Source organism: Pedobacter segetis, from assembly GCF_016623585.1.
In the GTDB taxonomy this organism is placed as follows: Bacteria; Bacteroidota; Bacteroidia; order Sphingobacteriales; family Sphingobacteriaceae; genus Pseudopedobacter; species Pseudopedobacter segetis.
In genome coordinates, this window is the sequence record NZ_JAEHFY010000009.1 from 57672 (window position 1) to 115342 (window position 57671).

Consider the following 57671-nt stretch of genomic DNA (forward strand, 5'->3'; position numbering starts at 1 on the left):
ATCTATAAATGATACTTTATCAGCTGTTTCTGGCACATATCCTACTATTTTGCTATCAGCGGTAATGTCTTGTTGTATGTAAGCTAATTCTGCCTCGGTAACTCTTTTATGTTTTTCTGGTTTTTCGTACATAAATACCCAAAATCCCATCCATATAAAACCCAAAGCACCAATTACTATAAAAGCCATCTCCCAGCCATAAGCTTCGGCAATAAACGGTACGGTTATAGGTGCTACCAAAGCTCCAACGGTTGCGCCGGCATTAAATATACTGGTAGAAAAAGCCCGGTCTTTTTTGGGGAAATATTCTGCCGTTGTTTTAATAGCAGCTGGAAAGTTGCCCGCCTCGCCCAATGCCAATACAAAACGGGCGAAGATGAAGAAAGTTACGCTTGTAGAGGCAACCAAGGCTGTATTGTTTGCCGCATGGATGGCATCTTTAGCACCTGCAAAACCTACAAACCATGTCCCGGTTAAAATCCCAGAGGTTGCTATACCACAAAAGGCATGCAAACAAGCGCCTAAAGACCAAATACCAATAGCCCACATAAAGCCTTTTTTAGTATCCAACCAATCCACAAATCTTCCGGCAAACAACAAAGAAACTGCATAAAATATAGAGAACAATGCGGTAATATTACCGTAATCGTTATTTGTCCATCCAAATTCTGGTGCTATAAAATCTTTCCAGGTTAGGGAAAGCACTTGCCTATCTAAATAATTGATGGTGGTGGCAAAAAATAGCAGACTGCAAATTGTCCATCTATATTTACCGATCTTTTCGTTTAATGTCATTATTGGTTATTTAATTGATTGTATTACAGCCAATACCTCTTTGGTATTTTTAGCCAATTGCTCGTATTTTCCGCTCTCCATCACATCTTTGCTGATGAGTTTACTCCCCATGCCCACGGCACAAACGCCAGCCTTAAACCAGCTACTGATATTTTCTTTGCTTAAATCTACACCCCCGGTTGGCATAAACAATTGCCCCCTAAATAAATCTTTGATAGAAGAGATAAATTCTTGGCCTAAAATATTAGCGGGGAAAATCTTGATCAAACCTGCGCCGTGTTTTTGGGCGATAGAGATTTCGGTAGGTGTCATGCAGCCTGGGATCCATAGCAAATCAGCTCTGTTACAAACCTCGGCCACTTCTGGTGTAACTATCGGGCAAACAATAAAATCTGCTCCGGCATCAATAAAATCTTGTGCTTCTTGTGGTGTTTTAATGGTTCCGATACCTAATTTCAGTTCGGGCATTGATCTTTGCGCAACCTCTTTTAATTTCTTAAAGTTTGATAATGCTTCTTTCCCACGGTTGGTGTATTCTATAACCCTTACCCCTACATCGTAAACAGCCTGGGATATATCAATTGTTTTTTGTTCATCGGCATGAAAAAATAAAGGAAGCATACCTTGATCGGTAATTGCTTTTAAAAGCAGTGATTTTTTGTCCATTTTATAATTGGGTTTTATTAAGAGGTAACTAAAATAGGCATTATATAAAGGTAAAGCTACAATAATACCCCAACAATCTACGCAATCGTTACCGATGATTTTTTTGTGCAAACCTCTAAATTGTATTCTTTTAAGTTTAATTTTGAGTAATTTACGTAAACCATTATCTCAATATAAAGCCAATTTTTATAATCAAATAACCAAATAAGATGTCTAAAAAAGTAGTAACCCTAGGGGAAATCATGATGAGATTATCAACCCCAGATTTTAAAAGATTTGTACAAAGCGATAGTTTTGATGTAACCTACGGAGGTGGCGAGGCAAACGTTGCCGCTGCTCTTTGTAATTACGGTTTAAACGGAACTTTTGTTTCTAAAGTGCCAGATACAGCCATTGGCCAGGCGGCAATTAACCATTTACGCAGGTACGGCGTTGACACCAAATTTGTTGCCAGAGGTGGTAAAAGGTTAGGGATCTATTTCTTGGAAACCGGGGCTTCTATGAGGGCTTCTCAAGTAGTTTATGACAGGGCAGACGCTTCGATTTCTGAGACCGATGCTTCTGAATTTGATTGGGATGAGATTTTTGAAGGTGCAGATTGGTTTCACACAACCGGTATTACGCCAGCATTAAGCGATAGATCTGCCGCTTTAACCTTAGCCGCTTTAAAAGCCGCAAAAGATAGGGGAATTACTACAAGTATAGATTTGAATTACCGTAAAAAGCTTTGGAGTAAAGAAAAAGCTAGAAAAGTAATGACAGATCTTTGCCAATACGTAGATGTTTGTATCGGTAACGAAGAAGATGCTGACACCAGTTTAGGTTTTAAAGCAGGAGATACTGATGTAACTAAAGGCGAATTAAATTTAGACGGATTTAAAGATGTTTGCAAGCAAATGAAAGCGAAATTCAATTTCAAATACATTGCCTCTACACTAAGGGAAAGCCATAGCGCATCTGATAACGGATGGAGCGCCTTGGTTTACGATGGTAACGAGTTTCACCACACCAAAGAATATAACGTACGTATTATAGATCGCGTTGGTAGCGGAGATTCATTTGCGAGTGGTTTCATTTACGGCTTGGTAACCGGCAAATCTATGAAAGACGCAGCAGAATTTGGCGTTGCAGCATCGGCATTAAAGCATACCATACCTGGCGATTTAAACCATGCTACGCTTTCAGACGTTGAAGGTTTGGTTGGTGGTGATGGTTCTGGAAGAGTGCAGAGATAATTTAGTTCATGAGTTTTGAATTAGTTTTTATTGAGTGCTTAGCGGTAAACAGAAATAGTTGAAGGTGTAAAATAAACTGTGTCAAGAGTTGAAATTACTAACTTTAGATACAGTTTATTATGAACAGAGAATAACAGATAACAGCTTGATTATGAGCAAATGAAAAGAGAAGCCTTAGAACAACTTCGTTCTGGCAAGCAAATCCTTGTATGGCAAATACGGTGCATTAGCACCCCTTTTAAAAAGTTTTCTTAACTCCGCTCTTGAAGCGGAACTGACCAGTTACCTAGATTAGGGTGAGCGGCTTTCGGGAAACCGGAGGAACGGTAAAACAAACAAGGACATCAAAACATCTTCGGGCATTATTTCAGTACAGACCCCACGCGACCAGAGTGCTACTTTTGAGCCCGAGATCATCTGCAAGCGGTAAACCATATTGGCCGAAAGCCTGGAGAGCAAGATAATCGGGATGTACGGTCTCGGCATGAGCTTACGGGACATTTCAAAACATACAAAAGACATGTACGATACGGAGTCATACGACTCTTTCCGCTATTACTGACAAGATTCTTCCCGAGGTCAAAGAATGGCAGTTCAGGCCACTAGAGCCCCTTTACACCATTGTCTGGCTTGATGCGATGCATTACAATGTAAAATAAGACCACCGGATGTTCTCCCATGCTGTTTACAATATCCTGGGCATTAACTGCGATGGCCGTAAAGAGCTTCTGGAGATGTAGGTCTCACAGAGCGAGGGCGCAAACTTTTGGCTGGGCATACTGACAGACCTGCAGAACCGGGGCGTGAAGGACCCCTTGATTGCCTGTATCGATAACTAATAAAACAATTCCTGATTTTTGGTTGGATTGGTGTAAACACAATGGATGATGAGCAACCGCTGGATAAAACCTTAATGATTATAGATAGTTGAGGATGTAAATTCGATGTCATGAGATACCTATCCATAATCAAGATGAAAATAGCTACCTATAATCTTAGCCCAGAATAAGGATAGCCCATGCTAAAATATGAATAGGATTCATTGTTCAAATACCATTCTAGGCTGATAATGACTTCTTTATTTTCCTTTGAGACGATTTTACATCAATTTGAGATGAATACAAATCCTTTAATTCTGAAATTGGTAGTATCCAATTAAAAACTTAGAACTATATAATTATTGAATTTGATGGAACAGTTGTTAACCAAACAAAAAGGACTGAATTATGGTACACTTTCAGACCCATTCTTACTCATTAATGTACTAATATTATTATGTAGTTCTGTGTTGAATGCGAAAAATCGTTTAAACAATTCCAATGAAACAAATAATAAAACGACTATCGTAGATATTTTAATAAAAGATATTAGCATCACCATTAATCAATTATCTTGTTTGGATAATTCTAGTGTTACTCTGCTTCAAATCCTTCGAACGAATTATTAGAAAATCTAAAACATCCTAAGGCAATCTTTATGAATTAATTCTTTTTTGGATATAATACCTAATTGTCCTCAAAAGATTTTCTTAAATATTTTAATAAAAACTGTAAACCGAACCTAAAAGAAGTTTAATTCTTATGTACAGCTAAGGTCATATAAAAGTTGTCTATTTAAAAGAAAGGCATATATCACAGCCATTGGTAAAATCAAAGGAGCTAGAAGTTTTTAACTGCTAGCATTTAAAAAGTGTTAAAGTTAATATGGAATTAAATCAGCGATAAAAGAGTCCATTTAAATTATCAGATAAGATTACTTAATAAATACCACTTAAAATCATCAAATAATAATCATAAATGAAGTGCTACAATATTTTAGTATTAATAAATTAAAAATGAGAAAATCAACTACAATTTTTTATTTTATCTTCCTTTTACTCGGAGTTACCCAAAACCTAAAATCTATTGCCCAAGAAATTCAGAAACAAAGGCCCAATATCATTTTTATTTTAACAGATGATTTAGGAGTTGGAGATGTTGGAGTATTTTTTCAAGACCAACGTAGGTTAACAAATGATAGAAATAAACCATTTACAGTTACACCTTATTTAGATAAAATGGCTCAAGAAGGAGCCGTTTTGGATCAATATTGCGCAGCTCCAGTTTGTGCTCCTTCAAGAGCCTCCATTATTTTAGGGCAAAGCCAAGGTCATGCCAATGTAAGAGATAATCAATTTGATAAGGCGATTAATAACAACTATACCATTGGTAATGTCATGCAAATGATAGGCTATAGAACCATAGCTATTGGAAAATGGGGATTACAGGGCGATCCTAAATGGTCTAAAAATGGGACTTTATGGCCTGCAGTACCTATGAAAAGAGGTTTTGATGAATTCTTTGGCTACATGAGGCATGAAGATGGTCATGAACATTATCCTCATGAGGGTATTTACGCCAATAAAAAGCAAGTTTATGATGGATATAAGGAAGTAAGTAAAGATTTGGCTAAATGTTATACTGGAGATTTATGGACAGCAAAAGCCAAACAATACATTATTAATCACCAAAAAGGACCGGATAAGAATAAGCCTTTTATGATGTATTTAGCCTATGATACACCGCATGCAGTTTTAGAGTTACCAACCCAGGCTTATCCATCTGGTTTTGGTTTAGATGGCGGAGTTCAATGGATCGGAAAGCCAGGTCATATGATCAATACTGCTGATGGTAGTCCAGACTCATGGATCGATCCTGAATATATTAATGCGACCTATGATGATGACAATAATCCAGCAACTCCAGAGGTGGCTTGGCCTGACATCTATAAACGTTACGCTACTATAACAAAAAGAATTGATAATCAAGTACATGATGTTCTGAAGTTACTGAAGGATTTGAATATTGATCAAAATACTTTAGTTGTTTTTACTTCTGATAACGGCCCCTCTATTGAATCCTACATTAGAAATGAACCTTACAAGGCGAACTTTTTTGAAAGTTTTGGACCTTACGATGGGATTAAAAGAGATGTTTGGGAAGGAGGGGTGAGAGAACCAACTATCGCCTATTGGCCAGGACATATTCAATCTGGATTAAAAATATCAAACCCCAGTATGTCTTATGATTGGATGCCAACCTTTACAGATGTAGCTGGCTACAAAGGTCCGGTAAGATCTGATGGCGTGTCCCTATTGCCAGAACTAACAGGTAAAGGAGTTCAAGCTAAAAGCAATATTTATGTGGAATATTTTAACAAAGGAAAAACACCCGAATATGCTGAATTTACCCCTGCCCATAGAGATAGAGAAAGAGGACAAATGCAAATGATTAGATTGGGGGATACCGTAGCGATTAGATACAATATTAAATCGCCAAATGATGATTTTGAATTGTATAAAATCAACGAAGATCCTAAGCAAGCGCATGATTTGAATAAATCTGAAAATCTAAAGCAGTTGCAGACATATCTTAAAGGCAGAGTTTTGCAAATGCGACTACCTGATAGTTCTGCGCCTAGGCCTTATGATGATTCCTTAATTCCTGCAAATAAAATCATTGCAAATACAAATGGATGGTCTAGAACAGAGTATAACAATAAAACCCCTTGGATAAGTGCCCCAAAAGGAGGAGTTAAAAGCGCTGATGTTAAAGATATAAAGTTGGATAGATTAGCGTCCTCTTCGGTCTATTTCGATGGGTATGTAAATATCCCTTCCGATGGGCATTATACTTTTAAAATGAAAGCACAAGGAAAAGCTTTTCTAAAGATCCATGAGATTGCTGCTATTGATGAAGACTACAATTATAAAGGAGAAGAAAAGCGAGTGACTTTAAATTTAGCAAAAGGGTATCATCACATCAGATTATATTTTATGAAAGTAAAAGGAGAAACCCCTGATTTGAAATTGGCTTACTCTCACGATGGAACAAGGTTTAAAGATGTAAATTCTTATGTACCAATTAATCGTATTAAAATTAAGTGAGTTTTGATCCAAGCAAAAAGTGATTTTTAAAACCTTAATAAATGAATTCAATTAACCAATTATATCACACAAAAAAGAATAAAATGAAAACTTTTAAATTAACTAAAATTGCTGATTTTCTTTTTATTGCCTCAATCTTTATAGCTGTAGGGTGTAAAAAGGGATCAACACAAATGCCTAACCTCAAACTAAATGAAGCTCAAACTCAAAGTAGTGATTCAACAGGGAAATGGGAAACGGTTTTAAATGGCACATCCTTTACTTCCTATCAAACTTTGGAAGCCAATTGGAATTATCTTTATCCTTGGGGATCGGACCATAACGGGACCGCTAGAATGTATGCAAGCAGTACTGATAGGAGTCAGCTTTATATTGAAGAGCCAGGCATTTTAACGATAAAAGCAACTAGGATTTACGATAATTTAGGCATAAGTTCTGCCGCTCAACATTTACCCATTCATTATCGTTCAGGTGCTATCAATTTAAAACAACACGTAATCTTAGATGATAAATACCCTACCTGGCAAATAAGCGGAGATTTTAAAGCCCCAACCATGAGGGGCGCTTGGCCAGCCTTCTGGATTTCCTCTGCTGGTCCATGGACAGCCGAAAGTGATATTCTTGAAATCAAAGGCACACCCGTAAATCATGCAAATACCTATGATGGGGGTTGGGAGTCTAACACTACTAATTTGCCCGATGCGGATACCAAATGGCACAATTATGAGGTGGTAATCAGCAGAATTCTTGATGGGGCGGGAAACCCTACCTTAAATGCAAGATGTGATTACTATATAGATGGATCATTTATAGGTACCCACACTGGCTCAAATTTTTATAATAAAGAATATTGGGTAATCATTAATATGCAGATGGAAGGAAGTGGAGGTTCTCCAGGCCCTACCCAAGATATCTACTATTATGCAAAAAATGTACTAATAAAAAGATTTGCTAAATAACTGATCGGAGGACTTAATCTGAAATTTACATATCCCTTCCGATGGGCATTATACTTTTAAAATGAAAGCACAAGGAAAAGCTTTTCTAAAGATCCATGAGATTGCTGCTATTGATGAAGGCTACAATTATAAAGGAGAAGAAAAGCGAGTGACTTTAAATTTAGCAAAAGGGTATCATCACATCAGATTATATTTTATGAAAGTAAAAGGAGAAACCCCTGATTTGAAATTGGCTTACTCTCACGATGGAACAAGGTTTAAAGATGTAAATTCTTATGTACCAATTAATCGTATTAAAATTAAGTGAGTTTTGATCCAAGCAAAAAGTGATTTTTAAAACCTTAATAAATGAATTCAATTAACCAATTATATCACACAAAAAAGAATAAAATGAAAACTTTTAAATTAACTAAAATTGCTGATTTTGTTTTTATTGCCTCAATCTTTATAGCTTTAGGATGTAACAAGGAATCAACACAAATGCCTAACCTCAAACTAAATGAAGCTCAAACTCAAAGTAGTGATTCAACAGTGAGATGGGAAACGGTTTTAAATCGCAAATCCTTTACTTCCTATCAAACTTTGGAAGCCAATTGGAATTATCTTTATCCTTGGGGATCGGACCATAACGGGACCGCTAGAATGTATGCAAGCAGTACTGATAGGAGTCAGCTTTATATTGAAGAGCCAGGTATTTTAACGATAAAAGCAACTAGGATTTACGATAATTTAGGCATAAGTTCCTCCGCTCCACATTTACCCATTCATTATCGTTCAGGTGCTATCAATTTAAAACAACACGTAATCTTAGATGATAAATATCCTACCTGGCAAATAAGCGGAGATTTTAAAGCCCCAACCATGAGGGGCGCTTGGCCAGCCTTCTGGATTACCTCTGTTGGTCCATGGACAGCCGAAAGTGATATTCTTGAAATCAAAGGCACACCCGTAAATCATGCAAATACCTATGATGGGGGTTGGGAGTCTAACACTACTAATTTGCCCGATGCAGATACCAAATGGCACAACTATAAGGTGGTAATCAGCAGAATTCTTGATGGGGCGGGAAACCCTACCTTAAATGCAAGATGTGATTACTATATAGATGGATCATTGGTTGGTACCCAAACTGGCTCAAATTTTTATAATAAAGAATATTGGGTAATCATTAATATGCAGATGGAAGGAAGTGGAGGTTCTCCAGGCCCTACCCAAGATACCTACTATTATATAAAAAATATACTAATAAGAAAATCTGCTAAATATCTGCTAAATAACTGATTGGAGGACTTAATCTGAAATTTACATATCCCTTTCCGGTGGGCATTATACTTTTAAATGAAAGCACAAGGAAAAGCTTTTCTAAAGATCCATGAGATTGCTGCTATTGATGACGGCTACAATTATAAAGGAGAAGAAAAGCGAGTGACTTTAAATTTAGCAAAAGGGTATCATCACATCAGATTATATTTTATGAAAGTAAAAGGAGAAACCCCTGATTTGAAATTGGCTTACTCTCACGATGGAACAAGGTTTAAAGATGTAAATTCTTATTTACCAATTACTCGTATTAAAATTAAGTGAGTTTTGATCCAAGCAAAAAGTGATTTTTAAAACTTTAATAAATGAATTATAAAATAGGCTTTATTGCATCCTTTTTTCATCCACAGCCTTGAAAGCGCAAGAAAAATATCTTTATTTCGAATCTCGCCCTGTCCTTAGCTTGGCGGATCGGAATGAGGAAAAGGAAACTACGGACCAGATAATAAGAATTATTTTTTAATCCTGTAAAAAGCAAAAACCAAGCGCCCGGTTCAGTAAATGAGCCGGGCTTTGGTACATATTGGAATTACGGAAAATCATTTCCTGTTCTTTTCAGCCCGCAGGAGCCTTTCATAAAGTTTCACAATCTTATCGATGGGTTGAAGGTAAAAGCCCCTTAAGGGCTGCAAGCAACTTTCTTAATGTGGTAGCGGATGCTGTTAAAATAATTGAAGTAAGCTTCCCTCCACTAGTTTAAGTTTGTTGGTTGAGGCAAAAAACAAGGATAGAGCATAAGTACAAATTTATCCTCGATTCAAAAACTTGGAGTAATTATTCCTTGATAATTTTCTTCGTGGTTTTTACTCCATCAATATCCAATCTCAACCAATAAATTCCCGTTTTTAAGTTCGATAAGTTTTGATCTAAATGTGTACTCCCCGAAGGTAGTTTAAATGATAATTTAACTTGCCCGACGGTGTTATAAATTTCTGCTTGACCTTCTTTTTTTACTTCAGGATAATCTAAGCTGATTTGATTTTTTGTTGGTATTGGACATACTTCTACATCTAAAGTTTGTAACCCTTTAACAGCCACTACAGAGGAATATTTAAAAGTTCCATCTAAATCAACCATTTTTAATCTGTAATAAACGGTATAATGACTCAAATCTTTATCAACAAATTGGTAGTTATGTGTACCACTGGTGTTTACCGCATCTACACTACCTATTTCATTAAATTGCTTTCCATCTATACTTTTTTCCACCACAAAATGAGAGCTATTCACTTCTGAAGCAGTTTGCCAAGATAATTGATTAAAGTGATCACGAACTTTTGCTCCAAAAGACTCTAAAGTAAGTGGCAAAGTGGAAGGACTACCTGGAGTGAAACTTATACCCCTGAATTGTTGGGTGGAACTTGCAGTTACTAAAACGCTAGGTGTTGGAGCAGTGGTTAAATTAGTTAAAGCATTGGCATCTATCACCTTGATGATTTTGTTTCCATCAGCAACACCGTACAAAATAACATCACTTCCTGATCTTTCTCCAGTTAAACCTCTAAATTGAGAAGTACCATTAACTATAGTATATTTATAATTCCAACTTCCGGATTCTAAAACATATTTTTTGATTCCAGGTGTATTGGAACCATTGACATTAGAAACATAAACCACATCCGGACCAGGAGTTCCATCCATATCGGCCACAACATATTGATAAATATCTACTTGAACACCACCATTTGCAATAGTTTTAGATAAATCTGAATTATTCAAGTTAATTGGACTTGAGGCCGTTTCTGGCAAAGGTGTAGAAAAACTAGCCAGCCTAACTACATCAGTACTTCCGATAGTTCCTACGTTTCCAGAAATATATAATGTACCTCCAAAGATTTGTGGAGAACGCAAATTATTACCAGTGATATTAACAGGGGCTGCAGTAGTTCCTTTTTCCTTAAAAACTAATCCTGCCACACCACCAGAACTGGTACTCCCTCCAGCCCAGAACTTGGTCCCATTATCGTCACATACCGCTCCAAAAATATCTCCTTTGTTAAATGTATTTGTCAATTGCACCGTATCTAAAGTTTCATCTGCTGAAAGCCTTAGTATAACACGTGGATAAGCTGAAGATGTTGTTGAAGCAATATTTTGTGTGCCTGCTGGTGCATTGTAAACCCCCAATGAAAAATAGTTGCCATTTTGAGACAAATTACCTAAACCTTCGCCTTGATTTCCTGTTGCAAGCGAATATTGGGTATTATCAATACTATGAACTGCACCTACTGTACCGCTAGTAGAATATTCATTTAAGGTAATGGCAGAAGAACCACTTGATGTTGGATCTACAACCACTACCAATAAGTTACCCGCTGTAAAAGCCGTAGGAGCATTGCTTATACCCGTGTTAGACTTCCTATTTAGAAAGACCGATTGATTTTTAGAAACAAAACTGCTTTGTTGAATCTTTTTAGCACTTAGGTCTATTCCATTAAAAACCTCAAAATTGGGAAGAAGTGGATATTGATATCTTGCTTTAAAGTAATCAACTTTTTGTTTATCAGTTTGATGAAACTTTGGTTTTTCATCATTTATTTTCTCTGAGGCACTTGAAGCCAATGCAGAGAAAACCATAGTACATAGTAACAATCTTTTCTTGTTGTAAAAATTTAACATAGCTTTAATTATTGGTTCGGGGTAAATTTATTCTGGATAAGAGAAATAAAAATATCAAATGCGGGTAATTCTATCTCAAATTGAAAAACATCCTCATTAGCATTAAAAAAGCCATAAAATCTAAAAGGAACCCATCTTCAATGGATAGAATAAATAAAAAACCTCTGAGTTTAAATAAATAAACTTAGAGGTTTAGTGATCGGCAAACAAGAAACTTAAATTATAAACTTCATAGCGAGAAGTTTAAACGTTTAGTTTACCATTCTTCAAATCTTAATTCAGATTCTGGAGATTGCCTTAAGATTAGGGTATCTTTAACAGAAAACACACTAGTTCCTTGATCATAATTGTAATTAAGGAAAAGAGATTTTGAATTCAAATCATAAGTACCACTTCCGGTAACATTATTAGGTGCTGTCTTTGATAGATCTACTACTGAAACATTAGATCCATTTAAAACTAATTTTAGGTTAGGAGTTGATTTACTTCCAGATCCTGGAGTTTGCAACTCATTCACACTTAAAGTAGATAAAGCCCAGGTTGCATTTTGATTGAGGTCTTTATTTGTGTAACTATTAACTGTTGAACCTGAAGTTTCTACCCCTTTATGATAATAAGTACCACTATACGGGCTAATGTACTTTACTACCAAAATAGTATAATCTTTAGCTTCATGATTTGCATCACCTCGTAAAACCGAATCAGTTGTAGAACTTACAATTCTTAGAGGCAAAGCATAGATATTAGTTACGCTAGCCTGATCAGCAGTAAAAAATGATTTATTAAGTGTTACTTTTACCTCTCCTAATACCTGGCCTTTAGGAATAATCATGGTTGAATTATCACTGAGCGTATAATAACTAGTAGGTAATAAAGTAAATGAACTCGCTCCTGGAACTGTAGTTAATAATGAGGGATCAATTTCATACTTCACAGTTTGATCTTTGGTATTTGATCTTACTCCACCCATCATTACTCCAACCCTAAAACTCATATCATCATTAGCCACTATCGTTCTCAACGGCTTTTGGGATGCAAAATAAACCGTACTGTAGGTGTAATCTACAACATAGGACTCGTATTTTTTACAAGCGGTAAAGCATAAAGCTACACCTGCTATAAAAGCTATATTCTTGAATAATTTCATTGTTTTGTTTTTTAAATTACCAACCTAAATTGTTTTCCAAGCTTGGGCTTTTAGAAAGCTCATCATAAGGTAGTGGCAAATAATAATATTTTATATCATTAAAGTTTCTTGGCTCCACATTTATAATTTGATAACTAAACACATAAGGTGCATCTTCTGTAACCTTTATTCCTCTTATCGTTTCATTAAGAGGCAGCACCCATCTCCTCATATCAAAATAACGTTGATTTTCAAAAGCCAATTCTAATCTGCGTTCGTTCTGAATCAACTTCCTGAAATTATCTTTACCAGAAAGAGCTACTTCAGTTACATAAGCATCTGATGTTGCTGCGGTCAATCCTGCTGCTTTCCTGATATTTTTAATTACTGTTGATGCAGACATCGTGGAGCCAGGGGGAATTATGTTTGGATCATAGGCTTCATTTGCGGCCTCGGCATAGTTTAAATAAAGTTCAGTTTTTCTTAGTATCCCATACCAATGGTAATCATTCAATGGTGCTTCAGGATTTAGGATATCACTTTTTGTAGATAACCATTTCTTTAAGTAATAGCCTGTTCTAGTTGCATTTGGAAATCGGCTATGCGAATCTAGACCCCCTTCAAAAATCTCTAAAGAACGACCATCAAATAAATCATTATTAACATAAATATCCATGGAAAGTCTCGGGTCTCTATTCGCATATGGATTAGCAGAATCATAGCCCGATCTGCTGTCGGTTATAGGATAACCATTAACCGCTGGAAAGGCATCAACTAAATTCTGCGATGGTCCTGTAATCGCTCTTCCAAAAGCTAATGGTGGATATTGATTTTGTTCCATTACATTGTTGACGGCATTCTTTCTCCAAATCATATCATTTGGAGTTGAGGTTTTGTTAAAATCAGAAGCCTTTAATGAGCTGAAGTTTCCAATTACGTTAATGGCATCTTGGGCTAATGTTACCGCCTTTAGCCATTTTTGTTGATAAGCATTGGGATCAACAACTGTAAACTGACCCATCCCTGTAATTTTTGTAATATTATCTGGCTGATAAGCCGGACTCGCTGCATAAACTCCAACCCTTGCTTTCAATGCTAAGCAAACTTGTTGGTCTGCCCTACCCATATATCTGCTTCCTGTGATTGCATCTTGACCGATGTATTTTGACGGAAGATATTGAATAGCTGTATCGCAATCATCTAAAATTTGTTGAACACATTGCGCATAGGTGTTTCTGGTAATGTTCAAGTTTTTAGATTCTGCATCTGATAAGATAGGAGTAGCTATAGGATAACCTAAAGCCTCACCATTTGTTGTTTTACCCCCGTATTGCTGTAATAATAAGAAACTCCAATACGCTCTTAAAAAAAAGGCTTCTCCTTTTAATTTACGTTTATATGCTTGATCATTCGCTACACTAGTTAAATCGTAATTGATTTTATTAGTTAACCCCTTTTCAAGAAACAGATTGACGTATCTAATTTGATTATAACAATTTACCCAACTTCCTACTGGGTTATCAATGGCTGATAAATCGCCAGCTCCTAAGGTTGCGATAGCGGAACCAAAATTATTAGAAACTGCATCGTCAGTGGCTGCATCAAGAAAGTTATTACCCGAATAACTATCGTATAGATTTGGAATATTCGCATAGGCGTTATTTAAAACGCCCCCTGCCTTATCGGGTAATGACCAAGTTACGTCATCATCAAATGTGCTATCTGTTTTAAGTTCTAATGCCTTCTTACAGGACATTATCCCTGATGCTAAAACAGCTAATAATAAATATACTTTAATTTTTTTCATTTCTATTTAGCTTAAAATTTAACTGATGCTCCTAAAGTGATGGTACGATAAATCGGATAATTAGTCACTCCTGCATTAATCACTTCCGGATCCAACTCTTTATTTTTAGAAAGTACAAATAAATTAGTACCTCTTAGATAAAATGTATAATTCTTCAAAGTGGACGATCCTTTATCCACGCTGTAACTCAACTCCACATTTTTAAGTCTAAAGAAGTTGGCATTCTGTACCCAAAATGTTGAATTCACATTGTTGTTAGCACCACTTAGAGTGGTTAATTCTGGATAGTTTCCGTTTGGATTATTTATTGGATGATAGCGATCTAAAGCCAATACAGAATACTTACCTTCTCCATTATTGCGGTAATAAGAATTATTCAAGAGGTTATCTACACCAATCTCAGAGGTACTTAAAACATAAAGTCCGAAGTTTTTATATTTCAAGTTCACATTCATTCCAATGGCGGCTCTAGGGAAATAATTTCCGATGACCTTACGATCTCTTGAATCAATCACATTATCTCCATTTAGGTCTGCGTACTGAAGATCTCCTACTCCATAAGGACCCATAGTTTGGAACGGAGCCGCACTTACCTCTGATGCTGTTTTAAATAATCCCTTCGATACATAGCCGAAAATCACATCAGAAGGTTGCCCAATGGTATTTAAAGATGGGTCAAGATTAAACACATCAGCATTTCTCTCAATCTTGTTTCGGGAATAAGTAAAATTACCCCCTAAGGTAAGGTCAATTTTTCCAAGATGATTTTGCCAATTTAATTGTCCCTCAACACCTTGGTTGGAAGTTTTACCTAAATTTAATCTCGGATATAATCCCCCTGCTAGTGAAGAGTAGGCGTAAACCGGGTTAATAATGATATCATATCTTAAGTTATTAAAGTAATTAAACTCAAAAGACAACTTATTCTTTGCGGTAACTCCCTCAAAACCAATATTAATTTCACGTGATTTTTCCCAATTTAAATCAGGATTCCCTATAATATTTATACTTGTTCTGGACGTAGAATAAGCATTATTAGAATCTCCAGAGTTCACACTTCCATTGTTAAACCATCGACTCTGAAATAAATAAAAATCTGTTGCTCTATCATAACCAAGAATTCCGAAATCAGCTTTAAACTTTAGATAATTTATGGTTTTTGAATTTTTAAGAAATCCTTCATCACTTAATACCCATGCAAAGCCTGCTGCTGGAAATAATTCAAACTTATTACTCCCAGTAAACTTATTACTTCCCATAAGGGCTAAAGAACCGTTGAGGTAAATCTTGTTTTTGATCCCATAATTTAAGCTCAAAACAGAGTTGCTATTCTCAATAGCTTGATAGGAACCTTGATTTTCATATTTATAGTAGAACTGTGTTAAATTTCCTTTAAGCTCACTGTTATCAAATTGATGATGATAGCCTAATGTTGCATTAAAACCAAAGTTTCTACTAATATCTTGTCCTTGCCTAACATCATAATCTGCTGTAATTCTTTTTTGAAGTGGTATATATTCAGTAACCTTTTCGCCTAAATTATTTACAGTTTGTTGTGATGCATAAGTAACAGGCACCAAGTTTCTTCCACTCTGAAAAAATTGATAATTATCAAAATTGAGTACTGTTTTAAAAGTAAATCCTTTTACAATTTTTTGAAGGTTGAAATCTAATCCAAAATTAGTTTGTCCATAAAAATAATTATGTTGCGTATTCCCTCCATAGATTAACTCTCCGGCTAGGTTTGTCGGTCTTAAAAAGGAGCCCCCTAAAGGTGGTACGTAAGCTAAACCGATAGGAGTACTTTGGGATAATAAATTTGGATCATCAATATAAAGCGGGAATTCATTGGGTCTATATGTACTTAAAACATTAAATACTTGGTCTTGGTTAAAGCCACTCCAAAGTCTACGTTCTACGATTCCACTTGCATCAACAAATGCGTTGAAATTCGGAGATATATTGAAATCTAGATTTCCTCTGATATTGATTCGGTCTTGGGTTGGCGTTTTACCAATTTTCTCAAAACCTTGTGCTCCGGTATAACCTAAAATTAAGGAGTAATCACTTTTATCTGTGCCACCAGAATAATCAATATTAACTCTTTTTATTGGAGTAGATTTAAACAGAAAATAATTGTAATAATCAACATTTGGATACTTTAAATCATAAGGGCCAGTACTATTTTTGTATCCTAAAAGCGTTGAATCAGAATAAAAAGGCGTAAACCCATCGTTTTGCCTTGCCTCATTATAAAGTTGAGCATATTGATAACTATCCAAATATTTTGGTAAACGTGTACCTGTACTCATTCCAAAATCTGCGCTAACTTTCAAGACTTTCGTATTGGGTAATCCTCTTTTGGTTGTAATTAAAACAATGCCATTTGCAGCTCTGGGCCCATAAAGAATTTTAGAACTAGGATCTTTAATAACTTCAACACTTTGAATTTCATCTGGATTTATGAAGTTCAAGGGTCTTTCTATACCATCTACCAAGGTAAGTGCCTCGTCTCCACCAGATCTGTTGAGTCCACGTACATAAAGGTTTGAACTGTTATTTCCTAAACCACTAGATGTTGACTCTACAAACAAACCCATTAATTTACCTTGTAAAGTATTCGACAAAGATAAATCAGGATATTTGGATAGCTCTTCGCCATCAATTTTACTTATAGCACCCACCAACTCTCTTTTGTTCATAGTAAGATTTAAAGGTAACTCTACTAAATCTGATTCAGAGGCGTACATCAGTTTTTTGGATAGTACAATTTCATTTGGGATACTAGAGTTTTTTAAATCTAGAGTAACTTTACCATATCCTAAAGACTGAATGATGATAGTTGCATTTGTAGGTGATTTTACTTCAAAAATTCCATTTTGGTCTGTAGTAGTTTTTAGTAAACCTTCGCCAACTAAAATTATAGCCCCTTCAATTGGCTTACCTTTTTCATCAACTACCTTTGCTTTGATGCTCACCTCTTTTATCTTTTTACTTTTTTGAGCCTTTTCTTTGTGCTTTCCTCCTTTTTGGGCGTATCCCTTATCAACTGTAAGAGAAAGTACGGCAAGCATTCCAATGAAGAGAAGTATATTTTTATATTTTAATTTTAGCATGATTTTATTCATTAAAATGTGGTTCATCATTGATTACCAACCCGGATTTTGTTTAAAATTAAACTGACTGTTCACTTGATCTTGAGGAACTGGATACCAATAATTCTTAGTATCAAACACTCTTACTTCTGTACTAAGATCAATCACTCTATAGGTAAACTGTAAAGTGCTTTTGTCTATTATAGATCTGTGGTTTGCTGGTGGAGTAGCTTCTATACCTTGAATAGGTTTTTTGAAAACATCTTCTGCAATCATCCATCTTCTTAAATCATGCCATCTCTGGTTCTCAAAACATAGTTCAACGGCTCTCTCATTTCTGATACGGTCTCTAAACACTTCTTTTGAAGCAGTATATTCTGGAAGAACATTTGGCATGCCCACACGATTTCTAATGATGTTAATCGCTTGCTCTGCCGTTAATCCATATCCTTTTGGATCGGCATTTGGCCCATATGCTTCATTCATCGCTTCAGCAAAATCTAAATAAACCTGAGCCAATCTGATATAACAAGTATTTAGTCTGAAGTTATTGTATTGATTTTTAAAGGTGTTACATCCTTCCCAAACAAACTTCTTACATTCATAACCAGAAATCATTCTGTTTTTTGTGTTAGGATTGTTGCTTGCATTTAATTGATCTCTTCCACCAACGTATAACTCTTGGTAAGCAGGTGTGTTGTTGGCATTAGATCCCCATTGTTGTCCTGTGTAAATAATATCACTGTAAAATCTTGGATCTCTATTTTTGTATGGATCTTGAGCATTATATCCTGATCTTTGATCACTTATCTGATAAGCCTGACCATTATTAATGACTTCAAACTTATCTACCATATTCTGAGTTGGGCCATTAAACGCAGCAGCATCTAGACCCGTACCACCAGATAGGTATTGAGGAATATACATACATCTCAATCCTCTAGTTTGATCTCTAGATCCCGCATCCATCCTGTACCATAGTTCTTCATCACTCGCATTATTTGGGAAATGGTAAAAGATATTCGAGTATTTAGAGCCTGATGAAAGTCTGTAGTTTGTGCCTCCTGTATTTTTCATACAGTACTTAATTACATCGTTGGCATACTGTGCAGCTTTCTCGGCTTGTGGAAGGCCATAACCTTTATCTACGGTAGAATTCAGGTCATTTTGCATGAGTGGACTGGCAGCATATAACTCAGCCATCTCTTTTACAGCCATTGCCGCCACTTTGGTGGCTCTTCCAGTTTGGTTAGGATCCCACTTATCTGGAAGCATTTGAATTGCCCGATCCATATTCTTGATCACAAAATCATTAGATTCTTGATAGGTTGACCTTGGTAAATCCAAATCATCATTTGGATTAAAGGCTTTATCATAAATCGGCAGTCCTCCTACTCTCAGAATCAGCTGAAAATAATACCAACCTCTCATGAAATAAGCTTGCCCTAAAAGCTGATTCAGTTGATCATTAGTAATATTTGGAATAGTGGGAGCTTTTTCAATAACTTTATTTGCAACCCTTAGAATATAATAGGCATTCTCCATTACTGGCGCAGTAGTTGTTCGCACATTATCAAAACTATTCCCTCTGTTATCCCCTATCTCTCCTAAATTGGATTGGTTTAACCAATTACCTGTATTAATCACATTTGCAATACCGTTATTTTCGGTTATCAAAGAAGCCATTTCATCAGAAAGACAATTAATATTAGATCTCTGTAATTGTTGAGAATTCCAATCATGTATATCAGCTAAAGCAGCATAGCTTTGATCAAGATAACCACGAGCACTTTCATAAGTACTAAAAACATCATCTTCCACTAATCCTACTTTATCTGTTTTATCTAGATATTTTTTACAGCTCGTCACACTAAAAAGTAGCAATAAAGCGTATATAATCTTATTTTTTCTCATTTTACTTGTGTTAAAAATTAGCTCTTAGACCTAAATTAAACCTTCTCACAATCGGATAAACCTTAGAACCTTGGGTTTCAGGATCTATTCTATTGTCTAATTTGGTAAAGGTGATTAGATTATTACCATTGGCGTAAAATTGTAGAGATTTCACACCAAAATTCTTCAGCTTGGTAGATTGCAAGCGATAAGAAATTTCAGCATTCTTTAATCTGATGTATGATGCACTAAGATAACTGTATGTTGAACTAATTTGATCATGTGCTGTATTACTGATATGTAATGCAGGCTTTTCTGCATTCATATTGCTTGGTGTCCAACGTCCAGTAATATTAGGCTGACCATTTACAAATCCGTTATTAAAGTCCCATAAAAATTGTCCATCAATATTCTTATAGTTATTTAACGTAGCATACAATAAGGCATTAAATCCCCAATTTTTATAGCTTAAACTTAAGCCTAAAGAATAGTTCTGAAGTGGTAAAGAGGTGTAAGCCATCGGGACCATATCCAATGCATTAATCACTCCATCACCATTATAATCATAGAATAAGAAATCGCCAGGGATTAATCTATCTTGAGATACTCCCAATGAAGTACTATTTGCCGTATTAAAAATATCATCCAAAGAGTTGTAGTACCCCCCTTGTATATATTTGGTCTGATATCCTATACTTTTACCAGCGGCTTTTAAGTAATCTTCTTGATTACGAGGATCATCCTTATTCACGATTCTGTTTTCAGACCAGTTATAGTTAAGGCGTATAGCGTAGTTAATCTTATCCGCAATTTTATCATTATAGTTTAACCCTAATTCAAAACCGTGATTTTTTGTTCTGCCTACATTAGCAAAAGGTGCAGAATTACCAAAGCTTGTAGGAACTGTATTTAACCTTAATAAGATGTCATTTCTATCTTCTTTAAATAAATCAACTGTACCTTTTAACTTATTGAAGAATTCAAAATCTATCCCTAAATCTTGTTTAATAGACCTTTCCCAAGTATTATCTGGGTTAGCTGTTGGGCCTTCTCGATATAGCGGACCGTACATATTTACACCAGTATCACCAAACCTCACATTGCCTCCGCTACCATAACTTTGAAGAAATAGATTACTTGGCACATCATCGCTACCTGTTAAACCGTAATTGTATCTTACTTTCAGATAATCTAATACATTTTTCCCTAAGAGCCTTTTAAAATAAGGTTCTTCACTGATGATCCATCCAACAGCACCAGAAGGGAAGTATCCGAATTTTTTACCAACTGCAAATTTTGAAGAGCCGGTATAAGCATTATCAAATTCGAGTAGATATCGAGATTTATATCCATAAGTAATTCTACCCGCAAAATCTTCCCCAAACAAACCTATACCTAACTGGTTAGTATTCCCTTGGCTGATTTCTGCTCTTCTGTTAAAAAGAGCCAAGGCAGAGACTTCATGATCACCAAACTTCCTACTATAGTTAAGTGAAAGCTCATAGTAAAGATTCCTTAAATAACCATAAATCTGATCACCTGAAGCTGATAAAGGTTGGTCTTGTACGGTTGCATTTGGATACCTAATTTCATTGATTAAAGGATAAGAAACTGATCCATCTGATGCAATTTGTGGACGAGTTAAATCATACTGTCTGTAATACCTAATTACATTCAAATCAGCATCACTACCAGCTATATTGTCTGTAATTGAGTTTTGATAGGCTGAACCAGAGGTGTAAGAAATTTTCCCATTAGCACTTAGTCCTTTAGTAATAAAGTCTAATTTTTGATTCAATTGCGCATCATAGTATCCTTGAAAATATTTATAAACCCGCTGGCCTCCATCATTCAATGCAACATAAATATTGTTATTTCCTGCACCTGATTCTCCGATGGTACCATCAGGATAGGTAAGTGGAAAAAGGTTTCTTGGGGCTAAATATAATTTTTGAAAAAATTCAGCTTGTCCGTAACCATTCTCACCCCCGCCATCTATACGGTAAGCCGGCTGATTTCTGTATCTAAAATTTCCAGAGAAATCAACAGAGAAAGTGGTTGTTTTAGTAACATTAAAATCAAAGTTAGACCTCCAATTATATCTTTGAAGTTTAAAACTGGGATCAAAATTAGGGTTGGGGTGAGTATTGTAGATATCTCCATCATTTAAATAACCAACAGAAACAAAATACTTCATAAAATCAGAGCCACCACTTGCATTTAAATTGTAGTTCTTTTGATATCCAACCTTTTTGATCATTTCATCCCACCAATTGATTTGAGGGAAGTAAGGGTTGTTAGGCCCTGCCTGATTAATATTTTGCTCCCACGCATTGATAATAGATTCCGGAATTAAATTGCCGTATAAACCATCATTTAAAGCGGCTTCGTTATATAATTTCTGAGAAATAATATAATCTGCGTATTTCAGGTTAACGGTTGGTGTTTTAAAACCAAAGTTTGAGGTAAAGGAAAATTCAGGTTTTCCTTTAGTACCCCTTTTTGTTGTCACTAAGATTACACCGTTTGCACCTCTTGTCCCATAAATAGCAGTTGCAGAAGCATCTTTTAAAATAGATATAGACTGAATTTCATTCGGATCTATCTGATTTAAATCTCTTTCAACTCCATCTACTAAAATATAAGGAGAACCTGAGCCATTGGTAGTAGCAATTCCTCTTATAAACAGACTAGAGGCATCCGCCCCTGGTTTACCATTACTGTTCACAGCGGTCAATCCAGGAATTAAACCCTGTAAAGATTCTGAGATGGTTGAAACTCCTCCTACTTTATTTAAAATATCTCCTTGAATTTGGCTGATAGCTCCAACTACACTCTCTTTCTTTTGGGTACCGTAACCTACCACAACCACATCATTTAATTGGTTATCCGCAGACATTAACTGAACATTGATAATTTTGCGATCATTAAGAAGAACATCTTGTGTTTGAAAACCGATATAAGAAAATCTAAGGGTTTTGACACCTGAAGGAACTTCTAAAGCATACTTACCATTTAAATCGGTTTGAGTTTCTGCTTTAGCACCAATAGCAGAGACAGAGACCCCAATTAATGGATCCCCAGTTTCGTCGGTCACTATACCGCTGACGGTGAACTGGTTCTGCGGAATTGCTTCATTAAGAAAATGCCGCCAACTAGGTCTAGTGTTTTCTTTTACATAGGTAAATAGAAGTGCATGGGTATGGTTTATCATTACTCTTTCACTACCGATAGCCAAATTAGAAAAGACTAAAAGGATAAGTAAAACGGAGAGACCACTTTTGAACCATACGCTGCAACGTACGTGTTTAATCATACTAAATTAAGTTTAAAGTTATTTTAATTGGTTTTGACCAAGATAGGGATACCCTATATGAGTTAAATCTCAAAATAGAGTAAAATTGTATCACTTCATAAATAATTGAAAAACAAATAATTAAAGTGATTAACAGAACCGAATTTTTCTACATTAAATTTAAGCAATAGGTTTACTCCTAAAAATAAACTCAAATAGCAAGCGGTTTATAGACCACCCATAAACTCAGTTGGAGATTTACCAAATTCTTTGTGGAAACATTTGCTAAAGTAATTTGCAGTTTTAAACCCAGCTTTGAAAGCTATTTCTGAGATGGTATATTTTTCTGATTTAAGGTAGCTTACCGCTTTCTTAAGTCTAAATTTTTTAATGTATTGAGAAGGAGATTCTCCAAAAAGTGTCTCCATTCTTCTGTATAATGTCGCTCTGCTCATGCTCATTTCGTCTGCAATAAAGTCAACATTTAAGAATTCATTTGACACGTTAGCATCTATGATATTCACCACTTTTTGAATAAATTGCTCATCTGGAGAATCACTAACATCTATCGCTTGTTCAGGAACCACTACTTTTTGTATGTTTTGAGCCAAGGATTTTCTTTGTCTGAGCAAAGCTTTGACTCTCCATTTTATTAATTCAACACTAAAGGGTTTCTCTATAAAATCATCAACCTGAGCTTTAAAGGCAATCAGTTTTTGTTCTTCCGAGTTACGAGCAGTTAAAAGGATAAATGGTAAATGATTCAATTTAGGGTGGTTTCTAATATTTGTACATAAAGTCAAACCGTCCATGTTTGGCATAGAGAGATCACTGATGATTAAATCAAAGGATTGGCTTATTAATAAATCCAAAGCTAATTTACCGTTGGTTACACCATGGACATTAAATGTATCCTTTAAACCAGCGGTTAATAAATTAAGGATCTCAATCTCATCATCTATAACCAAAATGGATTTATCTTGCAGGTTAAATTCTTCCAATTTATCCACTGGTTGAATAATCGCATTTTGATTGATATCAGTTTCATTGAGTATAATTTGGGTGTTTTTCACACTCATTTTTAACTCACTGATACTGTATTCGTTTTTACTGATGGGAATTTTGATCTCAAACTCAGTCTTTACATTGGGCTCACTTTGAATCAATAATCGCCCATGATGAATTTTAATCAACCTGGAAACCAAATTTAACCCAATACCGTCGCCTGATGCTTCGGAACCTAAGCTTTTTGCATTAGGGGCCCGGTAAAATAAATCCATTATTCTAGAAATATCCTCTTTTGGAATTCCGATACCATCGTCAATAATTTTAATCATTAACCATTTTATCTCACTTTCCTTATCTGTAAGTTCGGTGATATTCATATCTACCCTTCCATTCACTTTAGAATATTTAATGGCATTACCTAAAACATTTAAGACTATAATTTCTAAAAGTTCTTTATCATACCATGCATAGCATTCTTCATTGGGTAAATGAATGTTTAGCATCACATTCTTCACTAATGCCAAGGGTTTCATTTCATAAAAAATCTGACTTAAATGTTGTCTGATAGGTTCCTCAGAAACATTTAAAACATAAAATCCGCTTTCACTTTTTCTGATTTTAATAATTTGATCGGATAATCTTTTTAATCTCTGGGTCTGTTCATATAAATTATTAAGTATAGTTTGATTTACCCTTTTACCTTTAAGCGCATTTTCCAAGGGACCTAAAATGAGGGTCAATCTATTTTTTATTTCATGAGATAGATCAGCAAATTGAACCATTTGTTGTTGTTGCATTTCTGATACTGCATGCTCCGAATTCAAATCCTCTTTTAATTTATACCATCTTTTAAGTAATAGCCATGCTATAGTTATGAGAGTAAATAAAGTTAAAATGTAAATTAAAATAGCGGTCTTAGTTACCCAGAAACTAGGTAATATCGTTACTTGTAAGGATTTTGGTTTAGTCGTCCATTCTCCTCTTTCATTGGTAGCCCTTACCTCAAAATTATAATCTCCGGAAGGCACATTTAAGTATTGAGCCGAAGAACTCTCGCCTGTAATAAAATGCCATTGGTGATCATAACCCAACAGCCTATAAGCATATTGCGTCTTAGATGGGGCGGTAAAGTCAAGGGCCGCAAAACCTATACTAAAACTGCCTTGGTAAGAGGTTAAAGTAATCTTCTTTCCCTCATTAATACGAGACAGTAGTTGAGAAAAAGCGGTGCTGTCCTGTTGATTGTCTTGATTTAAAATCTTAAAGTTCGTCCAGACTACAGGTATCGGTTTAGAATATCCAGATTTCTTAACGTAATTTATTTTGTAAAATCCATCAGATGCGCCAAAAAACAAAGCATTATCAGGCCCTGCACTTCCCACAGAGAAACTAAACTCAGGATTAAAAATTCCATCCTCGATCCCATAAGGATAAAAAGGTAAGATTTGTCGTGGTTGATATTTAGCAATTCCATCTAAAGTCGAGACCCATAAGTTTCCGTTAGAACTTTCGATTATATCACAGATGGTATTGGAAGGTAATCCATCCTGAATCGTAAATGCTGAAAAATCATCAGCAGTTGGATTATAGCGTAATAAGCCATTTCCTCGTGTGCCAATCCAGAGCTGAGATTGGCTATCTTCAAAAATACACATCAATCTATTAGAGGGAATAGAATGATAGATTCCATGTTCTTGGTAATGATAAAGCTGCTTATTCTTCAAATCGATCTTAAATGCACCCTGTCCCCTAGTAACAACCCAGATTTGGTTTTGCCTAGTTTTTATCATACCGAATAAATTTGAACTTTTTAAACTGTCAGCAATTTCTTTAAAAAATAAATGATCGATGCTTTTAATAGAAGGATCGACATAACGATATATCCCCGAAGTCCAACTTACAAACCACCATTCTCCTGGCATGATCTCTAACATATCGGTAATTTGATTTGGCAAATGAGGGAGTTTTACCGAGGAGTACTGTTTTGGATTGTTCGCATTAAACTCAAACAGCTGATGATTGGCCAAAAGCTTCAAATGACCATCTGAAGTGTTTTTGATAAAATTGGCATTAGTGATTGGAATAGGAATCTTATCTAGTTGGTCTGCCTTTAAGTTCAAGGTAAATAAACCTTCTTTTGAGGAACAAACCCATAACTTAGAGTTGTAGTAGAACAAGTCATTGACCATATTCCCAGCTTGTGTTTGCAGAGAGAACTGATCATAGAATCGTGTTTTAATATTTTGTCTATTGATTTTAAACAGCCCTTTTTGGGTCCCTATCCAAATGTTATGATTTCTATCAATAGCCAATCCAGTTATGGAAATATTATAAAGCCGAATAAAATCCTCAACTAAAGAATGAAATTCGATTTTGACCCCACCTGTCAAACAAGCAAAAACTTTATTCACAGAGGAAGCCACGATGACCCCATTGGGCTCACCTGTCAATAGTCTTATTCGCTCTCCTTTTATTAGAGTTTGATCTAATTCATATCGGTTAGTAAGGACTTTCTTTCTTAAAAGCAATAAATCACCATTCCTAACAATTAATAACCTTTGGTCCGAAGTTTCTAAAACCTTCAAAACTTCATAATCTTTAAAACATAGTATAAGGCTTTTATGCTCCTTATCAACAGTGAATAGACCCACGTTTGTAGCTAAAAAAATTTTCCCTTGAGAAGACAAATACATTTGTCGAATCTGAATGTTTTTAAAGCCTGAAGCCTTCCGAAAATTAAGAAATGGTTGTAGTTTTTGAGATTGGTAATGTTGAGGATCTAATTGAAATAAGTCTTTACGAGTATTATAAAACCAAATTTTTCCGTCATGATCTGTTAATACCTTAGGAATTGTTTCATAACTTTTTGATAAAAAAAGCTTCTTATTTTTTTTAAAATTAATGAGGCCTAAACCACTTTCAGTTGCTACTAATAAGTTCCCATTTAAGTCTTCAGATAAACTATTGATGGTGATACTTAAAAAATTTGTTTGCAGTTTTTTGCTAATATCAATGTTTTTTAGAAGGTAATTATTATAGGAAAATAAACCAGCATTAGTCGCAATCCATAAATAGCCCTTCGAATCTTGAAATATACTTCTTATGGATTGTCTTGGAAACCACTTCTCCTCACTTAAAGTTGAGTAATAATCTCTTATTTCCTGACTGTATACTCCTTCAAATCTTAATATGAAAACGAATAAAAATATAAGAAATACTAATTTACGCATCAGAAAAACAGATATTTATTATAAGTTGGTAGGCTCAAATATAAAAATATTAACCAAACCACCCACTCTTTACATTTTAATGCGAATTACCTTAATAAGCCATATAAATGGATGAATAAAAATTTGGTTAATCTAATTTTCGAAAAAAATAAATCTTAATTTGATGGTTTCACAAATAAATCACAAACTTTTGCTTACCAGATTGCAAATTAAAGATGATAGGTGTTTCCAACAACTGTAAAGATTATTCAATTATCTTTTTTACATCTTATTCCATTAAATTCCAAATCCTTGTAGCCATAAAAATTCTCAATAGTAATTTATTAAATGACCAAAATTAAAAAGCCATCATTTTATGGGCTGAAGTAGATTTATTATTATAATTAGTGTATAGAATCAATCATCATACAATATCTATTTAATCATTTGATTTAAAAATGTTTAACCATCAAATAAAATGTATTTCAATTACTTAAATAGTAAGTCGGGAGTGGTTAATTCCTTTTAAAAAATGACTCCCAATTTACTCCCTTTTTTTTTGATAAAAGCTGAATATTTTGGGATAGCCCTTAAATAAAAAAACCTTCAAATCATATGATTTGAAGGTTTTTGCACATCTTTGAAATGTATTTAGCGGAATGGACGGGACTTGAACTTTTGTTTTAATCCTTTATAAACCAATATTTTACAATGCATATAATTTGATGCGCACCAAATGCTCACCTTTTTTCTGCAACTAATTGACTGAAATTGATAATTAAAATTAAGCATTTTATATGAATAGACAAAATCCTTACCTTATAAATTATCCTGATGTTTTGACTAATTTGTTTTTCTACTCGAAAAGGTATAAAAGTGTTGTCGATATATTTAAAAAAAGCGGAAGCCCATCTGAAAATACTTTTCATAAATTTTGTTTCGCAACTATATGTTCACTATTTTTGAATGTTCATTCCTGCTGAACACGTAATTTTATTGAACAAAGAAATGTACAGAGACAATGATTTTGTTTATGAAGCTATTGCTTCCCTAGAGAACACAACGGGGATTTCTATCGCTATTGAAACAGTTAAGGAAACCTATGATGTGGTGCTTCGGATTAACAATGAGACCTTTTATTGCATTGCTAAAAGAAATGCAAAAAATGCAAATTACGGCATCATTATGTCTGCTTTTAAGGATATTAAGCATTCAAAAAACAATATCTTCATTGCTGACTACTTAACTAAAAATACCGCAGAAAAGCTAAAACAAAACGGCATCAATTACCTTGACACATCGGGAAATGCCTTTATTAAGACCAAGGATTTTTTTGTATATGTGGAAGGTAGAAAAGCAAAAATCAATAAAAAAACGAACCAAACCCGGGCATTTCAGGAAGCAGGGTTGAAATTACTCCTATTACTTGTCTCTAACCCTGAAACTTTGCAATTCTCTTATAGAGAATTAGCAGAAAAAACAGGAATTGCTTTGGGGTCTGTAAGTAATATTTTTAAAGAACTAGAAGAAAGCCACTATTTATTAAAAACAAGAAATAAAAGAGTGCTAAAAAACCAAAATGAAATCATTGAACGTTGGGTTATTGCCTACAATGAACTGCTAAAACCTCGCTCTTTCAGAAAAAAAATGAGAGCCATCGGAAATGAATTCAATGCAAATAACATTATCAATAATAATAACATAAAACTCTATTTCGGGGGAGAACCCGGAGGAGAGCTTTTAACCGGTCATTTAAAGCCTAAAGATTATATCATATTTACGGACGAAGAAACAAGCAAAGTGGCAAAAGAACTGAAACTTGTACCAGACGAAACAGGAAATATTGAATTGTATAGTAAATTCTGGACAGACAACCTTCATTTGAAAAACGAATATACTGCCCCCCCATTGGTTGTATATGCCGATTTATTAGGGACTGGGAACAATAGAAATATAGAAACAGCCAAAATTATCCTAGAGAATGGATTATAACCTATCAAGTGAAAAGCTAGAGCATCCATTGCTAAAAAAGCTTTTGGAAGATCTAATTCCGATATTTCAAAAATTAGAAATCAAGTTTTTCGTCATTGGAGCCACAGCCCGCGATATCATTATGGAACTTCACGGAGAAAAGTCCGGTAGAAGAACTCAGGATATAGATATTGCTATAGCTGTGGATAAGTGGGAAGAATTTTCAACTATTGAAAAAGAAATAACTCAACTACCTGATTTTGAAAAAGATACAAAGCAACAGCAACGGTTTTTATACCTAAAAGACTTTCAGTTAGATATAGTTCCGTATGGTGGAATTACAACTGCTGAAGACAAAATCTTCTGGCCGCCCGATCAATCTTTTGCAATGACTGTATTGGGATTTGAAGAGGCAGAAAAAGATTTAGTACGCGTTAAGATAGATGAAACACTGGAAATTGATATTGTTTCATTGGCCGGAATTTTCATTTTAAAATTGGTTGCCTGGAAAGATAGACATCATAAAGGCAATAAAGATGCGGATGATATGGGATTTATTCTTTTGAACTATCTCAATATCCACGAAGAAAGAGCGGCTATGGAACATTACGAAGAAGTGTATGAAATGGAAAATTTTACCATCACGAAAGCTGGAGCAGCTTTGATAGGTATTGACATTAACATCCTTTTGTCTGACAATGAAGCTAATAAAGTAAAATTAAAAGCCATCATCGAAAAAGAAATCTATGCAAAAGAAAACAGCATTTTATTCAATCAGATACTAGAAACAAATTACATCAAATTTGATGATATACTGGATTGTTTTCAAATCCTCAACCAAAAAATAAAGTAATAAAAAAGACCTATTAAAAAGCAAAATGACAAGCACAATTCAAAGAGATATATTACAAAATAAAATATGGAAAATAGCCAACGAAGTACGGGGCTCTGTAGATGGATGGGATTTTAAACATTTTGTATTAGGAACACTTTTCTATCGATATATTAGTGAACACTTTGCCAATTATATGGAAGGAGGTGATGATAGTCTTGATTACACAAAGTTAACAGATGATATCATAACTCCTGAAATTAAAGCTGATGCGGTACGAACAAAGGGCTACTTTATCTTACCTAGTCAGCTTTTTGTAAATGTTGCCAAAACAGCCAGCACCAATCCAAACCTTAACACAGACTTAAAAGCTGTTTTTGATGCTATCGAGAGTTCTGCAAACGGATTTCCTTCCGAACAAGACATCAAAGGACTATTTGCTGATTTCGATACTACCAGTACGCGTTTAGGAAATACGGTAGATAACAAAAACAGCCGTTTAGCTGCTATTTTGAAAGGTGTAGAAGAGTTGAATTTTGGAAATTTTGAGGACAGCCAAATCGACCTTTTTGGTGATGCTTACGAATTTTTGATTAATAACTATGCCGCTAATGCAGGAAAATCTGGTGGCGAGTTTTTTACTCCGCAACACGTATCCAAGCTTATAGCACAGTTGGCGATGCATAAACAAACTACGGTAAATAAAATATACGATCCTGCAGCGGGTTCGGGTTCTTTGTTGCTTCAAGCCAAAAAACACTTTGACAACCATATTATTGAAGATGGTTTCTTTGGGCAAGAAATTAACCATACAACCTACAACCTGGCTCGTATGAATATGTTTTTGCACAACATCAATTACGATAAGTTTGATATTGCATTGGGCAATACTTTGATTAATCCTCAGTTTGGGGATGACAGACCTTTTGATGCCATTGTGTCCAATCCACCTTATTCGGTCAATTGGATAGGCGCGGACGACCCTACCTTGATTAATGATGACCGTTTTGCTCCTGCCGGCGTTTTGGCTCCTAAGTCCAAAGCCGATTTTGCCTTTGTATTGCATGCACTCAGTTATCTTTCTAGTAAAGGAAGGGCTGCTATAGTATGCTTTCCGGGAATATTTTATAGAGGTGGCGCCGAACAAAAGATTAGAAAATATTTGGTAGATAACAATTTTGTAGAAACCATTATCGCTTTACCGTCCAATTTGTTTTATGGCACCTCTATTTCGGTAACTATCTTGGTACTTTCCAAGCATAAGACAGAAAACAAAACACAGTTTATAGATGCTACTGGCGAAAATTTCTTCAAAAAAGTAACCAACAACAATGTACTTAACGATGAGCATATTGACAAGATTATAGAAATGTTCGATAAAAAGGAAGATGTTACGCATGTGGCAACTTCTATCGAAAACACTAAAATCGCAGAAAACGATTATAACCTATCGGTAAGTTCGTATGTAGCAGCGAAAGATAATAGAGAGCAAATTAACATCTGTGAACTGAATAAAGAAGTTGCCAAAACTGTAGAAAAGATAGATAAACTGAGAGCTGATATTGATAAAATTGTAAACGAGATTGAAGCATGAGTTATTTAGATAAATTATTAGATGGCGTTGCTGTGGAATGGAAACCTTTAGGGGAGGTTGCTGATTATGAACAGCCGACCAAATATTTAGTGAATTCAAAAAATTATAATGATAATTTTCCAACTCCAGTTTTGACCGCTGGCAAAACTTTTATTCTTGGATACACTGATGAAACTAAGGGTATTTATAAAGCGTCAAAAATGCCAGTAATCATTTTTGATGATTTTACAACAGCCAATAAATGGGTTGATTTTGATTTTAAGGCTAAGTCATCAGCGATGAAGATGATTACCTCTAAAGATGAATCTAAGTCTTTAATAAAATATATTTATTATTGGTTGAACACTTTTTCTAGTGACTTAATTGATGCAGACCACAAGCGACAATGGATAAGTAATTATTCCAAAAAACTAATCCCCATTCCCAGCCCAGAAAACCAAAAAAAATCAATCGAAATTCAACAAAAAATAGTTGCCATTCTCGATACTTTTACAGAGCTTACAGCAGAGCTTACAGCAGAGCTTACAGCCCGTAAACAGCAGTATTGTTATTATCGAGAATATTTGTTTTGTTTTGATGAAAACGAAGTACAACATTTACCCATGGGGGATGAGAGTATTGGAGAGTTTCAAAGAGGCAAACGTTTTGTAAAAACTGATTTGTTTACAGAGGGAGTTCCTACTATTCATTATGGCGAAATGTACACACATTATGGTACTTGGGCGGACGAAACAAAATCTTTTGTGAGTGAAGAGCTCGTTAAAAATAAAAATTTGCGTGTAGCCCAAAAAGGTGATGTGGTCATTGTTGCAGCGGGTGAAACAATCGAAGATATTGGAAAAGGAACGGCTTGGTTAGGTAACGAAGGAGTAGTGATTCATGATGCTTGTTTTTCTTATAAAACCATTTTAAATGCAAAGTTTGTCGCTTATTTTACACGAACCAAACAATTCCACGATCAAATTAAAAAACACATATCTTCTGGTAAAATTTCTGCCATTAATGCAAAGGGTTTAGGAAAGACAATAATTCCAATACCTCCTCCTGAAGAACAAGAACGTGTAGTTTCCATCTTAGACAAATTCGATAAGCTTACTACTTCCATAAGTGAAGGTTTACCAAAGGAAATAGAGTTAAGAAAAAAGCAATATGAATATTATAGAGATATGTTATTAACATTTCCAAAAAATGATTTAGAAGCATAATATGGCACAATCATTAACTGAAATAGCCCAATCTTTAAAGGATTCCAATAAAAAAGTGCAATTAATTTATGCGTTTAATGGTACTGGTAAAACACGTCTTTCACGTGAGTTTAAAAAATTGATTGCTCCCAAAAATCCAGAAAGCGACGAAGAGGAATCAAAAGTCAAGATAATGTACTATAATGCATTCACCGAGGATTTGTTTTATTGGGATAATGATTTGGATAACGATGTTGATAGAAAATTGAAAATCCAACTTAATGCATATACTAAGTGGGTACTTGTAGAGCAAGGCCAAGAGCCAAATATAACGACTCATTTCCAACGTTATACGAGCGACAAATTAACACCTCATTTTAATGAAGATTTTTCTGAAGTTCGTTTTTCGTTTGAACGGGGAGATGATTCAGGTTCAGATTTTGTGAAAATCTCTAAAGGTGAAGAGAGCTGTTTTATCTGGAGTGTTTTTTACAGTTTATTAGAGCAAACAATTAATGTCTTAAATGTAGCAGAGGAAGCTGACCGGGAAACAAACCAATTTAATGATTTGCAGTATGTATTTATTGACGACCCTGTAAGTTCATTGGACGATACACACTTGATTGAATTGGCTGTGAATATCGCTGAATTAATAAAGTCTAATCAATCCGACCTTAAATTTGTTATTACAACGCACAATCCACTGTTTTATAATGTATTGTTTAATGAATTCAATAACGCTGATTCAAGTTCTGGTTATAAAGTTAAGCATTGTGCAAAAAGGCGTTTTGAAAAATTAGAAGACGGTACTTTTTTACTGAGCGATCAATCAAGTGATTCACCTTTCTCGTATCATTTATTTCTTCTATCTGAATTGGATAAAGCTATTTTACCATCGGGTAATATTCAAAAGTATCATTTTAATTTTCTCCGGAATGTTCTAGAAAAAATGTCCACTTTTTTAGGCTACAATAAATGGAGAGACCTTTTACCTGAAGAATCACGTGAAGCATATTACAATCGTATAATCAACCTATCGAGTCATGGCAAATTTTCGGGCGAAGAAACCTCTATAATCCATGATAATGATAAAAGAGTTTTAGAATATTTAGTAAAGCAAATTAAAACAAACTACCGTTTTAAATCTAATAATGACCAAATTGTAGAAGTACACAATGCCACAGTATAATACCATAGCAGAATCAAACAATTTTATTGTTTTAGATAAGTATAATAAATATTCAGAGGTAAATGAACCACCTACTGTTTATCAGACAGAACATGCTCTTGAGCAGGAGTTTATTCAAGATTTAATTAGTCAGGGATATGAAAACCCGACTAACCTTACTACGCAGCAAACCATGTTAGCTAATGTAAGGGTGCAATTGCAGGCACTTAATGATATGGCATTTACTGATGCGGAATGGATTCGTTTTGTAGAGGAATATTTGGATAAACCTAGTGATAACTTGGTAGAAAAAACAAGAAAAATTCACGATAATTATATTTACGATTTTGTATTTGATGATGGTCACATCCAAAACATATATTTAGTAGATAAAAAGAACATTGTTCGCAATAAAGTGCAAGTAATTTCACAAGTCGAACAAAAAGGAACGCATGCTAATCGATACGATGTAACCATCTTAGTGAATGGCTTGCCTCTGATACAGGTAGAAATTAAAAAGCGTGGGGTTGCTATCCGTGAGGCGTTTAACCAACTACATCGTTACAGCAAAGAAAGCTTTAACAGCGAAAACTCGCTTTTTAAATATTTACAGATATTTGTTATATCAAACGGTACCGACAGCCGTTATTTTGCTAACACCGTAAAACGAGATAAAAACAGTTTCGACTTTACTATGAATTGGGCAAAAGCTGATAATTCTTTGATTAAGGATCTAAAAGATTTTACGGCAACCTTCTTCCAAAAACGTACACTTTTAAATGTATTACTTACCTATTCGGTTTTTGATACAAGCGATACATTACTAGTCATGCGACCATATCAGATCGCAGCGACAGAAAGGATTTTATGGAAAGTAGCAAGTTCGTATCAGTCTAAAAAATGGTCTTCCATAGAAGGTGGCGGATTTATATGGCATACTACAGGTTCAGGTAAAACTTTAACTAGTTTTAAAGCAGCAAGATTAGCAACGCAATTAGAGTTTATTGATAAAGTATTCTTTGTAGTAGATCGTAAAGATTTAGACTTTCAGACCATGAAAGAATATCAACGTTTTTCGCCTGATAGCGTTAACGGTTCCGATAGTACCGCTGGTTTGAAAAGAAATATAGAAAAAGAAGATAATAAGATTATTGTTACCACAATACAGAAGTTAAACAATCTCATGAAAAATGAGAACGATTTGGCTATTTATCAAAAGCAAGTGGTTTTCATTTTTGATGAAGCACACCGCTCTCAATTTGGAGAGGCGCAAAAAAACCTAAATAAAAAGTTTAAAAAATTCTATCAATTTGGTTTTACAGGAACACCTATTTTTCCTCAAAATGCTTTAGGTGCTGAAACTACGGCAAGTGTATTTGGTCGCGAATTACATTCCTACGTGATTACCGATGCAATTAGGGATGAGAAGGTGTTGAAGTTCAAAGTAGATTACAACAATGTACGTCCACAGTTTAAGAAAATAGAAACCGAACAAGATGAGAAAAAACTGAGCGCTGCAGAAAACACAAAGGCGTTACTTCATCCTGCTCGTATTAGAGAGATTTCGCAATACATTTTGCAAAATTTCAGAATAAAAACCCATAGAAACCAAGGTAGCGACAAAGGATTTAATGCCATGTTTGCGGTAAGCAGTGTGGATGCTGCCAAGTGTTATTATGAGGAACTCAATCGCTTACAAAAAGAAAGTGAAAAAAAGCTTAAAATTGCAACCATCTTTTCTTTTGCTGCCAACGAGGAACAGAATGCTATTGGAGAAATTGCTGATGAAACTTTTGAACCATCAGCCATGGATAGTAGTGCAAAAGAATTTTTATCCAAAGCCATCTTTGACTATAATTCCATGTTCAAAACCAGTTACGGGGTTGAAAGCAAAGAATTTCAAAACTACTATCGTGACTTAGCTAAACGAGTAAAAAATAAAGAGGTTGATCTTATCATAGTAGTGGGTATGTTTCTTACTGGGTTTGATGCACCTACGCTTAATACGCTGTTTGTTGATAAGAATTTACGCTATCATGGGTTAATGCAAGCGTTTTCGCGTACCAATCGAATTTATGATGCAACAAAAACCTTTGGTAACATCGTAACATTTAGAGATCTAGAACAATCAACCATTGATGCTATTACCTTATTCGGAGATAAAAACACCAAAAATGTAGTGCTTGAAAAGAGCTACAAAGAGTACTTGGACGGTTTTACAGACATTGCTACAGGAGAAGCTCGTAGAGGATTTACGGATGTGGTAAATGATTTAAACACAAAATTTCCTAATCCAGATGAAATTGTAACGGAGAAAGGTAAAAAAGAGTTTGCGAAGCTTTTTAGCGAATACCTGCGGGTAGAGAATATTTTACAGAATTACGATGAATTTACACATCTCAAAGCGTTGCAAACTATTGATTTAAATGATGCTGAGGCTATCGAAGCATTTAAAGAGACCTATTTTGTGACAGATGAGGATATTGCTGTAATGCAAAAAATAGCTCTATTACCAGAAAGAACGGTTCAAAATTATCGCTCAACGTATAATGATATACGCGATTGGTCAAGACGAGAAAAAAGTGGAAAAGAAGCAGAGGAATCTAAAATTGACTGGGATGAGGTTGTTTTTGAGATTGACCTGCTTAAATCACAGGAAATAAACCTAGACTATATACTTGAATTAATCTTTGAGCATAACAAAAAGACCAAGGATAAAGTTGCGTTAGTAGAAGAAGTTCGTCGCGTTATCCGGGCTAGTATTGGCAATAGAGCAAAAGAGAGCTTGGTTGTGGATTTTATTAACGAAACAGATCTTGATACGGTTGAAGATAAAGTAAGTATTATAGATACCTTTTTTGAATATGCACAAGCAAAACAAAAAATAGAAGCTTCAGAATTAATTACAGATGAAAATTTAAATGAGGAGGCGACAAAGAGATACATAGCTGCATCATTAAAACGCGAATTTGCTAGTGAAAATGGTACGGAGCTGAATGCCATTTTACCTAAAATGAGTCCGTTAAATCCACAGTATTTAACAAAGAAACAAAGCGTTTTTCAAAAAATTAGTTCCTTTGTAGAAAAATTCAAAGGAGTTGGCGGTCAACTTTAAATAAGGACGAAGTTAGATGGTAACGGGTAATTTGCGAGTCTTCAAATGAATCAGAACATAACATCTCAGTATTCTAACAAGAATCGAATGAAAATACAACAGTTAACAGGGATAGGAAAAAGAGAAAGTAATCAGGATTTTATATGTATTGACGGATTAGTGTCTGGCGCTTCTTTTTTTCTTATCGCTGATGGCATGGGTGGTTACGAGAAAGGAGATGAAGCAGCGAGGATTGTGTCTGAAAATATTTTCACGTTCCTCAATTATGTTGAAGGCATCAATGAGCAAAATGTACAACAAGCTACTCAAAAAGCCAATTTGGCTATCCGACAATTTAATATCAAAAATAACATTAAATCCGGTGCTACTATAGGTGGTATTATTTTAGAGAAAAATATCTTCCATATTTTTTGGATTGGAGATGTAATGGTTTACCAAATAAATAAGGATAAGGTCTTATTTCAGACAAAAAGCCATACACTGATAAATAGTCTTTTAGATTCCAAAAGTACAAGAGAAGAGAAATCTTTAGGTAAATATAAGCATATCGTAACCAGATCTATATCCGGAAAACCTTCTGAATCCAGTATCGGATATCGAGCTATCCAATATTCCGAAGATGACTCATTTATTATTTGTTCAGATGGGGTTCATAATACTATTTCGCTGGAGCGGATTCTTGTATATGCCCGTCAAGAAAATGGCTTACAAGAATTAGAAAATCAATTTCTCAAAGAGGCGCAGGATAATTACTCAATAATAAGAATTGCCCCAAACGATCCCATTGGGATTTAAGAATAAATACAGATATCGATATTGTTGAATTTTTTATCTGGAAAGATTTTTGCTCAAAAAGTCAAAAGCATCGACTAACAGCATGAGCGACCTCCACTTCAAACTCCGCAATCCATTTAATTTTTCCCCACACAAATTTGAGCTTGGCAGACCCTTTACCTTTTATAAATCACATGCTGACAATTTCTTTTTCCTCAAACTTTATGAGCTGGACGAAGAGGAATATTCAACATTCTATCAGTATCATTTAGGTTATTTTGTTAAGGAGAACGCTGGCGAAAAAAGAGATTTCTTCATCTATGTTTATGATCTGACAACCACCAGAATCAATTATTATAAACAACAAACTCCTTTCGGTTCAAGGCATGTGACGAACAAAGAATCATTAACAAAATGTAATCAATTTATAAAATTCCTTCACTCCATCGACCAGTGGAACAATCATAAATCGTTAGAGATTTTGCTTGCTGAAAAGGAAGACCAGATTCAAAATTTAAAGACTCAAATCGGGAATTTGGAAACCCAAATCAAGGACCTCAATCAATACGAATCCGCCGAAAAGATCAGTATCATGGAGGGAAAAATGGCCACGGTTATTGATTTATTCAGACAGATTCAGGAACTTGCTTTATCTGATGATAGGAAACTTTTCCGGTCACAGACGCAGAGCCCCTGGTACAAGATGCTCTCCAAATATTTCCTTCACGGAGAAAAAGAAATCCCGATAAATACCGCCAGAAATTATTTTCCTGCCAATAAAAACACCAAGCTGATCAAAGGTTCCGATGTTGCTGATGAAGATAAAATCTTCAAAATCATTCCGTACAAAAAACAAGATTAACGTTGTTTACTCATTGCACATGACCAAACGACTTTGTTGGTCATGCAAATCCACCCTTTCCTACTGACTTTTGTATCGTTATCCAGAAGCACCGCTTAACCTTTATCAGGATTTATTCATTCGCTTCTGGCATCTGTTCATCTAAAACATATTACCTATGTCAGTAGAAATAATCACCAAAGAAGACCTAGTTTTGTTCAAGTCCGAGTTACTCTCAGAGATCACCAAATTGGTAAAACCTGTTAGCCAGTCCCAATCAAAGCAATGGCTAAAAAGTACAGAGGTCAGAAAGCTCTTGAACATCTCTCCAGGGACTTTGCAGAACCTCCGAATCAACGGAACGCTCAGATACACCAAAATCGGGGGGACTATGTACTACAAATCGGCGGACATTACTAAGCTTTTGGAAGGAGGTAGTCATGCCTAGTTTAACCCAATTCCTGATCCCTGTTACTCAGGACAAACGACTCCAACCTTCCCACCTTTGTCTTTACATCTCCATGTTCTCCCTTTGGGAGCGCAGCAGGTTCAACACTCCTTTCCGGATATCTCGAAGACAACTGATGAAACTCAGCAAGATCCGATCGACTGCAACTTATCATAAATGCATCAATGATCTGACTGCATTCGGTTATATAGATTATGAACCCTCTTATGATCATTTCAAGGGAAGCCAGATCATCATCCATGATAGTTTATTAAAAACTCATATTTAAGGAAATCTCTTTTGCCGTTTTGCAGGTAGCCAGCTATGTTTTGGTTGCACCAAAACGCCGGTTTTCCTCCATCCCCTCCATTGCATTTCGGGGATGAAGGAAAAGATTTTCTCATGCTATCGCATTCAAAAATTTTAAGACAATGATAAAGCTTATGGAAGAAGATAAAAGAAACAAGGGAGGACGTCCGAGAAAGAAAATTAAAAAGGAATGCTATATCACCATCAAATGTACGGCGTATGAAAAGAAGGTAATCGAAGCCAAGGCAAAAGCTATCCATTTAAACACCTCGGAATATTTAAGGGAACTGGGCCAGACAGGAAAAATCAATCAACAGAACAAAGCCCTTAGTAAAGAAGTACTGTCCATGACCGGAACGCTCAATCACTTAGCGGCAAATCTTAATCAAATTGCTAAAAAGCGAAATGGGCTGGAGGAACTGAATGCCATTGAAAGAGCAAATCTAAATGTACAATCTATTGAAGTGAAACAGTTAGCCACTTTGATCAAAGAGAAGTTGAGATGATAGGTCATGTTTCCATAGGGAAATCAGCCTACCACTGCATCAGTTATTGTCTGGAAGATAAAAGAGAGTTGACTGAGGAGCAGAAAGCAAAACTTTCAGCAGAGGAAAAACTCCAGCACCAAAACCGGGCGGAGGTACTTTTTTACAATCAGTGCTTTGGCAACAAGAAAGAACTGGCAAGCCAGTTTCGTGATGTTCAGAAACTGAGCAGGAGGTGTGAGAAGCCGGTGCTCCATCTTTCGCTCCGTTTAGCTCCCGGAGAAAACCTGAGCAAAGCTCAACTCTCCGAGATTGGAAGAGCAGCCGTCGATGAGTTTGGGGTGGGTGACCATCAGTACATCTGCGTCCTCCATAAGGATACCAAAGAACAGCATATCCATATCGCGGCCAACCGTGTCGGCTTTGATGGAAAGGCAGCAAAAGATGGGAACAGCTACAAACGGATGTCGGCTTTGTGCAGAAAGTTGGAAAAGCAATATGGTTTACAGGAAGTGTTGAGCCCACGGGCTTTTCTTCCGCCCAGCGAAAAAAGAATTCAAAGACATGACAGCAGAAAGGAAAAGCTGAAAAACAACATCAGAAATTCATTGGAAAAATCAGTGAGTTACGGTGAATTTGAAAATCAGATGAAATCGCTGGGTTATCAGATCATCAAGGGACGGGGAATCTCTTTTATAGACGACAAAAAGGTAAAGGTCAAAGGGAGCGAAGTTGGTTTCTCACTGGCAAAGATTGAGAAGGTACTGGAACTGAAAAGGCAACTTCAGAAAGAGCAATCAGGAATCGGAAATCCACAAAGAGATAAAATGCAATCCCACGATTTTGCAAAGCCAGATCAACTGGTAAAAACAGCGTATCAGGGAGATATTATCAAAAACATGGAAAAACAGATTTCTATGTTACTTACTGACCTAACTAGGACAGAAATCGTCGCTGATGAACTTCCCGCCGAATTAAAAAGAACGAAGAAGAAAAAATACAGACATAAAGGTCGGACATATTAAAATTTAAGCTATGGCAAATGAATAAAATCAAATGGATAGAGATGTTATAGAACTGGTGTTAAAGGAGTTTGCTGATGAACAGAAAAGTACCAATCAGCATATTTGTGAACTGATTAAAACAGCTGGGGAGTTGAAAGGAAAACTCAAGGATTTTGAAAAGCACATCATCAAGCCACAAACAGTATCAGATACCAAGCCTTTTTTGCTATTGCTTCAAAAGGGATTGATGGATATCCAAACAATTGTAGAAAACCAACCAAAAAGCATAACAAAGAAATTCCAGTTGTTGCTCTTTCCGGAGCAGGACGCTAAACTCTTTTATAAGATAGTTTTTGGTAGATGGTTTTTATGGTTGACGGTTATACTTGCTATCAATAACATCTATAAATGGGGAGTCCATGATAGCGACAACCAAAAGGAGATTAAAATTGAGCAATTGGAGAATGATAAAATAAGGAGATCGTGGAAATATTTGTATAAGCATGGTAAAAAAAGTATTCAGAAAGATATGGAGAAGGCTTTTGAACATTCAACTCTAATACAAGATAATTGATCCTAATAAATGTTTTATTAAAAAATATTACAAGACCTACTCTTTTTGAATTCTAATGAATAAATCCAAGATGTCTTTAGATATTAAATCTGGAATATCTGATATTGTTTTATTTAGAACTTCCTTTCTAAGTCTATTTTCTTCTTTAAACCTTTGAAGTTGAGGGAATGTTGAAATTAAAATATCTGCAATATCATGCCCGTTGTTTTCTAAAAACCAAACAGGTAAATTCAGTTTTATACCATTTATGTATTCCACTTCTCTTACTGAGCCGTCACTGCTTTTTTTAAATTTAGGCTTAATTTTATCTAAAATTTTATCTGCAATTACTTGTAATTTAAAAGAATCAAAACTTCCAAAGTTTAAGAATTTTTCCTCCTTATCTAATCCTAGCTCTTCATTTTGAATGAATTTCTCCCTCAACAAGAAATACCCTAGTAGAACAGGATCAAAAATATAATTTTCAATACTATAACGACTACATAATCCTAACACTTCAATATGGCTGATTGGTGAATTTTTTAAATCCCAATCTATAATGCCGAATATAGTGGTATTACCAAAATCATTTAATCTTCTTACTATGTCCATAACTTGATCACAATTCCCTCTACCCGAAACCCCTGATGAAATAAAGTTTAATGAAATTTCCGGATTTACTTGTCGCTTAAGTAATGAATAAGCTTGGTCATAAAATTCAGCATCATATTTTGACTCAACGAAAACCTGCTTTCTATTTTGATAACTTATACTCAGCGAAGGAACTCCAAATGTTAAAATACTCAATGCCTTGTCTTTTGAAACAGACTCAATTTTAGTTGAGTTCGATTCCTTATTTATAACAAATAAATTTTCAGATGGAGCAAGAGCAACTGTACTTGGGGAATGAGTCGCCATTATTACTCTAGCACCATATTCCTTAATGACAACGTTATGAATAACATCAAAAAATTGCTTAGTTAATGACGGATGTAGATGAGCATCGATTTCATCTAAAATAATTATACTTTTTTTTAGACCTCTATATTCAAAATAATATAGCAATAATGCTAATGACATTATAACTCTTTCGCCTGATGAGAGATTATCAATTCCTATTTCTTGATTATTATTCGGATCGATTAATTTCGCTGAAAACTGATAAGGATTCAATTGGTTAAGAGGGTCTCCAAAAACAGATTCGATATGTTCAATTTCTGGAGTCATGATTCTATAAGGAATACCTGAAGCCGAAATGACTTTGTTAAGTATTTCCCAAGGAGCTTCTCCTAAATTTGATATATCCTTATTGTTTTTTATTAAAGAGGTCTTCTTATATAAATACATATAGAAAATCATATCCAAACTATCCTGACTAATTAAATCGGAATTTTCTGTGACAATTTCTATCGGAAAAAACATCATAATATCAGCAGGTAACAAAGTTTCTATACTTTTTCCCGATTGCTGAACAACCTCTTCAATTATTTGTTTACCAGAAGAATTTAGAGTGTGAAAAATCCTTGAATAAGCAGGATGTGGATCAACAAATCCACTTCCATCATTTATTTTCTGGCTTATATCACTGAGATACTTTTGTTCAGCATCGATAAATCTGGGATTTTTGTGTGGATCAACAAAATTTATTAAGAATTCACAAATCTTTTTAAGATCTTGAAAACCGAATTTATTATGTTCGAAAGAAAAATGTCCTCCCCTTGAATGCCACTGTAGTAATCCAGATTTAATAAAGTCAACGTTCTCAATAGTTATTTTTGTCGTATTATTAATTGAATATGTGTTTTTAAATTGAGTATTATGGGTTAATGACTGGTAGTATTGAGAAATCAGATATAGTAACTGAGTTTTTCCTGTTCCATTCAAACCCGTTAATATAGCTAGTTGTGGAATATCTAACCATTCAAAGTCTTTTAAAGATTTATACTCACCTTGGAATTTAACATTCATATTGTTGGTTTTTATTTAAAAGTAGAATTAATATAATTAGCTATTAGTACCTATTGGTTTTTCTAATAAAATATTTTTGTCATCTTACCCCAGTCAGTTAACTTTCTATGGCTAACCCTACTAATATTTGGGTCTTTTCTCCAAGCGAGTTTGTTTTCAGAATCACAAGATATGTTTAATGTAACGGATATTAAGCCTAGAGATTCATATGCATAAACAGTGTTTCTTCCAAAATTCAAAAAACCACTTCTATTAGTGTCTCTAAATCTGTTAAACTATTAATGATATGAGTAAATCTTTGGTAAAACTCAAATGTTATTAGGTCATTTTCCTTCCAAGATAAAGGAAAGGATAAAAATGAGAACATAAGGGAAAAACCAAAGTACATCATGGAAGAGTTCAAAATCTTCATGATATTAGTACCTCCCGCAAGGCTGAACAGAAACTTGAGAAAACTACTATTGGTCTACCTCTATTATCAGAACGATGACTTGCCAGAGGATTTCAACGATTACCTGAAAGACCTTTACCACTTGATGGATTTCTTGGACAAACTGGCGATTGCCTCCAAAGAGCTACATCCTAATGATACCTGATCGATCCATCTTTATTCAATGGATTAATTAACTGGCAAGTTTCGGCAAAAGGAAGAACCGTGGTCCGCTTCGCCAAGCTCGTATGAAAAAAATGGGTATCCCGATTCCATCGGGTCCCTCCGCATTTTTATTCATCTCCACCTTGCCCCGGTTATTCCTTTTACCGACTGAGGGCACCATAATTAATTCAAAAAAATAAAGATTATGGAAAATCAACATCAAATCAGTTTATTTCAAGTGGCAGAGATCAGTATATCCTACACCCCAAAATTTAAAGCTTCAGAAAGACCAAAAGTCACTTCATCAAAAGATATTTACAACATCTTATCACAGAACTGGGACAGCCGTAAAATTGATTTATTGGAACAATTTAAAGTGGTATTGCTGAGCAGGGCAAACAAGGTACTGGGAATCGTTGATATTTCTACCGGAGGAATTGCGGGATGCGTTGCAGATCCGAAAATCATATTTGGAGCTACTTTGAAAGCTGGTGCTTCAAGTCTGATATTATCGCACAACCATCCCTCGGGGAATTTGAGACCCAGTCAGGCTGATATTAGCTTAACCAAAAAAGTGAAAGCTGGTGGGGAATTTTTAGACATTGCAGTTTTGGATCATATCATCATGACCTCGGAAGGATATTATTCTTTTGTAGATGAAGGACTGATGTAGTCCTTTTTAAACACATTTGGAAAACACCTTATTTCCCTTTAAGCCACTAAAAGAGGGGCAGGTGTTTGACTTGGGATGGATTCTCTGTAATTTTCTTCCCCATTTGAGTAGTATAAAAAATTCTCTCCTATTGCTGTCATCGTGTTAAACTCGAAAACAAATGTCAACACTGGTTTTAAGAGCTATAAATGGTATCAACATTTGAATTTCATTTACAAACCAAAAAAAATTATACATTAAAAACTATCTTAGCAACACCGATACAGAAGTAAATGGAAATAAAAGAATTGAAACCACGGAAGGCATTAAACAAGGCCTTTTTAAAAGTAAAACCGAACAGGACTGAAATTGAAAGTTTCAAAACAAATCTTATCCAATTACTCGACAGGACAAATGACACCGAATCCGAAGAGTTCCATAAAAACCTGGTCATTGATTTTTTGAAGAAAACCTATTACGACCCAAATCATTTCATTAATACTAAAGGCAGGAACGATTTGGTTATCCATAACGGAAACAACGCAAGCAGTCCTGTAGGTGTAATTATTGAAGCAAAAAAACCGACCAATAAGGCGGAGATGATTACCCCTAAAAAACTGAATGTAAAAGCATTTCAGGAATTAGTCCTTTATTATTTACGGGAAAGAATAACACACAAAAACCTTGAAGTAAAATATCTCATTGCCACCAATATCAATGAATGGTTCATTTTTGATGCTACTTTATTCGATAGGCTTTTTGCTCAGAACAAAAATCTGGTAAAGCAATTCAACGACTTTGAAGGCGGACGTTTGGCTGACACCAAAACCGATTTTTTCTATAAACAAATTGCAGAACCATTCATTGCTGATATAAAAACAGAAATAGAATTTACCTATTTTGATTTACAAGATTATCAAAAGCCACTTCGCAATGCGGATAAGCAGGACGATAACAAACTGATTGCTTTATTCAAATTGCTTTCTGCAGAACATCTTCTAAAACTTCCTTTTACCAACGACAGCAATAGCTTAGACAAAAGATTTTACAGCGAATTATTACATATTATTGGGTTAACAGAAACCAAGGAAGGCAGTAAAAAGCTAATTCAACGGAATAAAGAGGGCGAGAGAAATTCGGGAAGTATATTAGAAGATGCCATCATCCAATTAGATAGCTTAGACAAAATAAACCGGTTAGACCGCCCCAACCAATTTGGAACAACTCAGCAAGAACGCTTATTTAATGTAGGACTTGAATTAAGTATTACTTGGATAAACAGAATTTTATTCCTCAAATTATTAGAAGCACAACTCATTACTTACCATAAAGGCGATAAAACTTATGCGTTTTTAAGTATAGATAAAATCAAAAACTATGATGATTTAAACAGCCTGTTCTTTCAGGTTTTGGCTCGTAAATATGAGGATAGAAATCAAGACGTAAAAAAAGCGTTTGAAAAAGTCCCTTACTTAAATAGTTCGCTGTTTGAGCCAACAGAAATTGAGCAAGTCACTTTATTCATCAGTAATTTAAAGGATGATAAAACAATTCCGGTTATCGCATCAACAGTACTTAAAAACGACCAAGGCAAAAAGCGGACTGGGAAGCTAACTACTTTAGAGTACTTGTTCGAGTTTTTAAACGCTTACGATTTTACAAGCGAAGGCTCGGAAGAAATACAGGAAGATAATAAATCGTTAATTAATGCTTCTGTTCTTGGCTTAATATTCGAGAAAATAAACGGCTACAAAGATGGTTCATTCTTTACGCCAGGCTTCATTACCATGTACATGTGCCGTGAAACAATTCGCAAATCGGTAGTGCAAAAATTCAACGAAACAAAAAAATGGAACTGCACAAGCATTAAAGAACTCTACGATAAAATAGAAGACCGCAAAGAAGCAAATGATATCGTAAACAGCATTAAAATTTGCGACCCAGCTGTAGGTTCTGGTCACTTTTTGGTTTCGGCACTAAATGAAATGATTGCTGTAAAAAACGATCTGAAAATCTTATCAGACCGTACCGGTAAACGCTTAAAAGAATACCATGTAGAGGTAGTGAACGATGAACTGATTGTAACCGATGAGGAAGGAGAACTTTTCGACTATCATCCTACCCATAAAGAAAGCCAACGCATACAAGAAACACTATTTCACGAGAAGCAAACCATCATAGAAAATTGTCTTTTTGGAGTAGATATTAACCCGAATTCCGTTAAAATTTGCCGTTTACGTTTGTGGATAGAGCTTTTGAAAAATGCTTATTATAAAAATGCTACAGAACTAGAAACGCTCCCTAATATTGATATCAATATAAAATGCGGAAACTCATTAGTTAGCCGTTTTGCAATTGATGCTGATTTAAGCCAAGCCCTCAAAAAAAGCAAATGCAAATGGACCATAGACAGTTACCGTATAGCGGTTGATACCTATCGAAATGCCGAAAACAAGGAGCAAAAAAGAGAAATGGAACGGCTGATTGCGGATATAAAATCTGATTTTAGAAGTGAAATCTCTTTAAACGACCCAAAAGCCAAAAAGCTACGAAAACTATCGGGCGAATTGTTCCAGATGACACAACAGACGCAACTTTTTGAAATGGGCAAAAAGGAAAAAGCGGTTTGGAACAAAAAAGTATTACAACTAACCGAAGAAACCAAAAAATTAGAAACCGAAATAGAAGATATAAAAGCCAACAAGATTTTTGAAAACGCTTTTGAATGGCGTTTTGAATTTCCTGAAGTGCTAAATGATGATGGAGATTTTATTGGCTTTGATGTAGTGATTGGAAATCCGCCTTATTTAAGAGTTAGAGACGAATCAGACCAAGTTAGAAACTATTATTTTAATAATTACAAAGTATCAGAAAATCAATTAGACTTATACCACTTATTCATCGAAAGGTCTTTTGAAATATCAAACAAACAAAGCATTCATTCTTTAATAGTTCCTAATGCATTTTTAGCAAATCAAAATAACGCAAGATTAAGGCAGTTTATCCTTGAAAATTTCTCAATAGATAAAATTATTGAAATTAAAGATGATGTATTTGAAGAGGCGTCAGTTGAAGTATTGATATTCATTTTTAATAAACCACGATTTCAATCAATAAGCCAGTATTTTGTGGCACAAAAAGGAAGCTTCTATTTCACAAACAATTTTGATTCAAATGCTTTTCACAATACCCCGAACAACAATTTTACTGTTACAATTGATACTCAAAGGCAAGATATAATTTCAAAAATTCTTAATAAATCGGTTAAACTTTCAGATTTATTCAATACTATTTCAGGTATTAAAGAATATCAAGTTGGAAAAGGAAAACCACAACAAAAGGATGAACAAGTAAAAGGGAAAGTCTTTAATGCGAAGACTAAAATCAATGACACTTACCTGCCTGAATTAAGGGGTAAAAACCTCTCAAAGTTTTCATTTACTTGGGACAACGAATACATAAGTTATGGAGTTTGGTTAGCTGAGCCGAGAGTTCCGGAATTTTTTGAAGGTGACAAAATACTAATCCGACAAATCCCAGCAAAAAAATCACTTATTGCTTCATACGTCAGGGAAACCTTTGTAGTTGATCAGACAGCATATATTGCTAAACCAAAGGAAGAACTAAACATTTTGTTTTATTTAGGCATCGTAAATTCAAAATTACTTTTTTGGTATTTTCAAAACATCAATAATGAGTTTGACCAACTATTTCCAAAAATTAAAGTCAAAGAATTTAATTCTTTGCCTTTACCGAATATTCAATTCTCGAATAATGATATTTCACACATCGTTTCAAAAATTTTAAACTTAAAATCAAGTGACAAGAATAGTGAAACATCAGAATTAGAAAACCTAATAGACCAATTGGTTTACAAACTTTACGAATTGACAGAAGAAGAAATAAAAATTATTGAAGGTAAATGAACAAACTTTTAAAGTGGAAGCAAAAAATTAGTAAGTATGGGTATATCATATATCCATTCCTTGTCATTTTTCTCTTTGGATTTGTGCTTTACTATTTTCCATTTCAAGTAATTCCTGATTATCTTAAAATATCAAGCTATACAAAGATTTATGAAACGTTTAACCTAATCATAAGTTCTTTGGTTTCATTGATTGGGGTTTACATTACCGTTTCATTGGTTGCCTATGAATTTTTTAAACAAAAATCCGGAATTGATTTCAGCAAATCATTAATCCAAAAAGGTCCTAATGCTTATTTTATAGCAACTACAGTCACTGTTATACTCTTTTCTTTTTTAAGTAGTTTATTAATACCAAACACCAATCTGACAAGTGACCAAGTTACTATAATCTATTACAATTGTTTTCTGTTTATAGGCGTAATAGTCTCACTTTTTTTAATCGCATTTAATCTGTTTTCTTCACTTAGACCTGAAAAATTGGCAAATGATGAACTACAAAAAATTAATCTTAAAACAATATTGATTAAGGAATCTGAAAGTAAAAATATTGATGAACAAGCGGAAATAATTGAAAATGACCACTTAATTAGAGTTGAAACAATCGTATTGAATCTTATTTCCGTTTCTGAAAATTTTAAAGCACAAGCTTTAATTCAAAAAATTAGTTTGCATTTGTGCCGATTAATTATTGATGAAGAAAATAAGCATAATAAAGAATACATAATAAAAAGGCTAATTTCATTTTATATTCAAATCATTGATTTGGTTTCAGAACAGCCAAATAGCTCTGTAATTCTTAGAAGCATTTGGAATTCTATCAGCAGAATATATGATGAACTTATTGAAAGAAAAGAAACGGCTGTTCATTACAAGAAATTTAGAGAAGAATTTTTTACAAGATTTTTTAATCGTTTGTTGAATAGCAACAACGAAGAGGTAATTTTTGAAGGCATTTTAACTATTAAGAATATCATTCAAAACCAGGTTTTGGAAAATATGGCGGATGATAAGGAGATTTATTTCTTTCACGGTTATAGAAAGTCCTTTGAAAAAGATTTTAAGTATCCTAAAGATTATTTAGAAGAAGATTTTAGAAAGGAAGATCATTGGAGAGAAATTGCTGTAGAGTTAATGAATAGTTTTACATACCTAATTAACAAAGGTATCTCATTAAACAAACCCGATTTAATCAATAAATGCTTTGAAGAAATTCAAGACTTAAGTTTTAAGCTAGACTTAAAGAGTGTGGGTATTTACAAACAAACTTATTTTTACATCAATGCCGCGAATATTACTTGCGATTACTCTTATAGAGCTTTTGAAAAAAATGTTTTTGTTGAAGGTCACGATGCCCGTCATATTTTACCATCTCTTTTCACAAACCTGATAGAAGAAAAGCACATTGCAGCAAGGACAGTATTACAGAAATATTGCTACTTACTAATTAATTTGCAGAAAATAAATAAACTTGACAGGTGGTTTTTAGGTGGCTTAACAATAGGCGATTTTATTACAACTGAAGGCGATTTAGGCGGTATTGCAAAGAGATGTGCAATAAAATTTAACTCGGGTAAAGAAATACAGCACTGTTTAGATGATTGCATAAAAACATATGCAATTCTGAAAGAGTATTATGAGAAAAACCCACCCAAAGATTGGGGTTACTACACTGTTATAAAATGGCAACTAAAAAATATTCTAGAATGGCTTGAGAAAGAAAAGGCAAATACAAACAACGAAATTAAGGAATTGAAAAACTTGATTGAATCATTTAAAGAAAGTAATACCGAAAATGAAATAAAGTAAACGAAAGACACCAATGTAAAAACTAAACAGAATAAAAGGATTCCAACTAAAAGATAAATTAAAAAAATATCAAAGCTTCACAGCCACACACATTGCCAAGTTGCACAAACCAAAGCTTGGCAAAGAACGTGTCTATCCTACCACAAAACGGACAAACAATCAACACGAAAAACAAAAAGGTAGCAGCTAACAGCGGTTTTCGTAATGGCGAGGTAGTTGGTAAGGTTAGAAATAGGCTAAAATTAATACCATAGTTAAAACTGAACAATGAAACCGACTAGTCAAATATGAAAGAATTTATTGTTCTAAAAATCTCCCTAGGTTCTAAAATGCCGTTCAACCTTACATAAGGATTTGAACTAGTGCTTTTGGAAAGATCAAATTTTCATGGATTGGTGTGTGTCACTTCACCTCAATAGCGAATTTAAGCCACGCAACATGGAAGTAAAGTCTATATGAACAAACCTTATTTTCTGTTTTATTTATAAGGCAGGTTTGGACTTGACATCCATTCTGCTTTGCGCTTTTGGGGGCTTACGAGTTGAAATAGAAAGCTTTGTTTCATTAAGTTGAAAGGTATGGACGAGCTAAATTTGTTTGGAATCCGCTCCTATTAAAATGGATTTCTAAACACGATTGGACTCCACTTCTTTTTATTAAATAATTTTGACTAGAAAAAGAAATTATTGTCTTCAGGATGCGAATTCAAGATTATGAGCCTTCTAGCCTGACCATCCTATTATGAGTCAAAATGTGCTTTTCTTACTTACAGAATCAATTTACAAACTACTTTTTAAACGCAAAATTAGCTCCGCTATATATTTGTTACGGTTTTTGATGTCGGATAAAAACGGCGCAGTAATTAGGATCTGTCAATTGCTCGCTGAAGAATCTTAACTCAAGATTACCGGTAAGATTGGCAATAGATTTGGTTGCCCTGTCGAATTACACATGAGCCAGAGACAAAACAAGATTCCATGCTCTGTCAAGAAGGTTGTCCTTACCAATGTCAATAGACAAAACAGAGCGTTTCAGAGGCTCTAGCTATCAGTATTATAACTTTGCATTAATGTTAATAATTCGCAATACTTCTCGCTAAATATTTTAGTAAATTAGTGTTTTAATAAATTAACGGCTTATGAGCGAAGAAACTGATACTATTGAACTTGAAGGCCATATTGTTTCAAAAAGGCTAAATATAAAAAAGCAAGATGAAGTAAAGTTGTGGGTACGTTCAGGCGGAAGATGTGCCATTTGCAATAAATATTTACTTGATCTCAATTTTGATGTATCAATTGGTGAAATGGCGCACATTGTTGGATGGAGCAAAGCAGCTAAATCGCCACGTGGTCAAGCAGAACTTGCATTGGAGGATAGAAACACAGTCGATAATCTTGTACTGCTATGCGCTGACCATCATAAGATCGTAGATACCAAAGCTTTGTTAGAGGAATTTACATTAGAGCGCTTGATGCAGCACAAAGCGAATCATGAGCATAGGATATATCACTTAACAGCACTCCAAATCGATTCTGAAAGCGTGGTTTTAAGAATGCTGGGTGGGATAAGAGGTGCCACCGTAGAGGTTTCTAAAGAACATGCGAGAAATGTGGTGTTTAATAGTGAGCAAAAGTTCGCAATGTTTATAGATAGTTTTGACAAGCATGGCATTGAGATAGATTTAAACCTTATGCCTGACCCAGAAGATAACTGGGAAGCGTATTGGTCAATGGGTCAAAGCATTATTGACAAGTGCTTACGTCCTCTTATAGGGGGAGTAGAAAAAGGTCAGGTGCGGCACATTTCTGTATTTGCGCTGAGTCGTATACCCCTGCTAATTTATCTGGGATACAAGCTTGATGACAAGATACCGACCTCTCTTTATCAGAAACACCGCGGGGACGAAGAAACCTGGATGTGGTCTGAAAAAGAGAAAATCGAGACTTTCGAAGTCATACAGCTGAAAGAAAGCCAAACGAGTAAAGTCGCTTTGATTCTGTCTCTAAGCGGAAGTATTGATATAGAAAACTTGCCGACAGAAGTGCTTGAAGACTCTAATGTTTATGAGCTAAAACCTGTCATAACAACTCCGAACAGAAATATTTTAAGGAATAAAGCTTCTTATGAAAACTTCGGTAAATGCTACCATGACTTTTTGAGCAGACTGGAAACCATTCACAAAAGTTGCGACACTATCCACCTATTTGCGGCGACACCTGTTGCAGCGGCTATCTCTTGCGGACGCGGGCTTATGCGTGATGCGCAGCCTGCAATTACGATTTATGATTTATCAGCAACCATTTATAAACCTACGATAACAATAAACGCTAAATGAAATTAACGAATTACTTTAAAAGTTTCCTCGATAAGGAAGTTAATCTTAATCCAGGCAGAATTACACTTTTGGACGAAAGAACAGAAACAATCACAAACGTTTTAAATGAAAGCGATAAATTCAAAGAGAACTTTATCGATGTGATTCCACAAGGCTCCTATGCACATAAAACTATTATTAAACCTGTTAAAGATACCGACGAATTTGACGCAGATATACTCTTATATCTTGAAGAATTTACTGAATGGGAAGCGGAAAACTATGTACAGGAATTATATCAGTTTTTTAGGGACAATAGCACCTACAGAGATAAAGTAAGCAGAAAAACCCGTTGCGTTACTATAAACTACGCTAATGATTTTCATATCGATATCGTCCCTTTTATCGAACGGCACGGGGACAAATATGTAACTAATCGCCATGATAATACTTTTGAGCTGACTAATCCGGAAAAATATACTGAATGGCTTGATGAGCGCAACCGGATAACCAAACATCATTTTGTAAAAGTAATTCGGCTGATTAAATATATCCGTGATTACAAACGTACATTTTCTGTCAAATCCATAATTCTAAATACACTTCTTGGGGAACAGGTTAATGATGCCGCCCTCCTTGAAGACGAAAACTGTTACAGTGATATTCCTACGGCGTTATATACTGTTATGAAAAAACTGAAATCCTATGTTGAAAGTAATTACTATATGCCAACCATTGCAGATCCAGGGGAAACGGAAGAAAATTTTGGTGACAGATGGGATCAGGCAGGTTGGGCCATATTTAGAAGTAAAATGATCTATTACAGTGACAAAATTACTGATGCGTATGAAGAAACTGAGCTTGATAAAAGTGTTAGTAAGTGGCAGGATATTTTTGGCGATTGCTTTAAAAAACCTGAGACCAAGGCCCAGGATCAAAACGCAGCAAATAGAGGTCTCGTATCCTTCAATAATACGGAACAACAAATAGCCGACTTAGGATTTCCACTTCGAATAAATCCGGTTTACAGAGTTCGTTTAAATGGCCGAGTAGATAAAAAAGATGGACACAGAAACTACGATCTCAATACCCAAGGTAATAAAGTAGGCAAAGGCCGGTGGATAACCTTTTCAATAAAAAACGTTAATGTCCCTCAGCCTTATACAATCTATTGGAAAACTTTGAACCGTGGTGAATACGCTATGCAAACTGATTGTATCAGAGGTCAGATAGTTCCCGGTGGCGATACTCACAAGGAACCTACTAGTTTTAAAGGAAACCATTTTGTAGAGTGCTACATTGTGAAAGAAGGTGTCTGCGTAGCAAAAGATAGGCAATCGGTAATAATTTTATAAACAACCCTATGCAGCCTATATTTTCAAGAAACGAGGACTACACGAAAATAGCATTTCTAAACTGGCGAATCGACAAGTGGAGTGACATATTAAACATACTCAATTTAGCAGATGGTTTTATGACGTCAGCTATCGAACTTGCCAAGCTCGCTTTGCACAATAACGATGATAAAACAGCGGACATACTTATTTTCCCAATTTTGACGAATGCCAATCATGGTATTGAACTATATCTAAAAGCACTGACCTGGATGCTAAACAAAAAGATGGGAGAAGAAACACGAATAGAGGGGTTGCATAACATCAGACAGATTTATGCTACTGTCCGTTCGAAAATTAAAAATTACGGTGGCGATATCAGTTTAAAGGGTTTTTTAGAGAAAACGCAGGGCTTAGATAATTATATTGAGGAACTATTTGCAAAGACAAATGCTACCGGCAAAAAGGACAAAATGGATTTCTCTCGTTATCCTTTTGATAACAAGTATGAAAATCACTTTTACGTAGACCAAATTGGGAATGTAGAGATCGACCTTGAAAACTTTGTGGAACGGTTTACCGAAATTCATGAAAGCCTCGAAGATCTTACTGATTTTCTGTACTACATAGAGCTAAATCGGGATCAAGATTAATAGCAAATTACCGTATTTTATGAGCTTTATCCAATTTTCTGTGACATAACGATGCGATAGTCATGATTTCAAGTGCATCTTGTTCGGTCATTACCCAGTTAGTTTTGGGAATGTGAGCAGTCGTGTTTCTAAACATTCCAAAAAAGCCGATTAGTAAATTAGCAAATCCTTTATGTTCGCTAATGTCAGTTTCGGTGGTAAAATTGTTAATGATAAGCATTGGCTTGGTTGAGGAGAATGCTTCTGAAACCAATGCGCCACCATCTGTTTTTAAATCTGCCAGATATCTTAGTCTGTCTGCAACACCCTTAGTCGTCTCAAAAACTGCGTGAAAATAATTATTGACCAAAAGCTCTGCTTTGCAATATTTGTAAATATCAGAATGTACTTCTCGTTGCTCCAGCTTTTGCTATAATGTATTTGCACGTTTTTGAGCATCGTCTATTGTCTTGGAAACTACGATATTCCTAAACTTTCCATCGGTTCCATATTCTAGGCCGATAAACGATAACGGTTGGTTTACAGAAGTTACGATCTCAGAAAAGTAATCCGGTCCAAAAGCTAAAAATCGTGACGGATGAATTGACAATTGGATAAACTTAAGTATATCGTTTGAGTTTCCGGCATAATGTTGCTTTTGATCTAAGGCATTTACCATTCGCTTCCATTTCGTTATATCAGGCGTTGGATTATCAATTTTGCAATCATTAAGATATTTATTTATGTCCGTTCCTGATAGTCCGTCTCTTATACTACCGAGTGCCCGGCATATTGCTTCGAGAACGTGAGGCGGAATTTTGTTAATAGTTTTTCCCATCAATCATTTATAATTTGATTCATCTATATACTGTTCCAGTTTATGGGGATACTAACACTTACAAAAAAGTTGTTCATTAAATCATTTACAAAATCGTCGTAATCTTTAAATACAGATTTAAGTTTTTCAAATGACTCCAAACTTGCAGAGTGTATGTGAGTTTCATCTTTTGGATGCACGAGTTCATCCCGCATTTGTTTAAGAGCAATAAGCGCTTCAATTTTCGCCGAAAAATATCTTTGTTGTATTTCTTCCTTATTCCAGGTCTTTGCTATTTGTTTATACGTTTTCTTAAATTTGAAGATCAACGAGTGTTTTCTGTCATCAAATCCTGAATATCCGTCCAAAGTGTTTAGCCCTGAAATATCTGCTTCTATTAAAGAAAACAAGCTTCTTAAACTGGCCCGGTAAAGTGCGTCAAAATTTACCTGAACCTCCTTGTAGGATTCAGTTAAATCAAGTAGTTGCATGTAGTCTTTCCGAATCAGGTTATGGATATTTTGAAATTTACCCATAACCTGTGCTGCATTAAGCATTTCAGGTAAGTTGTTATAAGACTTATTATTCGAACTCATATTATGTTATTTATAGCGCTCAATAAATATCGCAACTATGTAATATAAATATTAATCTAATAATATCAATTTTTGATGTATTATCTGTATTTCCCTCGCAAGTCAATTTTGCTCGTGTTGCATCTTCCCGGGCTTAGTTGCCTGCTCTCGATATTATTCAACCAGTGATTGTATTAACCGCTACCGGAAAATCCCGGCTCTCTAGATTGCTCTAAGTGATATTCGAAGTTAGGTTTTTACCGACATCCATTAGCCCTATGGAGAATACCTTCGCAGTGGAATTAGTTGTTATCGAAAGCCAGTGTTCTTCCGACTCAAAGCTTCTAAGTCTTCTACTCTATATTTATCCCAACTTACTCCTTAAAACCGCCATGTCATCACTTATTTTATGATCCAGCACCTTTGCATAAATTTGTGTTGTCTTTATGCTAGAATGCCCCATCATCTTAGCGACTGTTTCTATTGGGACACCATTATTAAGTGTCACAGTAGTTGCAAAAGTGTGTCTAGCGATATGAAAGGTTAGCAACTTATCAATCCCACACACATCCGCAATCTCTTTTAAATACGCATTCATTTTTTGATTACTGATAACCGGCAACAATAAATCATCTACTATACATTGAGGATGCTCTTCATATTTCTGAATAATTGAAAGTGCGGTAGGTAGTAATGGTATTCTTGAAAGGCTGTCTGTTTTTTGTCTATGCGTATGTATCCATAGATCTCCATCAATACCTTTATCAATCTCCGAACGTTTCAGTTTTCTCACATCTACATAAGCCAATCCAGTATAGCAACTGAATAAAAATATATCCCTAACCTGATCTAACCTTTCAATAGAAAACTTCTTCTCTACAAGCTTAATCAAGTCGTCTTCGTTCAAAACTACCCGATGAACTTTCTTAGTTTTCGGTTTGTAGTTTAGGTACGGGTCTACAGTTAGCCATCCGTTTCCTAAACAGATGCGTACAATCTTTCCTAAGTTCTTGATGTATTTTATTGCTGAATTGTTTGCACAGTTGCGAACGCTCCTTAAATAATACTCGAATTCATTTAGAAACTCGAAATTGATTTTGCTTACCGGAATATCAGAAATACTATATTTCCATTCCATAAAATCACGAGTGTGCATTAAGGCGGTCTCATATCGTTGAAGAGTGCTTTTTTCAAACTCCCTTCCAATTAGACTTCTCATTTTTTCATTATGCTCTTCAAAAACAGACAGCAAAGTTCTGACCTTTTCACCTTTCCCGACAAATCTGTTTTTTAAGCTATCAGCAGTAATATGTTCTTCGTTTAAAACCATCCACTTGTGCATTTCCAAAATCTGCGATTGTAACCCGTCCAGATGAGCATTCAAACTTTTAACGTCTTCTTTTGTGCCTGATGCTCTTCTTGCTTTTGAATTCCATTTTTTGGGGTCACAGGTTTTTCCTGTAGACGCTTCAGCTCTTTGCCCGTCGACGGTAAATCTTACATAAATAGCAACTGGACCGCTTTTGTAGTTGATTCTCTTTTTTAAGAAAAAAAGAAGGTTGAGATTAGTTCTCATTATTAAATGATTTAAAGTGTAACAAAAATATCAATTCTGTCAATCACATTCAAGATGTTTAGCTATTGAACATCTTATAAATCAGTTGCTTATGAGGTTTCTGGTGAGCATTGATATTGTTTATTTATGCTCACCGAATTGCTCACCTTTTTTATGGTGAATTTTGAATAATTTGGTGTTTTCAGTTAAACAAAAAAGCCTGTAAATGATTAATTTACAGGCTTTTAGTTGTTTTTAACATTGT

General features: G+C 35.0%; 40 protein-coding genes and 1 pseudogene (1 of these 41 only partly in view). 26 read left to right on the plus strand and 15 right to left on the minus strand.

The features are described 5' to 3' along the window. Positions 1-795: the 5' portion of an MFS transporter gene (locus tag I5M32_RS07715; RefSeq protein ID WP_200585622.1), read on the minus strand. Its footprint begins 648 nt before the window's first position; only the first 795 of its 1443 coding nucleotides appear in the window; the start codon lies at positions 793-795; the stop codon falls past the left edge of the window. Positions 796-801: 6 nt separating this feature from the next. Continuing rightward, on the minus strand, positions 802-1461 hold the full coding sequence (locus I5M32_RS07720; RefSeq protein ID WP_200585623.1) for a bifunctional 4-hydroxy-2-oxoglutarate aldolase/2-dehydro-3-deoxy-phosphogluconate aldolase: 660 nt from the start codon (positions 1459-1461) through the stop codon (positions 802-804). Between the two features lie 209 nt (positions 1462-1670). On the opposite strand from I5M32_RS07720, the gene I5M32_RS07725 reads away from it, so the two are divergent. The 7 genes and pseudogenes from I5M32_RS07725 to I5M32_RS07755 all read left to right on the plus strand — a co-directional run bounded on the left by I5M32_RS07725 (position 1671) and on the right by I5M32_RS07755 (position 9164). Next, positions 1671-2696, plus strand: a complete 1026-nt coding sequence (locus I5M32_RS07725) for a sugar kinase (RefSeq protein WP_200585624.1) — start codon at positions 1671-1673, stop codon at positions 2694-2696. A 159-nt stretch (positions 2697-2855) separates the two neighbouring features. After that, positions 2856-3532: pseudogene (locus I5M32_RS17060) on the plus strand (IS256 family transposase); the annotation flags it as partial. 998 nt (positions 3533-4530) lie between these two features. Next, entirely contained in the window at positions 4531-6621 is a 2091-nt protein-coding gene (locus tag I5M32_RS07735) for a sulfatase-like hydrolase/transferase (protein ID WP_200585625.1), read from the plus strand. Between the two features lie 83 nt (positions 6622-6704). Then, complete coding sequence (locus I5M32_RS07740; RefSeq protein ID WP_200585626.1) at positions 6705-7580, plus strand: LamG domain-containing protein; 876 nt, start codon at positions 6705-6707, stop codon at positions 7578-7580. A 31-nt stretch (positions 7581-7611) separates the two neighbouring features. Beyond that, positions 7612-7887: a PA14 domain-containing protein gene (locus I5M32_RS07745; protein ID WP_317193109.1), complete on the plus strand. Its 276-nt coding sequence runs from the start codon at positions 7612-7614 to the stop codon at positions 7885-7887. A gap of 83 nt (positions 7888-7970) precedes the next feature. Then, positions 7971-8861: a LamG domain-containing protein gene (locus I5M32_RS07750; protein WP_200585628.1), complete on the plus strand. Its 891-nt coding sequence runs from the start codon at positions 7971-7973 to the stop codon at positions 8859-8861. Between the two features lie 57 nt (positions 8862-8918). After that, entirely contained in the window at positions 8919-9164 is a 246-nt protein-coding gene (locus I5M32_RS07755) for a hypothetical protein (RefSeq protein WP_200585629.1), read from the plus strand. 510 nt (positions 9165-9674) lie between these two features. On the opposite strand, the gene I5M32_RS07760 is transcribed toward I5M32_RS07755, so the two are convergent. The 7 genes from I5M32_RS07760 to I5M32_RS07790 all read right to left on the minus strand — a co-directional run bounded on the left by I5M32_RS07760 (position 9675) and on the right by I5M32_RS07790 (position 26973). After that, on the minus strand, positions 9675-11519 hold the full coding sequence (locus I5M32_RS07760; RefSeq protein WP_200585630.1) for a T9SS type A sorting domain-containing protein: 1845 nt from the start codon (positions 11517-11519) through the stop codon (positions 9675-9677). Positions 11520-11775: 256 nt separating this feature from the next. Then, positions 11776-12666, minus strand: a complete 891-nt coding sequence (locus I5M32_RS07765; protein WP_200585631.1) for a BT_3987 domain-containing protein — start codon at positions 12664-12666, stop codon at positions 11776-11778. Positions 12667-12682: 16 nt separating this feature from the next. Beyond that, positions 12683-14452, minus strand: coding sequence for a RagB/SusD family nutrient uptake outer membrane protein (locus I5M32_RS07770; RefSeq protein ID WP_200585632.1), 1770 nt, complete (start codon positions 14450-14452; stop codon positions 12683-12685). A gap of 11 nt (positions 14453-14463) precedes the next feature. Next, on the minus strand, positions 14464-17568 hold the full coding sequence (locus I5M32_RS07775) for a SusC/RagA family TonB-linked outer membrane protein (protein WP_200585633.1): 3105 nt from the start codon (positions 17566-17568) through the stop codon (positions 14464-14466). 33 nt (positions 17569-17601) lie between these two features. Next, positions 17602-19461, minus strand: a complete 1860-nt coding sequence (locus I5M32_RS07780; RefSeq protein ID WP_200585634.1) for a RagB/SusD family nutrient uptake outer membrane protein — start codon at positions 19459-19461, stop codon at positions 17602-17604. A 10-nt stretch (positions 19462-19471) separates the two neighbouring features. Then, the gene (locus tag I5M32_RS07785; RefSeq protein WP_200585635.1) at positions 19472-22756 is read right to left on the minus strand and encodes a SusC/RagA family TonB-linked outer membrane protein; all 3285 of its coding nucleotides are present in this window, start codon (positions 22754-22756) and stop codon (positions 19472-19474) included. Positions 22757-22962: 206 nt separating this feature from the next. Further along, positions 22963-26973, minus strand: coding sequence for a hybrid sensor histidine kinase/response regulator transcription factor (locus tag I5M32_RS07790; protein ID WP_200585636.1), 4011 nt, complete (start codon positions 26971-26973; stop codon positions 22963-22965). 945 nt (positions 26974-27918) lie between these two features. Between I5M32_RS07790 and I5M32_RS07795 the strand changes: the two genes are divergently transcribed. The 9 genes from I5M32_RS07795 to I5M32_RS07835 all read left to right on the plus strand — a co-directional run bounded on the left by I5M32_RS07795 (position 27919) and on the right by I5M32_RS07835 (position 38879). Beyond that, positions 27919-28944, plus strand: a complete 1026-nt coding sequence (locus I5M32_RS07795; protein WP_200585637.1) for a type IV toxin-antitoxin system AbiEi family antitoxin — start codon at positions 27919-27921, stop codon at positions 28942-28944. Then, entirely contained in the window at positions 28934-29776 is an 843-nt protein-coding gene (locus tag I5M32_RS07800; protein ID WP_200585638.1) for a nucleotidyl transferase AbiEii/AbiGii toxin family protein, read from the plus strand. Before I5M32_RS07795 ends, I5M32_RS07800 begins: the two co-directional genes overlap by 11 nt. Before the next feature lie 25 nt (positions 29777-29801). Beyond that, complete coding sequence (locus I5M32_RS07805) at positions 29802-31349, plus strand: type I restriction-modification system subunit M (protein WP_200585639.1); 1548 nt, start codon at positions 29802-29804, stop codon at positions 31347-31349. Beyond that, positions 31346-32554 carry a restriction endonuclease subunit S gene (locus I5M32_RS07810; RefSeq protein WP_200585640.1) on the plus strand — a complete coding sequence of 403 codons (1209 nt, stop codon included), beginning with the start codon at positions 31346-31348 and terminating at the stop codon, positions 32552-32554. The genes I5M32_RS07805 and I5M32_RS07810 overlap by 4 nt, the downstream gene beginning before the upstream one ends. 1 nt (position 32555) lies before the next feature. Next, positions 32556-33722, plus strand: coding sequence for an ATP-binding protein (locus I5M32_RS07815; protein WP_200585641.1), 1167 nt, complete (start codon positions 32556-32558; stop codon positions 33720-33722). Further along, on the plus strand, positions 33709-36816 hold the full coding sequence (locus tag I5M32_RS07820) for a type I restriction endonuclease subunit R (protein WP_200585642.1): 3108 nt from the start codon (positions 33709-33711) through the stop codon (positions 36814-36816). Before I5M32_RS07815 ends, I5M32_RS07820 begins: the two co-directional genes overlap by 14 nt. An 87-nt stretch (positions 36817-36903) precedes the next feature. Next, a complete protein-coding gene (locus tag I5M32_RS07825; protein WP_200585643.1) occupies positions 36904-37611 on the plus strand; it encodes a PP2C family protein-serine/threonine phosphatase in 708 nt (235 codons plus the stop codon). Positions 37612-37693: 82 nt separating this feature from the next. Continuing rightward, positions 37694-38452, plus strand: a complete 759-nt coding sequence (locus I5M32_RS07830) for a hypothetical protein (protein WP_200585644.1) — start codon at positions 37694-37696, stop codon at positions 38450-38452. A gap of 157 nt (positions 38453-38609) precedes the next feature. Next, positions 38610-38879, plus strand: coding sequence for a helix-turn-helix domain-containing protein (locus tag I5M32_RS07835; RefSeq protein WP_200585645.1), 270 nt, complete (start codon positions 38610-38612; stop codon positions 38877-38879). A gap of 254 nt (positions 38880-39133) precedes the next feature. Here I5M32_RS07835 and I5M32_RS07840 read toward each other — a convergent pair whose 3' ends face one another. Continuing rightward, the gene (locus I5M32_RS07840) at positions 39134-39283 is read right to left on the minus strand and encodes a hypothetical protein (protein ID WP_200585646.1); all 150 of its coding nucleotides are present in this window, start codon (positions 39281-39283) and stop codon (positions 39134-39136) included. A gap of 39 nt (positions 39284-39322) precedes the next feature. Between I5M32_RS07840 and I5M32_RS07845 the strand changes: the two genes are divergently transcribed. The 3 genes from I5M32_RS07845 to I5M32_RS07855 are packed head-to-tail and all read left to right on the plus strand — an operon-like array spanning position 39323 to position 41251. Beyond that, positions 39323-39694, plus strand: coding sequence for a plasmid mobilization protein (locus tag I5M32_RS07845; RefSeq protein WP_234461895.1), 372 nt, complete (start codon positions 39323-39325; stop codon positions 39692-39694). Further along, a complete protein-coding gene (locus I5M32_RS07850; protein ID WP_200585648.1) occupies positions 39691-40698 on the plus strand; it encodes a relaxase/mobilization nuclease domain-containing protein in 1008 nt (335 codons plus the stop codon). Before I5M32_RS07845 ends, I5M32_RS07850 begins: the two co-directional genes overlap by 4 nt. A gap of 31 nt (positions 40699-40729) precedes the next feature. After that, entirely contained in the window at positions 40730-41251 is a 522-nt protein-coding gene (locus tag I5M32_RS07855) for a hypothetical protein (protein ID WP_200585649.1), read from the plus strand. Positions 41252-41287: 36 nt separating this feature from the next. On the opposite strand, the gene I5M32_RS07860 is transcribed toward I5M32_RS07855, so the two are convergent. Next, positions 41288-43198, minus strand: coding sequence for an AAA family ATPase (locus tag I5M32_RS07860; protein WP_200585650.1), 1911 nt, complete (start codon positions 43196-43198; stop codon positions 41288-41290). Positions 43199-43587: 389 nt separating this feature from the next. Between I5M32_RS07860 and I5M32_RS07865 the strand changes: the two genes are divergently transcribed. The 7 genes from I5M32_RS07865 to I5M32_RS07895 all read left to right on the plus strand — a co-directional run bounded on the left by I5M32_RS07865 (position 43588) and on the right by I5M32_RS07895 (position 54480). Next, positions 43588-43794, plus strand: a complete 207-nt coding sequence (locus I5M32_RS07865; protein WP_200585651.1) for a hypothetical protein — start codon at positions 43588-43590, stop codon at positions 43792-43794. Between the two features lie 204 nt (positions 43795-43998). After that, entirely contained in the window at positions 43999-44466 is a 468-nt protein-coding gene (locus I5M32_RS07870) for a JAB domain-containing protein (protein ID WP_200585652.1), read from the plus strand. 272 nt (positions 44467-44738) lie between these two features. Beyond that, on the plus strand, positions 44739-48371 hold the full coding sequence (locus tag I5M32_RS07875; RefSeq protein ID WP_200585653.1) for a DUF7149 domain-containing protein: 3633 nt from the start codon (positions 44739-44741) through the stop codon (positions 48369-48371). Beyond that, entirely contained in the window at positions 48368-50179 is a 1812-nt protein-coding gene (locus I5M32_RS07880; RefSeq protein ID WP_200585654.1) for a hypothetical protein, read from the plus strand. The genes I5M32_RS07875 and I5M32_RS07880 overlap by 4 nt, the downstream gene beginning before the upstream one ends. 1138 nt (positions 50180-51317) lie before the next feature. Continuing rightward, complete coding sequence (locus tag I5M32_RS07885; RefSeq protein WP_200585655.1) at positions 51318-52514, plus strand: SAVED domain-containing protein; 1197 nt, start codon at positions 51318-51320, stop codon at positions 52512-52514. Continuing rightward, entirely contained in the window at positions 52511-53848 is a 1338-nt protein-coding gene (locus I5M32_RS07890; protein ID WP_200585656.1) for an SMODS domain-containing nucleotidyltransferase, read from the plus strand. The genes I5M32_RS07885 and I5M32_RS07890 overlap by 4 nt, the downstream gene beginning before the upstream one ends. Before the next feature lie 8 nt (positions 53849-53856). Further along, complete coding sequence (locus I5M32_RS07895) at positions 53857-54480, plus strand: hypothetical protein (protein ID WP_200585657.1); 624 nt, start codon at positions 53857-53859, stop codon at positions 54478-54480. Positions 54481-54487: 7 nt separating this feature from the next. On the opposite strand, the gene I5M32_RS07900 is transcribed toward I5M32_RS07895, so the two are convergent. The 4 genes from I5M32_RS07900 to I5M32_RS07915 form a co-directional block, all read right to left on the minus strand. Next, entirely contained in the window at positions 54488-54883 is a 396-nt protein-coding gene (locus I5M32_RS07900; protein WP_262895593.1) for a TIGR02391 family protein, read from the minus strand. A gap of 6 nt (positions 54884-54889) precedes the next feature. Continuing rightward, positions 54890-55297, minus strand: a complete 408-nt coding sequence (locus I5M32_RS07905; RefSeq protein ID WP_200585661.1) for a hypothetical protein — start codon at positions 55295-55297, stop codon at positions 54890-54892. A 23-nt stretch (positions 55298-55320) separates the two neighbouring features. Next, a complete protein-coding gene (locus tag I5M32_RS07910; RefSeq protein ID WP_200585663.1) occupies positions 55321-55872 on the minus strand; it encodes a hypothetical protein in 552 nt (183 codons plus the stop codon). A 343-nt stretch (positions 55873-56215) separates the two neighbouring features. Further along, entirely contained in the window at positions 56216-57427 is a 1212-nt protein-coding gene (locus I5M32_RS07915; RefSeq protein WP_200585665.1) for a site-specific integrase, read from the minus strand. Positions 57428-57671 lie beyond the last annotated feature (244 nt).

Coding starts and splice junctions, on each gene's coding strand:
- I5M32_RS07720 (WP_200585623.1), bottom strand. CDS start 1,461: ATGGACAAAAAATCACTGCTTTTAAAAGCAATTACCGATCAAGGTATG.
- I5M32_RS07725 (WP_200585624.1), top strand. CDS start 1,671: ATGTCTAAAAAAGTAGTAACCCTAGGGGAAATCATGATGAGATTATCA.
- I5M32_RS07735 (WP_200585625.1), top strand. CDS start 4,531: ATGAGAAAATCAACTACAATTTTTTATTTTATCTTCCTTTTACTCGGA.
- I5M32_RS07740 (WP_200585626.1), top strand. CDS start 6,705: ATGAAAACTTTTAAATTAACTAAAATTGCTGATTTTCTTTTTATTGCC.
- I5M32_RS07750 (WP_200585628.1), top strand. CDS start 7,971: ATGAAAACTTTTAAATTAACTAAAATTGCTGATTTTGTTTTTATTGCC.
- I5M32_RS07755 (WP_200585629.1), top strand. CDS start 8,919: ATGAAAGCACAAGGAAAAGCTTTTCTAAAGATCCATGAGATTGCTGCT.
- I5M32_RS07760 (WP_200585630.1), bottom strand. CDS start 11,519: ATGTTAAATTTTTACAACAAGAAAAGATTGTTACTATGTACTATGGTT.
- I5M32_RS07765 (WP_200585631.1), bottom strand. CDS start 12,666: ATGAAATTATTCAAGAATATAGCTTTTATAGCAGGTGTAGCTTTATGC.
- I5M32_RS07770 (WP_200585632.1), bottom strand. CDS start 14,452: ATGAAAAAAATTAAAGTATATTTATTATTAGCTGTTTTAGCATCAGGG.
- I5M32_RS07775 (WP_200585633.1), bottom strand. CDS start 17,568: ATGCTAAAATTAAAATATAAAAATATACTTCTCTTCATTGGAATGCTT.
- I5M32_RS07780 (WP_200585634.1), bottom strand. CDS start 19,461: ATGAGAAAAAATAAGATTATATACGCTTTATTGCTACTTTTTAGTGTG.
- I5M32_RS07785 (WP_200585635.1), bottom strand. CDS start 22,756: ATGATTAAACACGTACGTTGCAGCGTATGGTTCAAAAGTGGTCTCTCC.
- I5M32_RS07790 (WP_200585636.1), bottom strand. CDS start 26,973: ATGCGTAAATTAGTATTTCTTATATTTTTATTCGTTTTCATATTAAGA.
- I5M32_RS07795 (WP_200585637.1), top strand. CDS start 27,919: ATGTTCATTCCTGCTGAACACGTAATTTTATTGAACAAAGAAATGTAC.
- I5M32_RS07800 (WP_200585638.1), top strand. CDS start 28,934: ATGGATTATAACCTATCAAGTGAAAAGCTAGAGCATCCATTGCTAAAA.
- I5M32_RS07805 (WP_200585639.1), top strand. CDS start 29,802: ATGACAAGCACAATTCAAAGAGATATATTACAAAATAAAATATGGAAA.
- I5M32_RS07810 (WP_200585640.1), top strand. CDS start 31,346: ATGAGTTATTTAGATAAATTATTAGATGGCGTTGCTGTGGAATGGAAA.
- I5M32_RS07815 (WP_200585641.1), top strand. CDS start 32,556: ATGGCACAATCATTAACTGAAATAGCCCAATCTTTAAAGGATTCCAAT.
- I5M32_RS07820 (WP_200585642.1), top strand. CDS start 33,709: ATGCCACAGTATAATACCATAGCAGAATCAAACAATTTTATTGTTTTA.
- I5M32_RS07825 (WP_200585643.1), top strand. CDS start 36,904: ATGAAAATACAACAGTTAACAGGGATAGGAAAAAGAGAAAGTAATCAG.
- I5M32_RS07830 (WP_200585644.1), top strand. CDS start 37,694: ATGAGCGACCTCCACTTCAAACTCCGCAATCCATTTAATTTTTCCCCA.
- I5M32_RS07835 (WP_200585645.1), top strand. CDS start 38,610: ATGTCAGTAGAAATAATCACCAAAGAAGACCTAGTTTTGTTCAAGTCC.
- I5M32_RS07840 (WP_200585646.1), bottom strand. CDS start 39,283: ATGAGAAAATCTTTTCCTTCATCCCCGAAATGCAATGGAGGGGATGGA.
- I5M32_RS07845 (WP_234461895.1), top strand. CDS start 39,323: ATGGAAGAAGATAAAAGAAACAAGGGAGGACGTCCGAGAAAGAAAATT.
- I5M32_RS07850 (WP_200585648.1), top strand. CDS start 39,691: ATGATAGGTCATGTTTCCATAGGGAAATCAGCCTACCACTGCATCAGT.
- I5M32_RS07855 (WP_200585649.1), top strand. CDS start 40,730: ATGGATAGAGATGTTATAGAACTGGTGTTAAAGGAGTTTGCTGATGAA.
- I5M32_RS07860 (WP_200585650.1), bottom strand. CDS start 43,198: ATGAATGTTAAATTCCAAGGTGAGTATAAATCTTTAAAAGACTTTGAA.
- I5M32_RS07865 (WP_200585651.1), top strand. CDS start 43,588: ATGGAAGAGTTCAAAATCTTCATGATATTAGTACCTCCCGCAAGGCTG.
- I5M32_RS07870 (WP_200585652.1), top strand. CDS start 43,999: ATGGAAAATCAACATCAAATCAGTTTATTTCAAGTGGCAGAGATCAGT.
- I5M32_RS07875 (WP_200585653.1), top strand. CDS start 44,739: ATGGAAATAAAAGAATTGAAACCACGGAAGGCATTAAACAAGGCCTTT.
- I5M32_RS07880 (WP_200585654.1), top strand. CDS start 48,368: ATGAACAAACTTTTAAAGTGGAAGCAAAAAATTAGTAAGTATGGGTAT.
- I5M32_RS07885 (WP_200585655.1), top strand. CDS start 51,318: ATGAGCGAAGAAACTGATACTATTGAACTTGAAGGCCATATTGTTTCA.
- I5M32_RS07890 (WP_200585656.1), top strand. CDS start 52,511: ATGAAATTAACGAATTACTTTAAAAGTTTCCTCGATAAGGAAGTTAAT.
- I5M32_RS07895 (WP_200585657.1), top strand. CDS start 53,857: ATGCAGCCTATATTTTCAAGAAACGAGGACTACACGAAAATAGCATTT.
- I5M32_RS07905 (WP_200585661.1), bottom strand. CDS start 55,297: ATGGGAAAAACTATTAACAAAATTCCGCCTCACGTTCTCGAAGCAATA.
- I5M32_RS07910 (WP_200585663.1), bottom strand. CDS start 55,872: ATGAGTTCGAATAATAAGTCTTATAACAACTTACCTGAAATGCTTAAT.
- I5M32_RS07915 (WP_200585665.1), bottom strand. CDS start 57,427: ATGAGAACTAATCTCAACCTTCTTTTTTTCTTAAAAAAGAGAATCAAC.